45 protein-coding genes and 1 pseudogene (2 of these 46 running past the window's edge) are annotated in these 57,671 nt (G+C 63.0%); 29 read left to right on the forward strand and 17 right to left on the reverse strand.

Annotation, left to right across the window (positions count from 1 at the left end):
• The 5 genes in view from QFZ57_RS11930 to QFZ57_RS11950 are tightly spaced (each overlapping or abutting the next) and all read right to left on the reverse strand, a layout consistent with a single transcriptional unit that may run on beyond the window.
• A protein-coding gene (locus QFZ57_RS11930) for a DUF58 domain-containing protein (protein ID WP_306900402.1) crosses the window boundary here: on the reverse strand, positions 1-158 show its 5' portion. 1,135 nt of this gene lie to the left of the window's left edge; only the first 158 of its 1,293 coding nucleotides appear in the window; it begins with the start codon at positions 156-158; its stop codon lies off the left edge, out of view.
• Complete coding sequence (locus QFZ57_RS11935) at positions 158-1,183, reverse strand: AAA family ATPase (RefSeq protein WP_306630637.1); 1,026 nt, start codon at positions 1,181-1,183, stop codon at positions 158-160. Before QFZ57_RS11935 ends, QFZ57_RS11930 begins: the two co-directional genes overlap by 1 nt.
• Positions 1,180-2,394 carry a DUF4350 domain-containing protein gene (locus QFZ57_RS11940; protein WP_306900404.1) on the reverse strand — a complete coding sequence of 405 codons (1,215 nt, stop codon included), beginning with the start codon at positions 2,392-2,394 and terminating at the stop codon, positions 1,180-1,182. The genes QFZ57_RS11935 and QFZ57_RS11940 overlap by 4 nt, the downstream gene beginning before the upstream one ends.
• Positions 2,391-3,029: a DUF4129 domain-containing protein gene (locus QFZ57_RS11945; protein WP_306630639.1), complete on the reverse strand. Its 639-nt coding sequence runs from the start codon at positions 3,027-3,029 to the stop codon at positions 2,391-2,393. The genes QFZ57_RS11940 and QFZ57_RS11945 overlap by 4 nt, the downstream gene beginning before the upstream one ends.
• Positions 3,019-4,386: a hypothetical protein gene (locus QFZ57_RS11950; protein WP_306900407.1), complete on the reverse strand. Its 1,368-nt coding sequence runs from the start codon at positions 4,384-4,386 to the stop codon at positions 3,019-3,021. Before QFZ57_RS11950 ends, QFZ57_RS11945 begins: the two co-directional genes overlap by 11 nt.
• Before the next feature lie 175 nt (positions 4,387-4,561).
• Here QFZ57_RS11950 and mtrA point away from each other — a divergent pair, with 175 nt between their 5' ends.
• The 7 genes from mtrA (at position 4,562) to secA (ending at position 14,864) form a co-directional block, all read left to right on the forward strand.
• Complete coding sequence (gene mtrA, locus QFZ57_RS11955) at positions 4,562-5,236, forward strand: MtrAB system response regulator MtrA (RefSeq protein ID WP_018768515.1); 675 nt, start codon at positions 4,562-4,564, stop codon at positions 5,234-5,236.
• A 127-nt stretch (positions 5,237-5,363) separates the two neighbouring features.
• Complete coding sequence (gene mtrB, locus QFZ57_RS11960; RefSeq protein WP_306901572.1) at positions 5,364-7,154, forward strand: MtrAB system histidine kinase MtrB; 1,791 nt, start codon at positions 5,364-5,366, stop codon at positions 7,152-7,154.
• Entirely contained in the window at positions 7,151-8,866 is a 1,716-nt protein-coding gene (locus tag QFZ57_RS11965) for an LpqB family beta-propeller domain-containing protein (RefSeq protein ID WP_306900409.1), read from the forward strand. The genes mtrB and QFZ57_RS11965 overlap by 4 nt, the downstream gene beginning before the upstream one ends.
• A 110-nt stretch (positions 8,867-8,976) precedes the next feature.
• The gene (locus QFZ57_RS11970) at positions 8,977-9,912 is read left to right on the forward strand and encodes a ComF family protein (protein ID WP_306900411.1); all 936 of its coding nucleotides are present in this window, start codon (positions 8,977-8,979) and stop codon (positions 9,910-9,912) included.
• Positions 9,913-10,056: 144 nt separating this feature from the next.
• Positions 10,057-10,782, forward strand: coding sequence for a ribosome hibernation-promoting factor, HPF/YfiA family (gene hpf / locus QFZ57_RS11975; protein WP_306630643.1), 726 nt, complete (start codon positions 10,057-10,059; stop codon positions 10,780-10,782).
• A 29-nt stretch (positions 10,783-10,811) separates the two neighbouring features.
• Positions 10,812-12,023, forward strand: coding sequence for a winged helix-turn-helix domain-containing protein (locus tag QFZ57_RS11980; RefSeq protein WP_306900414.1), 1,212 nt, complete (start codon positions 10,812-10,814; stop codon positions 12,021-12,023).
• A gap of 99 nt (positions 12,024-12,122) precedes the next feature.
• A complete protein-coding gene (secA, locus tag QFZ57_RS11985; RefSeq protein ID WP_306630645.1) occupies positions 12,123-14,864 on the forward strand; it encodes a preprotein translocase subunit SecA in 2,742 nt (913 codons plus the stop codon).
• 113 nt (positions 14,865-14,977) lie between these two features.
• On the opposite strand, the gene QFZ57_RS11990 is transcribed toward secA, so the two are convergent.
• Positions 14,978-15,478, reverse strand: coding sequence for an Rv3235 family protein (locus tag QFZ57_RS11990; protein WP_306630646.1), 501 nt, complete (start codon positions 15,476-15,478; stop codon positions 14,978-14,980).
• A 144-nt stretch (positions 15,479-15,622) separates the two neighbouring features.
• Positions 15,623-16,507, reverse strand: a complete 885-nt coding sequence (locus QFZ57_RS11995; RefSeq protein WP_306900417.1) for a LysM peptidoglycan-binding domain-containing protein — start codon at positions 16,505-16,507, stop codon at positions 15,623-15,625.
• Between the two features lie 139 nt (positions 16,508-16,646).
• On the opposite strand from QFZ57_RS11995, the gene QFZ57_RS12000 reads away from it, so the two are divergent.
• A complete protein-coding gene (locus tag QFZ57_RS12000; RefSeq protein ID WP_306900420.1) occupies positions 16,647-17,216 on the forward strand; it encodes a hypothetical protein in 570 nt (189 codons plus the stop codon).
• A gap of 5 nt (positions 17,217-17,221) precedes the next feature.
• Here QFZ57_RS12000 and QFZ57_RS12005 read toward each other — a convergent pair whose 3' ends face one another.
• On the reverse strand, positions 17,222-17,437 hold the full coding sequence (locus QFZ57_RS12005; RefSeq protein WP_306630649.1) for a helix-turn-helix domain-containing protein: 216 nt from the start codon (positions 17,435-17,437) through the stop codon (positions 17,222-17,224).
• Positions 17,438-17,590: 153 nt separating this feature from the next.
• On the opposite strand from QFZ57_RS12005, the gene QFZ57_RS12010 reads away from it, so the two are divergent.
• Genes QFZ57_RS12010 through QFZ57_RS12025 form a run of 4 tightly spaced genes read left to right on the forward strand, consistent with a single transcriptional unit; the run spans position 17,591 to position 25,936 of the window.
• Positions 17,591-18,232 carry an SAF domain-containing protein gene (locus tag QFZ57_RS12010; RefSeq protein WP_306900425.1) on the forward strand — a complete coding sequence of 214 codons (642 nt, stop codon included), beginning with the start codon at positions 17,591-17,593 and terminating at the stop codon, positions 18,230-18,232.
• The gene (locus tag QFZ57_RS12015) at positions 18,229-19,533 is read left to right on the forward strand and encodes an AAA family ATPase (protein WP_306900427.1); all 1,305 of its coding nucleotides are present in this window, start codon (positions 18,229-18,231) and stop codon (positions 19,531-19,533) included. Before QFZ57_RS12010 ends, QFZ57_RS12015 begins: the two co-directional genes overlap by 4 nt.
• Before the next feature lie 55 nt (positions 19,534-19,588).
• Positions 19,589-24,442 carry an NAD-glutamate dehydrogenase gene (locus tag QFZ57_RS12020; protein ID WP_306900429.1) on the forward strand — a complete coding sequence of 1,618 codons (4,854 nt, stop codon included), beginning with the start codon at positions 19,589-19,591 and terminating at the stop codon, positions 24,440-24,442.
• A gap of 27 nt (positions 24,443-24,469) precedes the next feature.
• The gene (locus tag QFZ57_RS12025) at positions 24,470-25,936 is read left to right on the forward strand and encodes a sensor histidine kinase (protein ID WP_306630653.1); all 1,467 of its coding nucleotides are present in this window, start codon (positions 24,470-24,472) and stop codon (positions 25,934-25,936) included.
• Positions 25,937-26,079: 143 nt separating this feature from the next.
• On the opposite strand, the gene QFZ57_RS12030 is transcribed toward QFZ57_RS12025, so the two are convergent.
• Positions 26,080-26,328, reverse strand: a complete 249-nt coding sequence (locus tag QFZ57_RS12030) for a WhiB family transcriptional regulator (protein ID WP_015937605.1) — start codon at positions 26,326-26,328, stop codon at positions 26,080-26,082.
• Positions 26,329-26,557: 229 nt separating this feature from the next.
• On the opposite strand from QFZ57_RS12030, the gene QFZ57_RS12035 reads away from it, so the two are divergent.
• Positions 26,558-27,046, forward strand: coding sequence for a hypothetical protein (locus tag QFZ57_RS12035; RefSeq protein ID WP_373461236.1), 489 nt, complete (start codon positions 26,558-26,560; stop codon positions 27,044-27,046).
• Positions 27,047-27,112: 66 nt separating this feature from the next.
• On the opposite strand, the gene QFZ57_RS12040 is transcribed toward QFZ57_RS12035, so the two are convergent.
• Positions 27,113-31,189: an FtsK/SpoIIIE domain-containing protein gene (locus tag QFZ57_RS12040; protein ID WP_306900438.1), complete on the reverse strand. Its 4,077-nt coding sequence runs from the start codon at positions 31,187-31,189 to the stop codon at positions 27,113-27,115.
• Positions 31,190-31,368: 179 nt separating this feature from the next.
• Between QFZ57_RS12040 and QFZ57_RS12045 the strand changes: the two genes are divergently transcribed.
• The 7 genes and pseudogenes from QFZ57_RS12045 (at position 31,369) to QFZ57_RS12075 (ending at position 38,994) form a co-directional block, all read left to right on the forward strand.
• Positions 31,369-31,953, forward strand: coding sequence for an acyltransferase (locus QFZ57_RS12045; protein WP_306630655.1), 585 nt, complete (start codon positions 31,369-31,371; stop codon positions 31,951-31,953).
• A 124-nt stretch (positions 31,954-32,077) separates the two neighbouring features.
• Positions 32,078-33,265 carry a UDP-galactopyranose mutase gene (gene glf / locus QFZ57_RS12050; protein ID WP_306630656.1) on the forward strand — a complete coding sequence of 396 codons (1,188 nt, stop codon included), beginning with the start codon at positions 32,078-32,080 and terminating at the stop codon, positions 33,263-33,265.
• Positions 33,262-35,286: a glycosyltransferase gene (locus tag QFZ57_RS12055; RefSeq protein WP_306900442.1), complete on the forward strand. Its 2,025-nt coding sequence runs from the start codon at positions 33,262-33,264 to the stop codon at positions 35,284-35,286. The genes glf and QFZ57_RS12055 overlap by 4 nt, the downstream gene beginning before the upstream one ends.
• Positions 35,283-36,176: an ABC transporter permease gene (locus QFZ57_RS12060; RefSeq protein ID WP_306630658.1), complete on the forward strand. Its 894-nt coding sequence runs from the start codon at positions 35,283-35,285 to the stop codon at positions 36,174-36,176. Before QFZ57_RS12055 ends, QFZ57_RS12060 begins: the two co-directional genes overlap by 4 nt.
• 1 nt (position 36,177) lies before the next feature.
• Positions 36,178-36,917, forward strand: a pseudogene (locus QFZ57_RS12065) (ABC transporter ATP-binding protein).
• A gap of 138 nt (positions 36,918-37,055) precedes the next feature.
• The gene (locus QFZ57_RS12070; RefSeq protein ID WP_306900444.1) at positions 37,056-38,210 is read left to right on the forward strand and encodes a DUF6541 family protein; all 1,155 of its coding nucleotides are present in this window, start codon (positions 37,056-37,058) and stop codon (positions 38,208-38,210) included.
• A complete protein-coding gene (locus QFZ57_RS12075; protein ID WP_306900446.1) occupies positions 38,194-38,994 on the forward strand; it encodes a DUF6541 family protein in 801 nt (266 codons plus the stop codon). The genes QFZ57_RS12070 and QFZ57_RS12075 overlap by 17 nt, the downstream gene beginning before the upstream one ends.
• A 163-nt stretch (positions 38,995-39,157) precedes the next feature.
• Here the strand turns inward: QFZ57_RS12075 and rfbA are convergent, their stop codons facing one another.
• On the reverse strand, positions 39,158-40,030 hold the full coding sequence (rfbA, locus tag QFZ57_RS12080; protein WP_306630661.1) for a glucose-1-phosphate thymidylyltransferase RfbA: 873 nt from the start codon (positions 40,028-40,030) through the stop codon (positions 39,158-39,160).
• Between the two features lie 102 nt (positions 40,031-40,132).
• On the opposite strand from rfbA, the gene rfbB reads away from it, so the two are divergent.
• From rfbB to QFZ57_RS12105, 5 genes are all read left to right on the forward strand, one after another.
• On the forward strand, positions 40,133-41,131 hold the full coding sequence (rfbB, locus tag QFZ57_RS12085; protein ID WP_306630662.1) for a dTDP-glucose 4,6-dehydratase: 999 nt from the start codon (positions 40,133-40,135) through the stop codon (positions 41,129-41,131).
• A gap of 3 nt (positions 41,132-41,134) precedes the next feature.
• Positions 41,135-42,541 carry a bifunctional dTDP-4-dehydrorhamnose 3,5-epimerase family protein/NAD(P)-dependent oxidoreductase gene (locus QFZ57_RS12090; protein WP_306630663.1) on the forward strand — a complete coding sequence of 469 codons (1,407 nt, stop codon included), beginning with the start codon at positions 41,135-41,137 and terminating at the stop codon, positions 42,539-42,541.
• Between the two features lie 145 nt (positions 42,542-42,686).
• Positions 42,687-43,325 carry a glycosyltransferase family 2 protein gene (locus QFZ57_RS12095; protein WP_306630664.1) on the forward strand — a complete coding sequence of 213 codons (639 nt, stop codon included), beginning with the start codon at positions 42,687-42,689 and terminating at the stop codon, positions 43,323-43,325.
• Positions 43,326-43,357: 32 nt separating this feature from the next.
• Positions 43,358-43,705: a DUF2304 domain-containing protein gene (locus tag QFZ57_RS12100; RefSeq protein WP_306630665.1), complete on the forward strand. Its 348-nt coding sequence runs from the start codon at positions 43,358-43,360 to the stop codon at positions 43,703-43,705.
• Between the two features lie 110 nt (positions 43,706-43,815).
• Positions 43,816-44,946: an acyltransferase family protein gene (locus tag QFZ57_RS12105; protein ID WP_373461237.1), complete on the forward strand. Its 1,131-nt coding sequence runs from the start codon at positions 43,816-43,818 to the stop codon at positions 44,944-44,946.
• 102 nt (positions 44,947-45,048) lie between these two features.
• Here QFZ57_RS12105 and QFZ57_RS12110 read toward each other — a convergent pair whose 3' ends face one another.
• On the reverse strand, positions 45,049-46,158 hold the full coding sequence (locus QFZ57_RS12110) for an NAD-dependent epimerase/dehydratase family protein (protein WP_306630667.1): 1,110 nt from the start codon (positions 46,156-46,158) through the stop codon (positions 45,049-45,051).
• Between the two features lie 61 nt (positions 46,159-46,219).
• Entirely contained in the window at positions 46,220-47,107 is an 888-nt protein-coding gene (locus tag QFZ57_RS12115) for a glycosyltransferase (protein ID WP_306630668.1), read from the reverse strand.
• A gap of 158 nt (positions 47,108-47,265) precedes the next feature.
• Here QFZ57_RS12115 and QFZ57_RS12120 point away from each other — a divergent pair, with 158 nt between their 5' ends.
• A complete protein-coding gene (locus QFZ57_RS12120; protein ID WP_306900450.1) occupies positions 47,266-48,552 on the forward strand; it encodes a hypothetical protein in 1,287 nt (428 codons plus the stop codon).
• Between the two features lie 110 nt (positions 48,553-48,662).
• Here QFZ57_RS12120 and QFZ57_RS12125 read toward each other — a convergent pair whose 3' ends face one another.
• The 4 genes from QFZ57_RS12125 to QFZ57_RS12140 all read right to left on the reverse strand — a co-directional run bounded on the left by QFZ57_RS12125 (position 48,663) and on the right by QFZ57_RS12140 (position 54,762).
• Positions 48,663-50,981, reverse strand: a complete 2,319-nt coding sequence (locus QFZ57_RS12125; RefSeq protein ID WP_306630670.1) for a GH25 family lysozyme — start codon at positions 50,979-50,981, stop codon at positions 48,663-48,665.
• A gap of 542 nt (positions 50,982-51,523) precedes the next feature.
• A complete protein-coding gene (locus QFZ57_RS12130; protein ID WP_306630671.1) occupies positions 51,524-52,492 on the reverse strand; it encodes a GDP-mannose 4,6-dehydratase in 969 nt (322 codons plus the stop codon).
• 50 nt (positions 52,493-52,542) lie between these two features.
• Complete coding sequence (locus QFZ57_RS12135; protein ID WP_306630672.1) at positions 52,543-53,526, reverse strand: GDP-mannose 4,6-dehydratase; 984 nt, start codon at positions 53,524-53,526, stop codon at positions 52,543-52,545.
• Positions 53,527-53,610: 84 nt separating this feature from the next.
• On the reverse strand, positions 53,611-54,762 hold the full coding sequence (locus tag QFZ57_RS12140) for a glycosyltransferase family 4 protein (protein WP_306630673.1): 1,152 nt from the start codon (positions 54,760-54,762) through the stop codon (positions 53,611-53,613).
• A 91-nt stretch (positions 54,763-54,853) separates the two neighbouring features.
• Here QFZ57_RS12140 and galE point away from each other — a divergent pair, with 91 nt between their 5' ends.
• The 3 genes from galE to QFZ57_RS12155 form a co-directional block, all read left to right on the forward strand.
• Positions 54,854-55,882 carry a UDP-glucose 4-epimerase GalE gene (gene galE, locus QFZ57_RS12145; protein ID WP_306630674.1) on the forward strand — a complete coding sequence of 343 codons (1,029 nt, stop codon included), beginning with the start codon at positions 54,854-54,856 and terminating at the stop codon, positions 55,880-55,882.
• 163 nt (positions 55,883-56,045) lie between these two features.
• Entirely contained in the window at positions 56,046-57,269 is a 1,224-nt protein-coding gene (locus QFZ57_RS12150; RefSeq protein ID WP_306632494.1) for a CpaF family protein, read from the forward strand.
• Positions 57,266-57,671, forward strand: the 5' portion of a protein-coding gene (locus tag QFZ57_RS12155; protein WP_306630675.1) for a type II secretion system F family protein. It continues 452 nt past the right edge of the window; only the first 406 of its 858 coding nucleotides appear in the window; its start codon is at positions 57,266-57,268; its stop codon lies off the right edge, out of view. The genes QFZ57_RS12150 and QFZ57_RS12155 overlap by 4 nt, the downstream gene beginning before the upstream one ends.

Below are 57,671 nucleotides of genomic sequence, written 5' to 3' on the forward strand. Positions count from 1 at the left end.
ACATTGACTTGCCGAAGGGGCGCCGCAATCAGCAGGTCGGCGCCCAGCAGTGCCACGAGCAGGGCGAGTGTGGCCAGTACGGTCAGCCATCCCGGGAACAGCAGCACCGGCACAAGGCCCAGCAGCACCAGCGCCACGAAGCGCCCGGAGATGGCCATCAGCGCGGAACGGGGACGGAGGCCAGGATGCTGCCCAGGACATCGTCCACCCGGACCCCGTCCATCTGCGCTTCGGGCTGCAGCGACACCCGGTGCCGCAAGCATGGCAGAGCGAGCGCCTTGACATCGTCCGGGGTGACAAAGGGACGGCCGGAGAGCCACGCCCAGGACCTCGACGTGTTGAGCAGGGCGGTGGCGCCGCGGGGGGAGACACCCAGCTGGAATGAGGGAGCGGACCGGGTGGCGCGCACCAGGTCAACAATGTAGCCAATGATTTCCGGTTCCACCGCCACCCGGCCCACGGCTTCCCGTGCCCGTTCCAGATCCTCCGCACCGGCCACCGCCCGGACACCGGCAGCTGCCAGGTCGCGCGGATCGAACCCCGCGGCGTGGCGGCGGATGACTTCAATTTCCTCCCCGCGCCCGGGCAGCGGCATGGTGAGCTTGAGCAGGAACCGGTCCAGCTGTGCCTCGGGCAGCGAATAGGTCCCTTCGTACTCCACGGGGTTCTGGGTGGCCGCCACCAGGAACGGCGCGGGCAGCGGCCGGGACAGGCCGTCCACGGACACCTGCCGCTCCTCCATGGCCTCGAGGAGTGAGGCCTGGGTTTTCGGCGGGGTCCGGTTGATCTCGTCCGCCAGCAGGAGGTTGGTGAAGACAGGCCCCTCCCGGAAGCTGAATTCGGAAGTGTGCGAGTCGTAGACCAGTGAGCCGGTAACGTCACCCGGCATGAGGTCGGGGGTGAACTGCACCCGTTTGGTGTCCAGGCTCAGCGCGGAGGACAGTGCCCGGACCAGCAGGGTTTTGGCAACGCCGGGGACGCCCTCCAGCAGCACGTGCCCCTGCGAGAGCAGTGCAATCAGGAGGCCGGTGACGGTGGCATCCTGTCCCACCACCGCCTTGGCCACCTCCCGGCGCACGGCAAGCAGTGCCTGCCGTGCGCCGTCGTCGTCCAGGGCCCGGTCGAATCCGCTGTTGGAGTCCATCGGGTTGAGGACTCCCCGGCCACTGCTCTGTTCGCTCATCGGGTCATGACCTCTTTCTCCAGTTTGTCCAGGGCCTGAGACCAGGCAACCAGCCGGGCCTCGGTCTTGGGGTGTTCGTTAATCAGCGTGCGGACCTCGGCGATGTCCCGGCCCAGCAGCCGGGCCGTTGCGGCCGCCGTGTCTTCGGCGGTGGCGCCGGGGCCCATCCGGAGCCTTGCGGAAAGCCGCACCAGCAGGCCGGACCTCAGGTTGTCCCGGGCATGGTCGACGGCCCGCGAGTCCTGGTAGAGCCTGGCACGTCCCTCCGCCGTCTCGACGGCTTTGACCACCACCGGCAACGGCTCGAACACCAGCGGCCCCTGGCGGCGGCCGCGCCACACGACGGCCGCCACTGCAACCAGGAGCAGCCAGGGGCCCAGGAAGCGGGCCCAGTCCGGGGCAAGGTCATCGAGGGTTTTTCCAGACCCGTTGCCTGCTGCATCCTGAAGCGTGGGCAGGTACCAGACGAGGTCCGGGGAGGCGCCGAGCATCCTGACTGCCAGCGCGGCGTTTCCCAGTTCGTCCAGCCTGTCGTTGCCCAGGACGGCCGTGCTGCCCAGCACGGCCAGGCGGCCGTCGCCGCTGACGGCAAGCATTCCGGCAGTTCCTGCTGCCCGGTAGCAGGACGTGCCGCCGTCGTACACAAATCCTCCCTGACCCGTGACCTGCCCTGCCGCCTCCGCGTCGGTGTTGGAACAGCCGGGGTCAAGGACCGGGAAAGCATCGGGAACCACGCCGGCCTGCCGGATGCCGCTGCCAAGGGCGGCCAGGGTCTCCAGCCGGGGGGACACCACCACCACCCGGTCCGCCGCCGCTTCCAGGGCGGCCAGCTGCTGCTCACCCAGGATGCCGTTCCTGTCGTAGAGCAGGAGGGTGGGGGAGGAGCTGGCGCGCAGGTCCTCCAGCGCCGCATCGAACCGGTCCGGGGTGCGGACTGACACCCCGTGCCGGCCCAGGATCTGGCCAAGCGCCTTGGCCCCGGCCGGCCCGGCGTTGTGCACGGAGAGGGGAATGGTGTCGCCCTTGGGAGCGAGCTGGGTGCCGATCACCAGTGCCAGCGCCGCAGCCACCACCACGCCCGCTATGGTCCCGGCACGGTGCCGCCGCAGCCAGCCCGGGAGGGTCCTGCCAGCTGGCGCGGATCCGGGGGGCGTCTCCGGTTCTTTGGCAGCGCCCCGATGCTCCGCGCTGACAGTGGGGAGCCCGGTCATGGCTGCGCCGCCGTACTTCCGGCGGTGGCAGGCTTCATGGCGTCCAACGTGGTGTCCAGCCCCGCCATTTCCCGGTAATCGTTGCCGCCGGCTGCCCTGTTTCCGTAGCGGATCCCGTCAAAAGTGGCTGCTGCCAGGGCCAGGCGCCGGGATTCCGTGACGAACGGCACGGACAGTGCCCGCGCCGCCTCGTCCGCGGTCCGGCCCGGCTGGGGGTCAAGGATGGCCCGGTCTTCGGCGCTGCGGACCAGCGCACGGAAACGGTCGACGACGGCGTCCCCCCACTGCGCGGCCGCGGCTGCGGCTTCCGCGCGCGTCCGGTAGTCCGCGGCGGCCAGGGCCGTTTCCCGTTCGAAGACGTCTTTGGCCTGCCGGGCGCGTGCGTGCAGTCGGGGGCGGGCCAGGATGATGGCGGCCGCGATGATGGCGGCAATGACGAGGGCGATGACGGGGCTGGGGACCGGCGCAGCGTCCCCGCTGGAGCCGTCCAGGGACTGCAGCCAGTCCAGGAAGTTCCGCCACAGGGTGTCCAGCCAGGACGGGGCGGCGTCACGGTACTCCGGTTTGGCCAGTTCCTCGGCCGCCCAGCGCCGCGCCTCGCCGGCGTCGGGAAGCACGGGAGGTTCAGCGGCCATACGGCCATGCTCCTGGCACCGCTCCGTAGCCGGGGTGCGGGCCGCCGCTGCCGGCCTGGGCGCCGCGGCCCGGGATGCCGTCCGGATCAGCGCCGGTCTCCAGCTGGCGCAGCAGTACGATGTCCAGTCCGTCCTTGCGCATCCGCAGGTCCATGTAGAGCAACGCCATGACTGACGTCTGGAAGGCGTAGCCGACTGCGCCCACCAGGGCCCCGACTACCGCGGTGATTATGCCTGCGGCCACGGCCAATGAAGCTTCCTGTCCGCTGCCGCCGTGCGGCGAGATGACACCGGAGAGGATCGTGGGGAGGATGCTTGCCGGGATCAGGACCACCTGGGTGATGACAGCCACCAGGATCCCCACCACCAGGGTGATGCCGAGGATCCGCCACCAGTTGGCCCGGGTCAGTTCCCAGGAGCGGCGGAGTCCGGCAAAGGCGCCCAGTTCCTCGATGACGACGGCGGCGGGAGCCACCATGAGCTTGACAGCCACCCAGAGGAATCCCACGCCGAAGCCCAGCATCAGGGGGATGACCAGCAGTACGGCCACGCCGCGAACGTTGGAGAACAGGAGCACGATCAGTGCGAAGAAGAGCATCACCGCTGCCAGTGACGCTGCCACCAGCAGCGCCGCCAGCCTGACCAGCGCCCCGATTCTTGGACGCGCCAGCGACAGCATGCGCCGGAAGCCGGTGGGCCGGTTCAGGACGGACCGGGACACGGGGACCACCATGGCCCCTTGGAGGACAGCGGCAAGGAACACCGACAGGATGGACAGCAGGGCAAAGCCGGCCATCAGCCCGATCCCCAGGGAAGCGACGTCGGCGCTGCCCGCCGTCTCCGCCCAGGCCTCGATGGACCCGGACGACGTTGCAAGGACGCCTGTGAGCACCGCCGCGAGGATGGCCGACAGGGACTGCGCAAGGAGGCCCGCGCCGAGCATCGCCTTGGCATTGTGCCTGATGGCCTGGAAGGAGCCGTCCAGGATCTCCCCGAACATCAGCGGCCGCAACGGGATGATCCCGGGCTTGGGCGGGGCCGTATACCGTGGCTGCCCGGGGTGCGGCGCGCCGTAGGGTCCGCGGGGATAAGGGGAGACGGTGGACGGCGGCCCGTTGTACGGCGACCCACCGTGCGGCGGCCACTGCCCCCACGCGGGAGGCTGCGTTCCGGGCCATGATTCGTGGCCGCTTTGTGCCTGCCGGCCTGCCTCCTGCCCTGCCGGCGGCGCCCACGGCTGCTCCCAGACAGGCGGCACCGGGGGGCGCCCGCCTGCAGAGGCCCGCCCGCCGTCGTCGCGTCGTTCTCCCGGCCGCTCCTGCGCCGGCTCCCCGGACCCCGACTCCTTTGGTGACACTGAATCCTCCCCCATACCAGTCCGCCTGCCCTGCCACCGCCGGCCAAAAAGGTTTGCACCGGCTGGGCACAGCATGACCCCAAGACTATAGTTCCGGCGCCGGGCGGCCTAGTGCCCCGCCATGCCGGAAGCCGCTCAACAGGACAAACCCATCCCGATAAGGGAATATATAGCTATGAAGGCACGCATTCTGGTGGTAGATGATGACGAAGCGCTGGCCGAGATGATTGGAATTGTCCTCCGTAATGACGGCTTCGAGCCGGTCTTCTGCGCCGATGGCGCCCAGGCCCTCGACGTGTTCCGGTCATCGCGGCCGGACCTGGTCCTCCTCGACCTCATGCTTCCCGGTATGGACGGTATCGAGGTCTGCCGCCAGATCCGCGGCGAGTCGGACGTGCCTATCGTCATGCTGACCGCCAAGTCCGACACCTCCGACGTCGTCCGCGGACTGGAATCCGGCGCCGATGACTACGTGCCAAAACCGTTCAAGCCGGCCGAGTTGGTTGCACGCGTGCGGGCGCGTCTTCGCCCTGGCGACCAGAAGGCCCCCGAAACGCTGCGCATCGCGGACATCACCATCGACGTAGCCGGCCATACCGTCAGCAGGGGCAACGAGCGGATCTCCCTGACGCCGCTGGAATTCGATCTCCTGGTGGCACTGGCCCGCAAGCCCTGGCAGGTTTTCACCCGGGAACTGCTGCTGGAGCAGGTGTGGGGCTACCGCCACGCCGCTGACACCCGCCTGGTCAACGTCCATGTCCAGCGCCTGCGGTCCAAAATCGAGCAGGACCCGGAAGCTCCGGAAGTTGTATTGACGGTGCGTGGTGTCGGCTACAAAGCAGGGGTCTGACCCGGCCGCGCAGGACGGGGAACCGGATCAGCGCGCAACCCCGGACTCCGCGGACGCGGGCCTGAATCGGGCCGGCACCGCCCAGAGCGACAGTGTCCAGGGCGCGCCGGAATCCGGTGGCACCTTTATGCCCGGGCTCCGGCATGTGGCGTTCCGGGCAAGGATCTGGCAGCGGCGCGCCCTGATTGTGGTGCTGCGCGTGGCAAGGCTCGTCCTGACGGGTGTCCGGCGCTTCCTTCCCGGGCTGAGGTACCTTGGGCGGACCCTGCAGCGGCGCTGGCGCCGGTCCCTGCAGTTCCGTACCGTTCTGACCACCCTGATGCTGACCGTGACCTCGTTCGCTGTTGTTGGCGCCTACCTGTCCACCCAGATTGCCAACAACCTGTTCCAGGAGCGCCTGACGCAGGCGGAGTCGGAGACCCGCTACAACGTCAAGCAGGTCCAGGAGACGTTCGACGGCGCCCAGGTCACCGACCAGTCCAGCGTCATCACCCTGGTCTACGACACACTGAACGCCGTGGAGGGCCGGGGCTCGGTGATCCAGCGCCGTTACGTCTTCGAAGCGATGCCGGAGCAGACCAAGCCCCGGAACCGGTGGGTGGAGTCCCGGGCATCGGACCAGCTGACGGTCAGCGTCATTCCCCCTGAGCTGCGCAAGGCCGTCCAGCAGTCGGGGAAGGACCAGTACTGGGCCTCCACCGTCATCCCGGTAGGCACCGAAGACAGGCCGGGGATCGCCGTCGGGAACAAGGTGACCTTCAACGGCACGGTCTACGAGCTGTACCTCATCTACGACCTGAACACGGCACAGCAGACGCTGAACGAGATTCAAAGCGTCCTCTGGGCCGGTGGCGCAGTACTGATCCTCCTGATCGGCGCTGTCGCCTGGTACGTCACCCGCAATGTGGTGAGCCCGGTGAGCCATGCCGCCATGGTGTCGGAGAAGCTGGCAGCCGGGCAGTTGCAGGAGCGCATGGTGGTCAAGGGCGAGGACGAAGTGGCCCGCCTGGGTGCCTCCTTCAACCACATGGCCGCCAGCCTGCAGGAGCAGATCACCCAGCTGGCCACGCTCTCGCAGATGCAGCAACGCTTTGTCTCCGATGTTTCGCACGAGCTGCGGACACCGCTCACCACCGTCCGCATGGCGGCAGAGGTCCTGTACGACGCCCGTGACGACTTCGACCCCATCAACAAGCGGTCCGCCGAGTTGCTCTACAACCAGGTGGAGAGGTTCCAGTCGCTGCTCTCGGACCTGCTCGAAATCAGCCGCTTCGATGCCGGCGTGGCCGTGCTGGATGCTGAACCCGAGGACATCCTCCAGGTGATTGCCCACGTGATTGAGGGCGCTGCGCCGGTGGCTGCGGAATATGGTTCGGAGATCGTTTACGCCGTTCCCGATGGTGCCATGATCGTGGAAATGGATGCCCGGCGGGTCGATAGGATTTTGCGGAACCTGATTCTGAACGCGGTGGAGCACGGTGAGGGCAAGCCGGTGACCGTCACGGTCGCGGCAAATGAAACTGCCGTTGGCGTTGCCGTCCGCGACCATGGGATCGGGATGGACCAGGCACAGGCTGCCCGGGTGTTCGACAGGTTCTGGCGTGCGGATCCCGCCCGCGCACGCACCACGGGGGGCAGCGGGCTGGGGTTGTCCATCGCCATGGAGGACACGAAGCTGCACCACGGCTGGCTGCAGGCCTGGGGCAGGAAGGGCGAAGGTGCCAACTTCCGCCTGACCCTTCCCTTGCGCCAGGACGGCGACATCACGGAGTCGCCGGTACAGCTGGAACCAAAGGACGTCACCAATCCGGGCGCACCAGGGAGCGTTCCGGCAGAACAGGATTACAAAAACATGTTGGTGCTGCAGACGGGTGCGGCCAAGCCGGCTCCGATGCGGGCGCCGGAGGAGACGCCATGAGGGTCACCGTGCGGCACACGAAGTACCCGGCGGCTCTGCTGGCTCTGCTGATCGTGCTCCTGTCAGGCTGCGCCCGGATCCCCACCTCGGGACCGGTGGGGAAAAGCAGCGAAAGCAGTGCCGGCAACGTCAGCGCACCGGTGTTCCTTCCGGCAGCACCCCAGCCGGGCGCGCCGCCGGAGACCATCATCGACTACTTCTACCGGGCAGGCAGCGGCTACGAGGACGACTATGCGGTGGCCCGCCAGTACCTGACCCAAGCATCCGCCGTGTCCTGGAAGCCGGACAAACGCGCGTTGGTGTACCGGGAGGCACGCGTGGTTCCTACAGGCACGGACAACATTTTCAACTATGAGCTGGATGTCTCATACATGGTGGATGCCGACGGAATAGCCACCCAGCCGCCGCCGGGAACCGTGGAACGCATTCCCGTAACGGTGACGCAGGTGGATGGAGAGTGGCGGATCTCCGCGATCCCGGACGGGACCGCCATCGCGGAGGAAACGTTCAAAGTCATCTACGGTGCCTACCCCATCTATTTCTACGACCCCACCTTCACCTACGCCATTCCCGACGTCCGCTGGTTCCTGAAGAACAAGACCGTCAAAGCCATGACCAGCGCGCTGCTGGCCGGGCCCGCTCCATACCTGCGCGGCGCCGTCGCCAGCGCCTTTCCCTCCGGGATCAAGCTCGCCCGTGAGTCCGTGCCGGTGGTGTCCGGAGCTGCCCAGGTGGACCTGACTGCCAAGGAGTTGACGGAAACTTCGGCGGAGGACCGGCTCCGCATGCAGATGCAGCTGACCCTGACGTTCCGCAGCCAGCCCGATGTGGTCAATGTTGAACTGCGCGCCAACCAGGACCTGGTCCGGGTGGAGGACAACGGGTCCGTTCTTCCTCCCGTGCTGGACAAGACGGTCGCGTCGCGCCAGATCGCCATCAGCGGCAATGAGCTGGTGCGCTACGAAAACAACCGCGTCACGCCGCTGCCCGACATGCAGCCCGTTTCGGCGCTCAACCCCCGATATCCCGCGGAATCGCCCGTGTCGCAGACCGCAGCCTTCCTCAATGAGGGCCGCACCACCCTGTACAGCATCAGCCCGGGCCAGCCCGCCCGCACCCTGACGACGCGGAGTACGCTCAGCCGGCCGTCCTTCAGCGTTAACGACTGGGTGTGGACGGCCGGACCCGGCGCCACCGGTGCCACCGAGGTGGTGGCGTTCCATCCCACCGGAGTGGCAGAGGGGGCAGCTGTTCCGACCGTGACGCTGGCACCCTCCTGGCTTGCCGGCCGCACGGTGAAGGAATTCCGGATCTCACGTGACGGCGTGCGCGCCCTGGTCATATCCGAACAGAACGGGAAGTCCAGGGTGCAGGTGACGGGCATTATCCGTGCCGGCGACGGCACCCCGCGCGAACTGACCGCGCCCGTTACCCTGGTGGCCGCCAGCGACCCCGACCAGGGGGTCTGGGTGAACGGCACCACCGTTGCCGTCATGAAGGGGGCGGCCGGTTCAAATGTCACGCCGGAGCTGCTTTCCCTCACCTCCGGGCAGCCGCAGCAGCTGGCCCCCTGGCCGGGTTTGGTAGCCATCAGCGCCGGAAATGGTGCCGATGACATCTATGTACAGTCCGGGGAGGGTGTCTTCCAGCGCCTCGGCAACGGCTGGTCCCCGCAAATCAAGGGCCCTGTTGATCCTGCGTTTCCGGGCTGACACATCCTGGGTGGTGGCGGAACTCTTTCACCGTCCTGGCAGACCCGCCTTATCCACATAGCCGCGGCCGGTCCTCGAAGGTGTCTGGGCCCTGCGGCCATAGTGGGATGGTGAACGGCCCATCCCGCAGAAACGGCACCGCTGGTTCCGGCCGCCAGGAGACCCGGAGAGCGGATCCTGACCTTCGACCTCCCCTGCCCTGGGCGGCACTGCACCGGGCCGAACCCACGGCCGCCCGCCTGCGCCTTATCGATTGGTTGGCAGGCGCCGCGGCGGATCTCCTCGCCTTGGCAGTCCCGGTGGACTGCGTCTGCTGCGGAGCGGAAGACCGGACCTTGTGCCCACCCTGCGCCGGCCACATCCGCCGGCTGACCAGGCATCCGTTCCGGGCGGAGAGCGGAGCCCCCGCCCTCATGGACGTCACCGGGGCAATCATGCTTCCCGTTGTGGCAGCGGGGGTGTACCGGGACGAGCTGGCACAGGGCCTGCTGTCGTTCAAACGGCACGGCCAGCATCAGCTTGGCGGAACTCTTGGGCAGGCGCTCGCCGGGGCAGTCAGGGCCTCAGTCCGGGGCGGTAACGGGTTCCTGCTGATCCCCGTGCCCACCAGCACAGCGGCCTACGTCAACCGGGGATTCAGCCCGGTCCACCTGCTGCTGAAAGATGCGGTACGGCAGCTTCCAGGCCTCGAGGTGGCGGATGTCCTGAACAAGACCCAGGGGCCTGGCCGCATGCTGCCCGGCGGTCAAAAAGGTCTGGGCAGGGGAGCCCGCTCCCAGCGCGTGCGGGGATCCATGCGGGTCAAATCCGGCGCCCGGGCGAAGGTTGCAGGTCGCCCCTGCATCATTGTCGACGACGTCCTGACCACCGGCGCCACCCTTGGGGAAGCAGCCCGCGCACTGCGTCTTGCCGGCGCCCAGGTGAGGGGCGCCGTCGTGCTGGCGGCGACACGCCCGCCGGACTCCGGGGACGCCGGCACTGCCCCCGCCAGCCCCTGCGGGAACCACCATGACTTAGAAAAAAATAAACCGGGAAAGGATGAATAACGGGTGGCTATGAACTAACGTCGGTGGTGGGTACCAAGAACAGAATGTACCTTTCGATGGCGGCTCGGAGAGGGGCTCGACTGTCAGGCAGCCCGGCCCAAGGAAGCGCCGCCGTCGTGTCACCGAAGTCATTTGGAGGGCACCATGGAGTTTATGATCAGCGGACGAAATCTGACAGTTTCAGACCGTTTCCGCGAATACGCCGGGGAAAAGATCGCAAAAATCGAATCGCTGGGTGACAAAGTCCAGCGGGTCGACGCGAAAGTCTCCAAGGAGACCAATGCCCGGCAAACCGGCGACCAGTTGACCGTTGAGGTGACTGTCCTGGGGCGGGGGCCTGTAATCCGTGCCGAAGCGAGCGCCGCAGACAAGTTTGCCGCCTTTGACCTCGCCTACAACAAACTGCTTGAGCGGCTCCGGCGGGCAAAGGACCGCAAGAAGGTCCACCACGGCCGCCACACTCCCAAGGCTGTCCGTGAGGCCACCGCCTCACTCGAACCAGCCAGCGCCCACGAACCGCTGTACCTTGAGGCCAACCACCGGAGCGAAACCGCCCAGGCCCCGGAAGAAAAGTCCCCTTACGATGTGGACAATGACATTCCGGCCGGAAACTCGCCGGTACTGATCCGGCGCAAGGTCTTTCCCGCTGCATCCCTCTCCCTCGACGATGCCGTAGACAACATGGAGCTCGTGGGCCACGACTTCTACCTCTTCGTGGACAAGGCGACCAACACGCCGTCCGTCGTGTACCGCCGCCGCGGCTGGACCTACGGCGTCATTACGCTGGACCACGAATGCGAGCCAGGAGACACGGTGGTTGAGGAAAAGATCCTTGCCTACCGCTCCGACGACGCCGCCGCCAACGCTTAGGGTGGACCCAACCACCAGAGAGGACTGAATTGTCAGCAACGCTGAGCCTTGACCAGGCACGGCGGATCGCACTGGCAGCGCAGGGACTCCACAAAGGACGGCCCACCGGCCCCGTGACAGCACGGGCGGTGGGCCGTACTTTTGCCCGTCTCCAGCTCGTACAGATCGATTCCGTGAACGTACTGGTGCGCAGCCATTTCCTGCCCTTCTATTCCCGCCTGGGCAACTACGACCGTGACATCCTGCAGCGCATGTCCGGCAGCCACCCCCGCCGCATGCTGGAGTACTGGGCGCACGAGGCGAGCTACATCCGGCCGGAGCATTACCAGGACCTGCTTCTATGGCAAAAGCGGTCCTGGGTGGGCGCCGCCCGGCTGGACCCCGGGCTCCGCGATGACGTTGCGGCCAGGATCCTGGCGGTCCTCGCCCGGTCCCGGCCGATGACGGCCTCTGAACTGACTGCCCGGATCGGGCATGTGGAGGAAAAACAGACGGCCAACTGGGGGTGGAACTGGAACGCAGTGAAACGGGTCCTGGAACACCTCTTCGAAGAAGGGCTGGTATCGGCGGCCTCCAGGACCGGGCAATTCGAGCGCAGGTACACGTTGACGTCCAAAGTCCTCCCAAACCCGGCCGCAGCGGGAGGGGAAGCGGACCCAACAGCTGCACTTCACCGGCTGACCGAAGCGGCCGCGCGGGCGCACGGAATCGGAAGCATCCGCTGCTTCGCCGACTACTTCCGCATTCCGGTCAAGGCCACGGCGCTGGCCGTTTCGCATCTGGTGGAGCAAGGCAGGCTGGAGCCGGTTACCGTGGCGGGCTGGGGGCGGGAGGTCTTCCGGCACGTGGAAGCGGCACTGCCACGGCGTGCCACCGGCCGCGCGCTGTTGAGCCCGTTCGACTCCCTGGTCTTTGAACGCCGGCGCCTCCTGGAACTGTTCGGCTTCCATTACCGGATCGAGATCTACACGCCGGAGCCCAAACGGCGCTTCGGCTACTACGTCCTGCCTTTCCTGCTGCGCGACAGGATCGTGGCCCGCGTTGACTTGAAGGCGGACCGGGCTGGCGGCCGGCTGCTGGTGAGATCCGCCTTTGCCGAGCCGGACGCACCGGCGGACACCGCCGTCGAACTCGCTGCTGAGCTGAAGCTGATGGGTGACTGGCTTGGCCTGCCTGGAGTGGACGTGGGGCCTGCAGGTGACCTTTCTACCGGGCTGGCACGGGAGCTGGCACGCCTGTAACGAGTATCCGCTCTCAGGGAAAAGGGAAACCGGCTGCGTGTCTCTCCCGTAGACTGAACACGCCAGAATTCGGCGGCATGAGACTGGGAGCATCTTCACGTGGCATCACTTATCGAAAAAATTCTCCGCACGGGTGACAAGAAAACACTCCGGCAGCTGCGGAACTATGCCGACTCCATCAACGCCCTCGAAGACTCGTTCAAGACATTTACCGACGCCGAGCTGCGCGAGGAGACTGACCGCCTCCGCGAACGCCACGGGGACGGCGAAAAGCTCGAGGACCTGCTTCCGGAGGCCTTTGCCGCCGTGCGCGAAGCATCCTCGCGGACCTTGGGCATGCGCCACTTCGATGTCCAGCTGATGGGCGGCGCTGCCCTGCATCTGGGCAACATCGCTGAAATGAAGACCGGTGAAGGCAAGACCCTGGTGGCGACCGCTCCCGCCTACCTGAATGCCCTCACCGGCAAGGGCGTCCACGTGGTCACGGTTAACGACTACCTCGCCGAATACCAGTCCGAACTCATGGGCCGCGTCTACCGCTTCCTTGGCCTGACCAGCGGCGTCATCCTTGCCAACCAGGACCCCTCCGTACGCCGCCAGCAGTACGCCGCCGACATCACCTATGGAACCAACAACGAGTTCGGGTTCGATTACCTGCGCGACAACATGGCCTGGGACCGAAACGAATTGGTCCAGCGCGGCCACAACTTCGCCATCGTCGACGAAGTTGACTCCATCCTTATCGACGAGGCCCGCACGCCGCTGATCATCTCCGGACCGGCGCAGGGGGACACCAACCGCTGGTACAGCGAATTCGCCAAAGTGGTGCTCCGGCTGCAGCCCGGGAAGGACTACGAAGTCGATGAAAAGAAGCGCACGGTGGGCGTCCTGGAGAGCGGGATCGAAAAGGTCGAGGACTACCTTGGCATCTCCAACCTGTACGAATCCGCAAACACCCCGCTGATCGGGTTCCTGAACAACGCCATCAAGGCCAAGGAGCTGTTCAAGCGGGACAAGGACTACGTCATCCTGGACGGCGAGGTCCTGATCGTTGACGAGCACACCGGCCGCATCCTGGCCGGCCGGCGCTACAACGAGGGCATGCACCAGGCGATCGAGGCCAAGGAAGGCGTCGAGATCAAAGCGGAAAACCAGACCCTGGCCACCGTGACGCTGCAGAACTACTTCCGCATGTACAGCAAGCTTTCAGGCATGACCGGTACCGCCGAGACTGAGGCGGCCGAGTTCATGAGCACCTACAAGCTGGGTGTTGTGGCCATCCCCACCAACCGGGACATGCAGCGGATCGACCAGTCGGACCTCGTGTTCAAGAACGAGGTTGTAAAGTTCGACGCCGTGGTGCGCGATATCGCCGAACGGCACGAAAAAGGCCAGCCGGTCCTCGTGGGCACCACCAGCGTGGAGAAGAGCGAGTACCTGTCCAAGCTGCTCGCCAAGGAAGGCATCCGCCACGAGGTCCTGAACGCCAAGAACCATGCCCGGGAAGCTGCCATTGTTGCCCAGGCCGGCCGGAAGGGCGCTGTCACCGTGGCCACCAACATGGCCGGCCGCGGCACGGACATCATGCTGGGCGGCAACGCCGAGTTCACCGCCGTCGCCGAACTCGCCCAGCGCGGGCTGGACCCGGAGGAGAACTCGGAAGAATACGAAGCAGCCTGGCCGGCGGCGCTTGAAGCTGCAAAGCAGTCCGTGAAGGACGAACACGAGGAAGTCCTGGATCTCGGGGGCCTCTACGTCCTGGGCACCGAGCGCCACGAATCGCGCCGCATCGACAACCAGCTCCGCGGACGTTCCGGCCGCCAGGGTGACCCCGGCGAATCCAGGTTCTATCTCTCGCTGACGGATGACCTCATGCGGCTCTTCAACTCCGGAGCTGCGGAACGGCTGATGAACAGCTCAGTCCCGGACGACGTCGCGCTGGAGTCAAAACTTGTGTCGCGTGCCATCGCTTCTGCCCAGGGACAGGTGGAAGGCCGTAACGCCGAGCAGCGCAAGAACGTGCTTAAGTACGACGACGTCCTCAACCGCCAGCGCGAAGCCATCTACAGCGACCGCCGGCGCATCCTGGAAGGCGACGACCTGCACGAGAAGGTGCAGTTCTTCATTGAGGACACCATCACGGCCCTGATCGATGCCGCAACCGCCGAAGGGAACGGCGACGACTGGGACTTCCACCAGCTGTGGACAAATCTCAAGACGCTCTACCCGGTCAGCGTCACGGCTGAAGACATCATCGAAGAAGCGGGCGGCAAGCCCGGGGTGACGGTGGAGCTGCTGAAGGAGGAGATTCTCTCCGACGCCCGCCTGGTATATCAGGCCCGTGAGGAGGTCATCGGCTCCGAAAGCATGCGCGAGCTCGAGCGCAGGGTGGTCCTTTCCGTCATTGGCCGCAAGTGGCAGGAACACCTGTACGAGATGGACTATCTCAAGGAAGGCATTGGCCTGCGCGCCATGGCGCAGCGCGATCCGCTGGTGGAGTACCAGCGCGAGGGTTTCGCCATGTTCCAAAGCATGATGGAAGCCATCCGGGAGGAAAGCGTCGGTTTCCTCTTCAACCTTGAGGTTGAAGTAACCCCCGCCCAGGATGTCGTAGTGCCGGACGCTGCCGGGGGCCACACAGAGCACGTTGACCCGCAGGTTCACGCCGCTGGCCTTGAGGCCCCCGAGAGGCCGGCGCAGCTGCAGTACACGGCTCCCAGTGAGAGCGGCGAAACCCAGACCCGCGTGGAAACCCAGTCCGGAGGCGGACGCTCCGGCAACCCCGCCAAGGCAGCCGCCCAGGATGCAACCAAACGCCCCGCGAAGAAGAAAAAGCGCTAGCAGAACAGTTGTAGACAGCCGCTGGCGGCGGCAGGAGGGCAGGGGCGCACGCGTCCCTGCCCTCCTTGCATGTCGTCTGCCCCGTGTCCTGGTTCGTACCTGCTTGCAAGGGGTCAGCCGATGACGAGTTCAACGATCCGCCACACCTGCTTGCTGCGCTCCAGCCGGACAGCAACGGCACGGGCGCGGACATCGTCCACCACCACAGCAGTGGCCTCATAGATCCCGTCCGCAACCTCACAGACCCGTACGGAGCGGACTGTCGAATTCCGATGGAGCCGGGCCAAAGCAGGATTGCCCGTCCTGGTGAGTTCCCGCCGGATCAGCGCTGCCCGGTGCTGCAATGATGCCAGGCAGCGCGGATCCAGGCGCCGCGCCAACTGGTGGAGCGGGCGGATTCCGGCCAGGACTTCCATGGAAGCTTGCACCGTCCCGCGGGTAATGGCCCTGACCTCGGCAGCCTCGCTGACGGGCCGCAGGGATGGTGTGTTCGTCCCGGGGGATTGGCCCAGTGGGGTCGCTGATGCAGGCCGGGCATTTTCGATGCTGCTCCCTCCTTGCCGGGTGTTGGCGGCCGGCCCCTGGGCGGCCAGGGCAGGTGTCACTGCGGTCATGTTGTTCCCCTTGGTTGGATTTGCTGGTGGTCCGGGTGGCCGGGCGCGATTGGTGATGGCATGCACCGGATGGCGGATAGCGGATGGCGGATGGCGGGTGGACCAGAGGGCAAGGCCGGCCCGGCAAGATAATGGAACCGGCCGTCACGCTGCCGGAGCCTGGAGTATCTGGCCTGGAAGCAGGACATCCGGACACCCCCCGATCAGCGCCCGGTTCGCTGCGTACCACCGCGGCCATTCAAGAGCTATGTCCACGTCCGATGCGTCCGGTCCCAGGTAGGTAGCTACGATGTCCCATAACGTGTCGCCGGCGAGTACGGTCACTGCCTTCACCTGCCCGTGCGTGTCACGTCCGCCCATCTCGGACCCGGCCGTGGTCCTGGCCTCCGGTGCGGCCAGCAAGCCGGGATCCACCACAGGGCGAGCAGGCTGCCATCCCGGGCTGAGAGTGATGGCGGGTGGCTGGCTGCCGGATTCCCAGGGCGGCGCCTGGCCGTCGGGAGCGGGTAATGGTGCTTCCGCTGGAAGCGGCCGGGTTGGGACGTGCGTGTCGTATGGGCCATGCCCCGCCGTATGCTGTTGGGCATTTTCCGGGGCTGCAGAATGTGACGGCGCCGACGACGAGTAGTCCTGTGTTGGCGTCCACTCGGGCCCTGGCGTGATTGCGGACGCATTTGCAGCGGCGCCTGCCATGAGTTGCATCGAGAGTGCGGCAACCACTGCCCGCTGCATGAATGCGGGTGACAGCCTTCGGGCTGCCGCCGCAGCCCGGCGTCGTCCAAGGCGTTCCAGTAGAACCGCTGCTGAGGCACTCAGGATGGAAAAAGCCCACCAAAGCAAAAGGCCAATACCTGCAGCTGCGGTGGCGGCTGCCAGGAGGACTTCCATCGATGTGTCCTGGTGGCGTGCAGTGGATTCCTGCCATTGCGCGAGCAGGCCCGCTCCGAGGAAGCAGAGCAAAATTCCCAACGCCAGCAAGGCGAGCGCCGTAACGGCATCGGACCACCGCTTCCCCCCGAAGTACGCCATTAGATTTCCTTTGATGTCATTTGACGCTGTTTGATGCTGCTTGAATCAGTCTGGACCGCCTTTGAAGTATTTGTCCATACGTTGGAATGAAAAAGGTGGGCACGTTGACGGCCCTGCCGGGGGGCCCTACGCTGGCGGAATGCGCTGGGATGCACTGTTCAATGACATGGAAAGCCAGCTCGCGGAGGCCGATCGCCTGGCGCTCGAAACGGAGATCAATGAGCGGACGCGGGCCGAAATGGTGAGCCTGCCCCTTGAGGACAGGCTGCGCGCAGCGGTCGGATACAGGATCGGCGTCCACCTCATCTGCGGCGAATCGGTGCACGGGGAATTGAAGCATGCCGGAGCGGACGCGCTGGTCCTGGATGAAGACCAGTACCAAGTGCTCATTCCCTACTCGGCGGCAGCCCGGTATGTAGGGCTGGGCAGGCACGCGCGGGCGGAGAACTCACCGGTCCGCCGTTCGATCGGTCTGGCTCATGCCCTGCGTGGACTGGCCCGCGACCGGGCAGAATTATCGGTGACGATTGGCGGTGGAGGCGGAGGCGTGCGGGTGGCCGGCGTTATCGACCGGGTGGGCAGGGATTACTTCGACCTGGCCACAGTCATCCCAGGCGAGGCGCGGAGGAGCCAAAGCGTTGGCCAGGTATCAGCCATACCTTTCACGGCGCTGGCCATAATCAGGTCGCACAAGGCCGGCGGAATCTAGCTGCGTCAAACAGACTTGGAACGTGATTCCTTGATCATGCGGCTGGCCTCGGCATAGCGTTCCTCGATGTACTGCTCCAGCATTTTCTCTTCAACCCGCCACTGCCCCCGGCCACCCACCTGGATGGCCTTCAGCTCACCGCTGCGGACCAGGGCGTAGGCGGCAGGAGAGTTGATCTGGAGCTGCTCCGCGACGTCTGCGAGCGTTAGGAACCTGGGCATGCACCCATTTTGCCACCACAGGGCACAGTTTGCGTCCGTTATCCACAGTTTGGAGTGATTTACGTAAATGACTTTTGTTCCCCGGGCCTTGCGGTAACAATGAGGAGTCCGGCCACAGCGGGCAGGTCCGGTATGTCCATGGGGGAGAACGGTATGGTTCCTGAATCGAGTGCCACTGCAGCACGGCTTAAGCGTCCGTCGTGGAAGGACCCGCGGCTGCTGGTGGGTATTCTCCTGGTCCTGGTGTCCGTTGCGGGAGTCATTTTCCTTGTTGGAAGTGCTGACCGCACCACGGAGGTCTACGCGGCGCGGGATGGCATTGCTGTTGGAGAGCGCCTGACGCCGGAGAATGTGGTCCGCGCCAAGGTCCGGCTGGGCGACACCGAGCAGCATTACATCACGGTCGAGGCCAGTCTGCCCCAGGGCGTTGTCGCTACGCAAAGGATCGCAAAGGACCAGTTGGTCCCCAGGGCAAGCCTTGGTGAGGTGGACCAGTTGGACCGGAAGCCCGTTGCCCTCAGCATCGAGCAGACCTTGCCGTCACAGGCAGTTGCCGGCGCCCGGGTGGACGTCTGGGTTGCCCAGCCGGACGCCAAGAATGGATTCAGCGAGCCCAAACTCATTCTTCCCGGTGCGGAAATCGCTGAGGTCACCACTGGCTCCACCGCCCTTGGGTCGTCAAAGACTACCGTGCTGATGGTCCTTGTGGAGGACAAGCAGATGCCTGCGCTGCTGGGCGCCCAGGCCAATGAGGCCAAGATATCCGTGGTGTGGAATCCGGGTGGCGCCCGATGAGCATCCCCGTTGTCACCGTAGGCCAGAGCCGCGAGGACCTGGTGGGTGGCCTCGAAAGACTGCATGGCCCGGTCACGGTGGTTCGGAGGTGCGCTGAACTTCCCGAGCTGCTTGCTGCCTGCCAGAGCGGACTGGCCAGGGCCGCTGTAGTGGCTGATGGTTCCGAAGGGCTGACTGCTTCCTTCGTCGACCGCCTTGGGGCTGTGGGTGTGGCAATCGTTGCGCTGACCGATGATGCGGAGGAGGCAGCCAGGCTCCGCAAAATAGGGGTTGCCTCTGCCCTTACGGGGGTTGCGTCCACGGAGCTTTCGGACAGGATAGCGGATGCCGTCGCCCAGCTGAGTGGCGCGGTTCGGCCCGCCAGCCTGAGCGCGGACGCGGATTGCGGGGCTGCGCTGGCAACAGATCCCGTTGTGCCGGAACCTGACGCCGAGGGGCACGGGACCGGAAAGATCATCGTTGTCTGGGGTCCCGCCGGAGCTCCGGGAAGGACCACGGTCGCGGTGAACATCGCCGGGGAACTGGCGGCCGACGGCCGGGCGGTCCTGCTGGTCGACGCCGACACGTACGGTGCCAGCGTGGCGGCAGTGCTGGGTCTCCTGGATGAGTCAGCCGGACTGGCCCAGGCGTGCAGGCTTGCCGACCAGGGCCTGCTGGACGCAGACGCACTGAGGAAGGTGGCTGCGACGGTCGCCACCAGGGCCGGTACGTTCCGGGTGCTGACGGGCACTACCCGGGCAGATCGATGGACAGAGCTCCGCGCCCCTGCCTTGGCGCTGGTCCTCGAGCGGGCCCGGCAAATTGCCGATGTGGTGGTGGTGGACACCGGCTTCTGCCTGGAAGCGGACGAGGAACTGAGCTTCGACACCATGGCCCCGCGACGAAATGCGTCGACACTGCGCCCGCTGGAACTGGCTGACACGGTCTACGCCATTGGCGCTGCTGATCCTGTAGGCGTACCGCGGATGGTACGCGCACTTGCCGAGCTGGAAGGTGCGGTGCCACAGGCGTCACCCACTGTCGTCATGAACAAGGTGCGTTCCTCCTCTGTGGGGAGGGCCCCGGAGCGCCAGCTGAGGGACGCCTGGGAAAGGTATGGCCCCGCCTCCGCACTTAAAGCGTTCCTCCCTTACGACCCCGCAGCCGCCGATGCGGCCCTCCTGGCAGGTTCGCTGCTGCTTGAAGCGTCCCCAGAGTCGACTCTCCGCCGCGCCATCCGGGACCTGGTTTGTGCACCCGACCAGCGAAAACCCAAATGGTCTGTAATTTCTTCCACACCGCGGCGAAGATCAAAGGACTAGGCTCGCCATAAGAGCTGCAACGGTGCGGCGGATATCTCTGATGGAGGCGTTGTCGATGTCGTCTGGATCCAGTGTGGAGGACCAGCCCCTCTCCATTGAAGGCCTTGGAGGCTTCATGGGGGACTACTACCAGCACCTGGCTGAGGAAGATGCCCGAAGCTACCCCCGAGATGTCCTGGAGGCCCGGGCGGGGGAGCACCGCCGGGCAGCATCCGCACGGCAGCCCGGACAGGCAAAAATCTCGATCATCGACGAAGAGGACAGCAGCGTCATTCTCGTTGTCACCGATGACATGCCGTTTCTTGTTGATTCGGTGAACGCGGAACTCGTCCGGCAGCACGCGGCCATCAAACTCGTTGTCCACCCGCTCTTCGTGGCCACGAGGAACCGGGAAAGCGGTGAACTGGTCAAGGTCAACAGGGTTCCGGCGCACCTTGGCATATCAAGCGGGGACACTGCGGCAATGCCTAACCTTTCCCACCTCATTGCCCAGGGCGAAAACGCCTCGCACATGGAGTCGTGGATCGCCGTCGAAATCCACCGCGTCTCGGATGAAGCGAAGAAGGCACTGCTCGATGGCCTTACCCGGGTGTTGAAAGACGTGCGGGCCGCCGTCGAGGACTGGCCCAAAATGCGCCAAAAGGCACTGGAAATCGCCGAAAGCCTGGACCGGGTGGCCAATCCCGCACAGATTGCCGAACTGCGGCAGGCCAAGGACCTGCTGCGGTGGCTTGACGACGGAAACTTCACCTTCCTTGGCTACCGTGAGTACGATCTGCTCAACGTTGATGGCGAAGACGTCCTCGAACTGCGCGAAGACAGCGGTCTCGGCCTGCTGCGCGCCGCAGCCGACTCCCCCCACATCCAGCACCTCACTGACACCGGCCGCAAGAAGGCGCGGGAAAAGCGCGCCCTTGTCATCACCAAAGCCAATTCACGTTCAACGGTGCACCGCTCGGCCTACCTGGACTACATCGGCATCAAGAGCTTCGACGCCGCGGGTAATGTCAACGGCGAGCGCCGGTTCATTGGACTCTTCGCCACCAGTGCCTATGCCGGCTCCGTCCGGGACATTCCCATTGTCCGGGAGAAGGTGGACGCTGTGCTGCAGAGCGCAGGCTTCCCGCCCGACTCGCACTCCGGCAAGGACCTCCTGGGAATTCTGGAAACCTACCCCCGCGACGAACTCTTCCAGATCGAAATCCCCGACCTCGCCGCAACCGCGCTCGGAATCCAGAAACTGCAGGAACGGCGGCGCACCCGCCTGTTCCTGAGGCCTGACATCTACGGCCGGTTCATGTCCGCCGTCGTCTACCTGCCCCGCGACCGTTACACCACCAATGTCAGGCTCCGCATCGAACAGGAACTGCGGGAAACGTTCGAAGCCGTCTCGATCGACTACGAAGCCCGCATGACCGAGTCGGCGCTGGCACGTTTGTTCTTCCGAATCCGGCTGCCCAAGGACGCCGACGTCAGCAACGTCAACAGCGATGAGCTTGAGAAGCGGCTGGTCCGGGCTGCCAGGTCCTGGAGTGAAGGCATCGCGGAAGTCCTGCGTGAGGGGCGGGACGCGACCGAGGCCAAGGAACTCGCCGCTATTTGGGCCGAGGCGTTTCCTGCGGGCTACCGGGTGGACTACGAGGTCGAGGACGCGCTGGAGGATATCGCGCGTTTCGAGAAGTACGGGGCTGCGGCGGAGCGGAGTACCGGCGCGCATCAGGACCGGCCCGGTGTTCACGTGTACCTTCCCGAAGGGGCCGGCGCCACCCTTGAGGAGGATGCCCGGGTCAAGCTATACATGCTGGAGCCCAAGAGCCTCAGCCAGATCCTTCCCTACTTCCACAACCTCGGGCTCGAGGTCCTGGACGAACGCCCGTTTGAAATCGAAACGGCGGACCACCGGGACTTCTTCCTTTATGACCTGGGGTTGAAGTATCCGGCCGGCGTGGACCCGGTGTCCACGGGAGAGCTCCTTGCCGAATCCTTTGGCGCGGCTGTGACCGGCGCTGCCGAATCGGACAGCTTTGACCGCCTGGTGTTAAGGGAGGGCCTGCACTGGCGGCAGATTACAGTACTGCGCGCCTATGCCCGTTACATGCGCCAGATGGGCAACAGCAGCTCCTTCGGCTTCATGGCGGACACCCTCCTGGCGAACCCGGACGTGACAAGAGGCCTCACAGCTCTCTTTGCCGCCCGCTTTGATCCGGCACTGACCGAGGAAGGGCGGTCTGAGGCACAGGCGTCAGTGCGGCAGCAGCTGGCGGTATCCATCGAGAAGGTCGCAACCCTTGATGCCGACCGTGTGCTGCGCACCTTCGTCAACCTCATTGAGGGCACCCTTCGTACCAACTTCTACCAGGACAAGCCGCACCTGAGCTTCAAGCTGAATCCGTCCGGGATCGAAGGCCTGCCGTTCCCGCGGCCGATGTTCGAGATCTGGGTGTACTCGCCACGGGTGGAGGGCGTGCACCTTCGGTTTGGCAAGGTGGCGCGTGGCGGTCTCCGGTGGTCCGACCGGCGGGAGGATTTCCGGACAGAGGTCCTGGGCCTGGTGAAGGCGCAAACGGTCAAGAACGCCGTTATTGTGCCCACCGGCGCAAAGGGCGGCTTCTTCGCCAAGCAGCTTCCCGATCCCTCCACGGACCGCGCGGCCTGGATGGCTGAAGGCGTCGAGAGCTACAAGACCTTCATCCGGGGGCTGCTGGATCTTACTGACAACCTTCATACTGAAGGCGACCGCGAGCGGCTCGTGCCGCCGTCGGACGTTATCAGACATGACGACGACGACTCCTATCTTGTGGTCGCGGCGGACAAGGGAACGGCTACTTTTTCGGACATCGCCAACGGCCTCTCCGCGGAGTACGGATTCTGGCTGGGCGACGCATTCGCCTCCGGCGGCTCCGTGGGTTACGACCACAAAGCCATGGGCATCACGGCACGGGGAGCCTGGGAATCGGTGAAGCGGCACTTCAGTGAGCTGGACCTGGATACGCAGACCGAGCCGTTCACCGTGGTGGGCGTGGGGGACATGTCAGGCGACGTGTTCGGCAACGGGATGCTCCTGTCCCGGCACATCCGCCTGCTTGCCGCATTCGACCACCGGCACATCTTCCTGGACCCCAACCCGGACGAGGAATCCTCATTCGTGGAGCGGCAGAGGCTGTTCGAGCTGCCCAGGTCCTCGTGGGACGACTACGACAAATCGCTGATCAGCGAAGGCGGCGGGGTCTTCGCCCGGCAGGCCAAGTCCATTCCCGTGTCCACGCAGGTGCGTGCCGCCTTGGGGCTCCCGGCGGACACCACCGAACTCAGCCCTCCCGAGCTGCTGCGTGCCATCCTGCTGGCACCTGCCGACCTTCTCTACAACGGCGGGATCGGAACCTACGTCAAGGCGAGCTCGGAATCCAACGCATCGGTGGGGGATAAAGCCAACGATGCGATCCGCGTGGACGGCCGGGACCTGCGGGTCAAGGTGGTGGGCGAAGGCGGCAACCTGGGCATGACCCAGCGCGGCCGGATCGAGGCAGCTTTGCAGGGCGTCATTCTCAACACGGACGCGATCGACAACTCGGCCGGCGTGGACTGCTCCGACCACGAGGTGAACATCAAGATCTTCGTGGACCGGATGGTCGCGGCCGGCAAGCTGGCTGCCGGGGAACGGGCCGACTTCCTGGCCTCCATGACTGATGAGGTGGGCCGGCTGGTCCTCGAAGACAACATCGACCAGAACATCCTGCTCCTGAACGACCGGACCCGGGTGGCGGAGTGGAGCCCGAGTTACGAGCGGCTCATGGACTGGCTGGAGAAGAGCGCGGATCTGAACCGGGACCTGGAGGCGCTGCCCACCACGGCGACGCTGCGGGACCGCCTGCAGCAGGGGCAGGGTCTGACGTCTCCGGAGCTGTCGGTGCTGGCCGCCTACGCCAAGATTGAGCTGGCATCGGCGCTGCGGGACAGCGACCTTGCCGACGACCCCTGGTTCCGGCAGACGCTGCGTTCCTACTTCCCGCATCAGCTGCGCGAACGCTTTGACGCGGAGCTGGACACGCACCCCCTGCGCCGGGAGATCATCGCCACGGTGGTGGCCAACGACATGATCAACCTTGGCGGGATCACCTTCGCCTTCCGCGTCATGGAGGAGACCTCCGCCAGCGAAGTGGCCGTCGCCAAGGCTTTCGTAGCACTGCGCGAGGTGTACGAACTCGATGCGATGGTGGCGGAGCTGAACAGCCTGCCCGCCTCGTTCCCCACGGAGCACTGGAGCACCGTCCACCTGGACATCCGCCGGCTGCTGGACCGGGCGGTCCGGTGGTTGTTGAGCCAGGAGAGCGTTACACGCCCCATCGCTGACGTGGTGGCCGAATTCAAGCCGCTCATGGATCCGATGCGGGCCCGGCTGCTGGACTACCTGCGCGGCGATGACCGCGAGCGGGTGGCGGAGTGGCTGGCGAAGGGCCGCGAGTGGGAACTCCCCGAAGGCCTTGCCCTGCGCTGGGCCGAGTTGTTCGAGAGCTTTGTGCTGCTGGACATCGCCAAGATTGCCCGGTCACGGAAAGACCGGGTCGAGGAGATCGCCGCCGTTTACTACACGGTGTTCAACCGCTTCCATGCAGATTCGCTGCTGGAGCGGATCAGCAGCCTGCCCCGGCAGGACCGGTGGCAGGCGCTGGCACGGGCGGCCTTGCGTGATGACCTGTACTCAACGGTGTCGGATATGACGACGGCGGTGCTGGACGCCACGTCTGGCGGGGACTCATCCGATGCACGGCTCAAGGATTGGGAGGCACAGAATGCCGAGCAATTGGGCAGGGCAAAGAGCATGTTTGATGAGGTGAATGCCCTGGAGGCCGACGACATGGCTTCACTGTCGGTAGCATTGAGGCTCTTGAGGTCAATCGTCCGACGCTAGCAATCCGGCGTCGCAATTGGAGGTGCAGTGGCAATCTTTACGGACCCCATCAGGGAACACGCTGATTTCGGGCCGGGCGATGCCGAATGGCTGCACCTCCTGGTGGGGGACTGGCAGATGGTCGCGGACCTCGCGTTCGCCGACCTGGCGCTCTGGTTCCCCCACCCGGACCTTGGCTATATCGCCCTGGCACACGTGCGCCCCTCGACCACGCACACGGCCTTCCACAGCGACTTTGTGGGCGAGGGAATCCGGTCCGACCTGCAGCCGCTTGTAGACAAGGCCTGGAATTCACGGTCCATTGAGCGGTCCAGCGAGACGAACTGGAACAGCGAAATGGCGCTGCGGGTGGAGGCCGTCCCCATGGTCCGCAACGGCCGGACCCTTGCCGTGGTCACCACCCACATGGACCTCTCCAGCTCGCGGATGCCGTCCCGGCTGGAACTCACCTACCGCCAGTGCGCCTACGACCTCCTGCGGATGGGCACGCTGGGGTTGTGGCCGGACTTTGCCTCACCTACCGGTTCCCGCCGGGGTGCTCCCCGCGTGGGGGATGGGCTTATCAGGCTGGACGCCGATGGCGTGGTGCAGTACGCCAGTCCGAACGGAGTTTCAGCCTTCAGGCGCCTGGGTGACGGCGAATCCCTGGAAGGACGCTCGCTCGCCGAAGTCACCGCCGGCCTGCTCAAGGACCGGCGCATGGTCGATGAGACCCTGCCACTGGTGGTCACCGGGCGCATGCCCTGGCGCAGTGAGATCGAGTCCCGCGGGGTCAGCCTGTCTCTCCGGGCCATTCCGCTCCGGGACGAACAGCAGCGGTTCGGTGCGCTGGTTCTCTGCCGAGACGTCTCCGAGCTGCGCCGGCGTGAGATGGAACTGGTGACCAAGGACGCCACTATCCGGGAGATCCACCACAGGGTCAAGAACAATCTTCAGACCGTGGCCGCGCTATTGCGGATGCAGTCCAGGCGCATGGTCAGCGATGAGGCCAAGCAGGGCCTGGAGCAGGCGATGCGGCGGGTGGCCACGATTGCGCTGGTTCACGAAACGTTGTCGCAGGGCCTGACGCAGAGTGTTGATTTCGACGAACTGATCGGGCGCCAGTTCCGTCTGTCCGCCGAGGTGGCTTCCCCCTCCCAGCAGGTCAGGACCGAACGCTCCGGCACGTTCGGTGAACTCCCGAGTGACCTCGCCACCCCGCTCGCCCTGGTCATTAACGAACTGGTGACCAACGCCGTGGAGCACGGGCTTGAGGGAAGGGCAGGAACAGTCTGGCTTCTTGCCGATCGGTCCGAAGGGGACGACGGCGAAGAGTTGACCGTCACCATTGCCGACGACGGTGTGGGGCTTCCGCAGACCCCACACGTTGAGGGGCTCGGCCTTCAAATTGTGCGGACGCTTGTCACCAGCGAGCTGGGCGGCACCATTACCTGGGAGCGCCGCGAGGGCGGGGGGACCGAGGTCAAGATCCGGCTCAGCCTGGAAGGGAAGTAGGCGGCGGTCCCGGCCCCGGGACCCGCCGGCCGGGATCGCAAGGTAAAATAGACAGAGGCCCCGGGACAATCCAATCTGGATTGTCCCGGGGCCTCTGTCGTCCGGTTACTTCGACCTCTGCCGACCGCCGGTGCTGGGCTTTCCTAGGAGGCGCGGCGGGCGCGGGCCGCGCGCCGCTTGAGGGCACGGCGCTCGTCTTCGCTCATGCCGCCCCAGACGCCGGCGTCCTGGCCGGACTCGAGGGCCCACTGCAGGCAGGTGTCTACGACCGGGCACCGGCGGCAAACGCTCTTGGCTTCCTCGATCTGCAGGAGGGCTGGTCCCGTATTCCCGACGGGGAAGAACAGTTCCGGGTCCTTTTCGAGGCACGCTGCGCGGTTACGCCAATCCATGCTGATCAGTTGCTCCATTTCTGGGAAATGCCTTTGTGAAATTATTCACTAGTGGCTACAAAGGAAAAGGGCCCTTTGGGCCCCCTTGGTCATCTGGATCAAGCCTGTCATGTTAACGCCATGTAAACAAGGGGTAATAACGCTTGATATCCGTTGAAACCTGAGCGATGCATCACACTGTCGGCACCCGCCCTCACCAGTCTCCGACTATGTCCGGTAGGGTGCCAGTGTGTCAAGACCCCCGGTAAATCCAGCAGGTTCCCCATCTTCTCCTGACGAGCCCCGAAACGGGCCTGACCGTTCGGACGGAGGTCGTTCGGACACCGTCCCGGCCGCGGCCAAGGTGGTGGCACTGGTTGCTGCTGTTGAGGCGACGGCTCTCCTCACTGCGGCCGGATGGTACGGCTACGAGTTGCTCAGCGGGAGCCCCGTGTTGTCGTTCTGGGGTGCCGTCTTCACGCTGGGCCTCCTGCTGGCTTTTTCCGCCTGGCTGTATGCCGTGGCTGTCTTTCTTTACAGGGGCTACCGGTGGACCAGGGCGGCTGCGCTGGTGGCCCAATTGTTCGTCCTGACCGTAGGGGTACCGGCCTTAACCAGCGGCCTGGTCCTTGCCGGGCTGGCCATGGTTGTTCCCGCGGTTACCGTCATCGTTCTCCTGTTCTCCCGCACTGTCATCGACCATGCCTCCCGGACCGGAAGCGCACCTCCTGCCCTTTGACCTGATACCCGGCACCCTTCCGCGGCATCCGGTTGCCCTGCGGGTCCCCTTGGGGCGCGGGCAGGCTCAGCCTGTTACGCCCGCCCACGCCACCTGCAACGGGCAGGACTTCCCGCTTGAAATGAGGACACCGCGCCCCGGCGGGGAATTAACTTCAACTTCGAACCGGACACCGAACAAGTCGCCGTCAGCCATCGAACGCGGGCCCAGCAGAACCCCGGCACCTCCGGCTCTGGCGTTCATGATCAGCGGAACGCGCTGGAAGATCATTGGGCTGTAACCGGCAGTGACCACCAGGGAGTGGCCCAAGGCGTTCAGCTGGTCCAGAGCACCCAACACCGGCGGGGCCAGCAGGTCGACGTCGTCAACCAGCAGCACGGTTTCCCGGGGCACCGCACCTCCCTCCGCCTGCACCAGCAAGTCCTTCCAAAAATCTCCCGCTGTCTCTGACGGCACAGGACAGGTGCACCATGGCTGCGCTGGATTGAGTGCCGCCAGTGCGTGCAGGGTGTTGCTCTTGCCGCTTCCTGGGTTGCCAAGAATCGCCGTGACTCCGCCGCCGGGCATCCGCAGGGACACCGGGGCCGGCTCATCCCCGGCCACGCCCACGACAACATCGCGCTGCCGCCCGGCCGTACCCGGTCCTCCGGCACGACGTGAGCCCTCCGATGGTGCCCGGCCTGGTGGAGACGGTACTGATGCGGGCTGTCTTCCCGCCGGCGCCATCAACGCTTCGACCTGCCGGACAGTGATTGTGGTGGGGAGGGGCTCCACGCGGAAAGGCGGCGACGCGGCAGCCGGATGACGGGCGCCGCTTCTGCCGGCCCCGTCCGGGGCGGGGTAGCGGTAGAACTGGCAGGCAACCGGGGCGCCGCCAGAGAGAGGGCCGAAGGCTACAGCCCTTCCCCGGACGGCGGCAGTGGCAGGCATTCTGGGCCACATGGCACGGCTTTCCTCGTTGGACCAGGCTGGAAAGTAGAAGCGGTTGGGAAGTGCGGCAAAGAACCTGGCCGTGACAAGCTCACGCTCCCCGTGGACCAGCAGCGTGATCCCTGCCCTCGCGCCGTCTCGGACGAGGTCCTGAACCAGATCCTCGGCCCAGGCCAACGGTCCCGACCGGAAGGCCGAAACCCAGGATCCCCAGCCAGAGATGACGAGGACGAGAGGTACGGGCTGGGCGGCTTGTTGGCTCAGCCGGTGCTCCAGTTCCCGGGCAAGCCGCTCGAGAATGCGGACTCCCCGCCGCAGGTCGTGCAGTCCGGCGTGCGAGCCGGTCCGGGATTCGTTCGCCAGCCCCAGAAGATTCCCCGGTGCATCCAGGAAGTAGAAGTGGCTCTCCCCGGGACTGGCCATCAGCTTGTACACGGCCAGTTCCAGGGCTGCTCCGGCGCCGGAGGCCGGACCGCCAATGAACGCTGCGTGGCCATGGTGGGCAGGGTTCCAGACCAGGGTCTCCAGCTTTTGCTTCATGGGCACATCCATCACGCCGAGGCGAACCTGGCCTGCGGGTTCCTGGTGCCCCGGGTCGGGACCTTTTGAACCGGAGGTGAGCCCAACCGGAGCGGGTTCATCCAGTACGTCCGGCAGGGGAGGGGCGACAGGTCTTCTAGGGACTTGTTTCTGCTGCCCAGCGCACAGACTCCTCACCATGGCAGCCATTGGTTCCACTAATTGAGCGGGAGTTGGTACAGGGGCTCGCCCGACGTCCGGGCCAGCCTGGTGGCGGGTAAGAAAATCCATCGTCCGGTGGACGGTGACGTCACCGGGCCGACTGTCATCTGAAACGGACCCCAGGGACGCCGCCTGGAACTCCTCGGCCGCCTCCGTCCCGCGCACCAGGAAGGCGCGGCCCGGAGCGTCAACACTGATTGCCGCCGCGCTCTTGGAATTGATGATGTCGACCGATTCCATGTCGGACTGCACTCGAAGGGCGATGCTGGAGGTGACGTTTGCGCGGATGTCTGCTGTCAACGCTCCCTGTGGCCTCTGCGTTGCCATGACGAGGTGGAGGCCCAGGGACCGCCCCACCGACGCTATCCTCAGCAACTCACGGAGCGCCTCCGGCGCATCGTCAACCAGCATCCTGAACTCGTCGATGACGATAACCAGGTGGGGGAGGACAAAGTCCCTGGCTGCCGGCGTGGAGCGGTAGGCGTTGATATCAGGGACACGTGCCGCGCCAAGGCACCTCTCCCGGAGCTGCACTTCGGCGCGAAGCGACGTCAGTGTCCGTTCCATTTCCGAGGCGGAAAGATCTGTTTGAAGTCCCACACAATGGACAAGGTTGCTGAGCGGACCAAGACCTGAACCGCCCTTGAAATCGATGAAGAAGAAGTTGACCCGCTCCGGCGGGTAGCTCAGGGCGAGTGCAAGTGTGAGGCTCCGGAGCAGTTCCGACTTCCCTGAGCCGGTGGTTCCCGCCACCAGGAGGTGGGGTCCGTCGGACTGGAGGTCCAGAATCCTGGTTCCGGACGCGCTGAGGCCCAACGGTACGGCCATTCCTTCGGTCTCCGCGCTGGTGTCCCAGCGGTCGGTGGTAGCGGCGGGCGTCAGTGGCAGGACTTTGTCAAGGCTGCAAGTGGCGGGGACGGAGCTCACCTGCTCCGTGTCCCGGCGCCGGGCACCTGCCATGCTCCGACAGAAACTGGTAAACACTTCCTCCGGTGCCAGATCCGGGACAAATACGGTTTCGCGGTGGTTTTGCAGCAGGACAGACCTGCGCTCGGACAGGACGATGTCAGGTGCAGGCCGTTCCCCGTCTTCAGGCAGGAAATGAAGAACCTGCCACCCCCGCTGGAGCGCTGCTGCACGGACCGAGTATTCAGCCGCTGCTGCAGAGCTTTCCCCTCGAATCAACAGGACGGCGCGCTCGCAGGCCTGCGCATTGCTGCTGTTGACGATGTTGAGGCCTGCCTCCGGTGTTGCAGTGAGCGTCACTCCGGGGAGATACCGGGCCGCGAGGGGAAGGCCTCCGGGCTGCCCATGGATGACGACCTGCGTCCTGCCTGCGAGCGGATACGCCGCCAGCTGCATGAGAAGGGACCGGACGGCGCCGTCGGTGGCAAACCGCGGGCCCCCCACGGTGGTGAGCGGCCGGTCCGGGTCAAGCACAACCGGGAGGATTCCTGCCGGTGGGATCGTCCCGGCAGCGCCTGCCGCTTCAATCCGGACGTTAGCGGCCTGTTCTGCCTGGCCCAGCCGCAGCCAGACCCCGTCGCCGTCGGAGCCCGACCTGGCCGTCTCTTTATCTTGACGCGCTGCCAAGGCGACGAGGGACAGGGGAGGGGCGCACCGCCGTCGGCGTTCCATGTCCTCCTCAACAGCGGCCTTCACCGCAGCTGACAATTCCCGCCTTTGCCGTCGCCCGCTGATGGCGGGCACCAGGACGGAGAATACAGACGCCAGGGAAAATGCAAGGAACATCCACATTCCCGTGAACACGGCCAGCAGCACACCGATTGCCAGCGGGAGAACCGCCGTCAGAAGGAGCACCGCGCGGTTTCCTGTGTCGACGCGGCCCGGGACCACGATGGGTTCCACCACTGACTTTCCGGCATCCCCGAGGACCCGCCCGGGCCCGTCTGCAAACACCAGCGACAAGCTCGATTGCCCGCACCTGATGGTGGAGTCCGTGGAGATGACGGTGCTCCGGATCCTTTCACCGTCCACATACGTGCCGTTGGCACTGTCCAGGTCAATCAACACAATTTCCGTGTCCGTGACCAGCACACGCGCGTGTTCACGGGACAGTTCCGGGTCCGGGATGACAATCCGCGTGCCGCTCCGGCCGATGCTGTAGCTGCCGCGCTGTAACGGAACGACAGTTCCCGCTGCTGCTCCGCCGGAGATGGCAAGGGCCAGGGGAGCCGCAGCTTCAGCCGCCGGCCGGCGCCGGGGACGTCGGCTCAAAGGCGCCGTCCCGCCGTCGACAAGGACCGCCGCGTCCACCAGCGGCGGAACCCCGAGGACGAGGGAATGCAGATCCTTCCCATCGACGGTTACGGTGCCGGCACCGAACTTCTGTACTAACTGCTCGTGGATCACGGGGCCTGCCGTGCCCTCCGGCGCATCAATGGAAAGTTCCACGGGAGCCTCGTGTCGGGATGATCCCGGGCCGTTCACCAGGGTGCATTGCAGTGTCATGGGTGCGGATCCTTCGTGCATGTCCTTCCACGCTAGCGACCGGAGGCAAAGCGCCACATAGGCTTCGACGCATATGTGGATAAACCGTGGCGGACAGCTGCTGCGAGGGGGCGGTTGCGGTTAGGATCGCTACACACCGGACCTCTGAAGGCGGTTCGACAGCAGCGAAGGAGTCCGCTTTGAGCACGGTCGCTGACAGCGCGGACGTTGACCCCGGCGCACACGTAGGGGTGGGCAGCAGGATTTGGCATCTGGCCCAGATCAGGGAGGCGGCCCGCCTGGGGGAGAACTGCGTCATTGGCCGCGGAGCCTACATCGGCCCCGGGGTGGTCCTGGGGGAGAACTGCAAGGTCCAGAATTACGCACTGGTGTACGAGCCCGCAGTGCTTGAGGCAGGTGTCTTTATTGGCCCGGCAGTGGTGCTTACCAATGACATCTTTCCCCGCGCTGTAACTCCCGAGGGCACCCTCAAGATGGAGGACGACTGGGACAAAGTGGGTGTCACCATCCGGCATGGGGCTGCCATTGGCGCGCGGGCCGTCTGCATAGCACCCGTCACCATTGGCGCGTGGGCAATGGTGGCGGCAGGCGCTGTCGTCACCAAGGACGTCCCGGACTTTGCCCTTGTTGCGGGCGTTCCCGCGCGCCGAATCGGGTGGGTCGGGAAGGCGGGCCACCCACTCAGGCAGGAGAGTGGGCAGTGGATATGCCCGAGCACGGGAGACGCCTACGTAGAGGACGGCGGAGTGCTGCGCCTTTCCTAATGTCACTCTGTGTGCTGGAACACAGGCGGATGGCTGATTCGACTGGCCCTGCAGTCCCTCGGGTAGGCTAGTGCAGCAGACAATGCGCACCCTTGCGCTGCCCGCATTCGAACCAGGAGATTTTGTGACCGCTGACCTCGTCATCGTAGGGTCCGGCTTTTTTGGCCTGACAATCGCAGAACAGGCCGCCACTGAGCTCGGCTTGAAGGTCGTCGTCATCGACCGTCGCCATCACATCGGCGGAAACGCGTACAGCGAAAAGGAAGAACAGACCGGGATTGAGATCCACCGGTACGGCGCCCACCTGTTCCATACCTCGAACGAGCGGGTGTGGGAATACGTCAACAGGTTCACCACCTTCACGGACTATGTGCACAAGGTCTATGGCGTCCACAAGGGCGAGGTCTATTCACTGCCCATCAACCTGGCCACCATCAACCAGTTCTTCCGGGCAAACCTCACACCCGGCCAGGCCCGGGAACTCATCCAGGAGCAGGCCGGGGAACTGGCAGGAACGGACCCGCAAAACCTGAACGACAAGGGAATCCAGCTCATTGGGCGCCCGCTGTACGAAGCGTTCATCAAGCACTACACCGGCAAGCAGTGGCAGACGGATCCCAAGGACCTGCCGGCGGGTATCATCTCCCGGCTTCCCGTGCGCTACAACTATGACAACCGGTACTTCAACGACAAGTACGAGGGCCTGCCGACCAACGGCTACACCGCGTGGATCGAAAAGATGGCGGAGCACCCCAACATCGAGGTTCGGCTCAATACCGACTTCTTCGATGAGTCCCACGAGTACAGCAAGAACAAGGTCGTTGGCAACATCCCCGTCATCTACACAGGCCCGGTTGACCGGTACTTCGATTACGCCGAGGGTGACCTGTCCTGGCGCACCATCGACTTCGAGGAAGAAGTCCTTGAGATGGGTGACTTCCAGGGCACGTCCGTTGTGAACTACAACGACGCCGAGGTCCCCTACACCCGGATCATCGAGCCGCGCCACTTCCACCCCGAGCGCGATTACCAGACCGAAAAGACGGTCATCATGCGTGAGTTCTCGCGTTTCGCCGAGAAGGGTGACGAGCCCTACTACCCGGTCAACACCTCCGCCGACAGGGAACGCCTCCTCAAGTACCGCGATCTCGCCGCGGCTGAGAAGGATGTCCTGTTCGGCGGACGGCTTGGCACCTACAAGTACCTGGACATGCACATGGCCATCGGCGCCGCGCTGAGCATGTTCGACAACAAGATCCGGCCGCATTACGAAAGCGGCGTAAAGCTTGAGAGTGGAGGCGTGGACGCATGAGCCTGGCAACCGAAGCCCCTGGCGAGGAAAGGTCAATCGTGGTGACTGGTGAGTGGCAAACCGTGCATAGGGTTGTACTACCTACTGACGGCGACGCTGACACGTTGCCTTTGTACGTGGATTTCAACGCTGCACAGCGGGTTTCCGACGATTCAGAGTCGAAAGCGGGTTCGAATCTTCCCGCTGTCGCAACCGCCGGAACCAATATCAGGACCGACTTTCTCGACAACCGGCGGCAACTGCATTTGCCGGCGTACCGCAGAGTCTCATTCGGCACCTACTTCAATGCCTTTCCCGCCAGTTACTGGCGGGCCCACACTGACGTGTCCGGGGTCCGGCTCACCGTGGACGTGGACGCTCCGGCAACAGTGGTGATATATCGGTCTACCGCCCGGGGTACTTCCAACCGGGTGGAAAGCATCAGCGTCGACGCAGGCACACCGGCAGATGTCGTGCTGCCGCTGGCCAACTTCGGCGACGGCGGGTGGTACTGGTTCGACCTCATTGCCGGCTCTGAGACAGTCAAGCTCACGGGCGCCGAGTGGTCCGTTCGCAAGCCTGAGGGGTTCGTGCCTGGAACCGCCACGGTGGCAGTCACCACCTTCAACCGGCCGGACTACTGCGTGAAGCACCTCACCACCTTCGCGGAGTCGTCGGAACTCCTTGAGGTCGTGGACCGGCTGCTGATCACCGACCAGGGCACCCAGAAAGTGCGGGACCAGGACGGCTACGCCGAGGCCGCTGCGCGGCTCGGCGACAAGTTCGCCATTATAGAGCAGGGGAACCTGGGTGGCTCCGGCGGTTTTGCCCGCGGCATGCACGAGACCGTCGAGGATGGTCGCAGCAAGTACGTGCTGCTGCTGGACGATGACGTCATCATCGAAACGGAGGGCGTGCTCCGCGCGATTAACTTCGCGGACTTCACCCGGAAGCCTACAATCGTCGGCGGCCACATGTTCAACCTCTATGAGCGCTCCGTCATGCACACGTTCGGTGAGGAGATCAACGAGTACAAGTTCTTCTGGGGAGCGGTCGAGAGCACCCGCGAGGGCCATGACTTCTCCGCGAGCAACCTGCGGACTACGCCCTGGATGCATCGCAGGATCGATGTTGACTTCAACGGCTGGTGGATGTGCCTGGTGCCCACGAGTATCGTGCGCGAGATCGGCTTGTCGTTGCCTGTTTTCATTAAGTGGGACGACGCCGAATACGGTATCCGCGCCCGCCGTCACGGCTACCAGACCGTCACGCTTCCCGGGGCCGCAGTCTGGCACATGCCCTGGACCGAGAAGGACGACACGATTGACTGGCAGGCCTATTTCCACCAGCGCAACCGCTGGCTCGCCGCGCTTGTCTACTCGCCCTATAAGAAGGGCGGCATCCTGCCGCGGATGAGTTTCATGGTGGATGTAAAGCACCTGCTCTCAATGCAGTATTCTGCTGTGGAGCTTCGCCTCGACGCGCTCGAGGACCTCCTTAAGGGTCCATCGCATCTACATGAGACGATCAAGACCAAGCTCCCTGAGATCCGCGCGCGGCGCGCTGAGTTTGACGACGCCCGTATCACCAAGGAAGTTTCCGGATTCCCCCAGGTGAAGCGGGTCAAGCCGCCCCGCCGTGGCAAGAAGCCCACCGCACCGAAGTCGATCCTGAACGCCCTTGCCACCGCCGCCACCGCCGGCATCCGCCAGGTCCAGGGTGTCCGCCCCGGCGCCTTGGAGCACCCCGAGGCGTTGGTTCCGGCCATGGATGCGCGCTGGTGGCGTCTGTCGCAGCTGGACTCCGCGATCGTATCCTCGGCTGACGGCTCCGGTGCGGCCTGGTACAAGCGCCAGCCCGAGCAGTTCCGGACCATGATGGCGCGCAGCCTCAAGCTGCACCAGCAGTTGCTGCGTGACTGGGACAAGCTGTCCAAGGTTTACGCCGAGGCCTTGCCCCAGTTCACCTCCCCTGAGGCCTGGAAGCAGACCTTTGACGCCATGACTGAAAAGCCCGCAGAGCAGACACCGGAGCAGAAGTGACCGCAGTCGGTACCGACGGCGGGTCCGACGCCCTTGTCCGCCCTGGCGTGGGCGGCGGGCTCGCCGAGGTTTTCAGGCAGCGCTTCCTGCTGAAGCTGCTGGTGCGCAAGGAACTGCAGATCCGCTACCGCGGTTCCGTCCTGGGGCTCCTGTGGTCCTACGTCAAGCCGGGTGTGCAGTTCATCGTGTTCTACATTGCGTTGGGTGTCTTCCTGGGCCTGGAACGGAGTCCCCGGAACCCCGATGGTCTCGCCAACTACGCCATCTACTTGTTTTCAGGCATCGTGCTGATCAACTTCTTCACGGAAGCCCTGAGCAACGCCGCCCGGTCTATCGTCAGCAACGGCGGGCTGATCAAGAAGATCTATCTGCCCCGGGAGTTATTTCCCGTTGCCTCTGTCTGGGTGTCGGCAGTGCACTTCGTGCCGCAGTTGGCGGTCCTCGTGGCCGCCTGTCTCGTTGTCGGCTGGCAGCCCTCGGTGCTTCAGCTGGCTGCGGCGGCGGCCGGCTTCATCATCGTCGCAATGCTCGCGACCGGGTTGGGGCTGCTGTTCGGCTCTGCCAACGTCTACTTCCGGGACTTCGAGAACATCGTTGACATGCTGCTGATGGTGGCCACGTGGGCGTCTCCGGTTATGTACGCATGGACAATGGTGCGGGACAAGCTTGGCGAAGGCTGGTACTCGGTCTACCAGGTCAACCCGATCACGATCGGTGTCGAAGCCTTCCACTATGCATTCTGGCTCCCCACAACCGACGGTTCCGCCCCCATCCCGCCGAATCTGCTGTCCTTGTGGATACCCGTGGGGCTTGTAGTTGCGTTCCTGCTGCTGTTCATAGGGCAGTGGACGTTCCGTAGGCTTGAGGGCCGTTTCGCGCAGGAGCTTTAACATGCCGGTGGCAATCGAAGTACATAAGGTTAACAAGCAATTCGTGCTGCGCCATACGAGGTCCCTCAAGGAGACCATCGTGTGGCTCTTCACGGGGCGCAAGGGTGATCTCTCCAAGAAGTTCCATGCGCTTCACGACGTAGACCTTGAGGTGCAGCAGGGTGAAACGGTGGCGTTGCTCGGTCTCAACGGCTCGGGCAAATCAACCCTACTCAAGCACATCTCCGGCGTGATGCTTCCCGATACCGGGACTGTCCGTACGCGGGGTAAGGTGGCCGGACTGATTGAGGTCGGCGCCGGTTTTCACCACGACCTGTCCGGCCGGGACAATGTGTACCTGAATGGCGCCATCCTGGGAATGACCGAAGCCCAAATCAACGAACAGTTCGACTCCATAGTTGAATTCGCCGAAATCGGAGAGTTCATCGATACCGAGGTCAGGTTCTACTCCTCCGGGATGTACCTGCGCCTGGCTTTTTCTCGGTGGCAGTCCACACTGATCCAGAGGTCTTCCTGGTCGACGAGATCCTTGCGGTTGGCGATGAGCCGTTCCAACGCAAATGTCTTGACAAGATCAAGCAGCTGTCTGCAGCAGGCAAGACGCTCGTAGTCGTCAGCCATGACCTCGAGCTGGTGTCCCGTATTTGTGACCGCGGCGTTGTCCTCCAGCATGGCAACGTCGTCTTCGATGGTCCAATCGACGAGGCAGTGTCTGCCCTCAGGTCCGCAAACCAACATTAAGCCGTTTGTTGTCGGCCCGCGGGTCGTTTTCGAAATATTAACTGCAATCAGGCAGCTGGCGCGGCGACGCTCTTGAACTAAAACCTGGAGGATTTTCCTTTGTCCTGGATATCTATGGCCCCTGTAGTCGTCGCTGCCGTGGCTATTCTCTACATTCCGGGGACAGTGGTTGCCTTCGCCGGCCGGCTTTGGGGATTCTCGCTGCTAGCTGTGAGCCCGGCCATCACGGTTACGTTAGTGTCGGTTGCCGCGGTGTTGGCGCCGATGGTGAATCTGCCTTGGTCGCCGGTGCCAGTTCTAGCGCTGACCCTGCTGATCGGGGCTTTCGCCTTCGTACTGACCAGGTTGATACTAAGAGGGCAGAAGTTAAGCCTTGGCGCTATCAACTGGCGTAGTGCGGGGTGGTGCGCCGCAGCCGTCCTTGTCGCCGCCTTTCTTGTAGGGCGACGCGTCGTTCAGGTAGTGGGACGGCCTGGGGCTTTTTCTCAGACTTTTGACAACGTCTTCCATTTGAACGCCATTCGCTACATCCAGGAGACGGGCTCCGCTTCCTCGCTGAATATCAGTTCAATGACGGGTGGTTCCTTCTATCCCGGGGCATGGCACGACATCGTTGCCCTCCTTGCGACCGTGACCAGCGTTGAGATACCCGTGGCTGTCAACGCCGTGAATCTTGTGGTTGCCTCCCTTGTCTGGCCACTTGGCTGTATGTTTCTGGCCCGGACGATAGCAGGTCCTCGGGCATCGGTGACTGTTACGGCGGGAATCCTCTCTGGGGCATTTGGGGCTTTTCCGCTTCTGCTTATCGACTTCGGTGTGCTTTATCCAAATTTCTTGGGCAATGCGCTGATTCCCGTCGCGTTCGGCTTGGGCATTCGACTTCTCGGCCTGGGGAGGGAGCCCCTGGAATCGCGTTGGATGGAAGGGCTTGTCCTTGTGGCAGTTCTGCCCGGGATGGCGCTTGCCCACCCGAGTAGCATCATGGCGTTCCTTGCATTTATGGTTCCCCCTTTGCTGTTTTCGTGGGGTCGGAGCAGTGCCAAGTTCTTTAGAGACTCCCCAAGGTCATGGCCGGCGCTGGTAGGTATGCTTGCTGCCTTAGGCGGCGGTTCCGGGGTTCTCGTGCTTTTGTGGCAGAAACTGCGGCCCCTGGAAGAGGCTGCTTTTTGGCCACCCATCGAGAGCACCGGAAGGGCCATTGGCGAAGTGCTCACCAGTTCTGCTATTGGCCGCCCGGGTGTCGTGGACCGTGATGTTACTGTCGGTCGCAGGCATTATGATCCTTATCAATAGCCGGTCCCGATTGTGGCTGCTTGGCTCGTACTTTGTGGCTGCCGGTTTGTTTATCGTTGTTGCATCATTCCCGGCGGGACCAGTGCGAATGTTCATCACTGGAGTTTGGTATAACGACCCACCCCGGCTTGCGTCACTGCTACCCCTGGTGACCTTGCCTCTGGCCACGATTGGTGCTGTGGCATGCTGGGACAGACTCGCCGTGCCGACCGTGGAAAAATTGTCGCTACGGGTCGTTCAAGCACGAGTTGGCCGGACAACGCTGGGCGGTTCGGCCTCTACTATTGTCGCGGCAGCCGTGGCCGGCGCCTTACTCATAGTCTCGACGCAGCAGGCAAATCTCCGTGAAGCAGTAAATTCAGCGGTTCCCAGCTACCAGTTGACGGATGATTCACCGCTAATCTCGACCGACGAATTAACCCTGATCGACAGGATCGACAGCAAGGTACCGGAAGACGCGGTTATCGCCGACAATCCTTGGAATGGTAGTGCGCTGGCCTACGCCTTTAGCGGGCGCCGTGTTCTTCAGCCGCATATGAACGGTGACATGCCGCCCGGCGCGAAAAAGATCATCGATGAGTTGAACGAGGCTGCCGCTGACCCCTCTATCTGTTCCGATGTGAAGCGCCTCAAAGTCGAATATGTACTCGACTTTGGCCACCGTGAAGTCCATGGCGCCGACCATGGGTATCGTGGGCTGGACCACCTGGCACAGAATGGGGTTGCACGACTTATCGATTCTGAGGGAGAAGCCAAGCTCTATGAGCTAACTGCGTGCAAGTAGCCCTTCTTTTCGGAACATTCCCTGCATGCAGCATCGAATACTGAGGGGAATCGTTGAGAAGTTCCTTCACAATCTCTCCACCGGCGTATGGAGGGGCGTCCAGCGTCGGTAGAAGGCGCTGCCGTCCATGCCGGGAAAGTTCCCCCAGCTTTAGGAGTTGCGTTTAGCTCGGGGTGTTGCCGAGCAGCCCCAGAAGATAGCTTCCGTAGCCGCTCTTGACTAACGGTTCCGCACGCGTTCGCAGGTCGTCGTCGCTCAGGAAGCCCAGTCGCCAGGCGATTTCTTCGGGCGCGCCTATCTTGAGACCTTGCCGGTGCTCAACCGTCCGGATGAAATTGGACGCGTCATTGAGCGAGTCAAACGTTCCTGTGTCCAGCCACGCTGTGCCGCGGGGCAGGATCTCAACTTTTAGCTGTCCCCGCTCCAGATAAGTCCGGTTGACGTCGGTTATTTCCAGCTCTCCGCGCGCCGACGGCTGGAGATTCTTGGCGATCTCGATGACGTTATTGTCATAGAAGTAGAGCCCAGGTACTGCATAGTGACTCCGCGGTTTGAGCGGTTTCTCCTCCAGAGATATGGCTGTGCCCTGTTCGTCAAACTCGACGACACCATAGGCAGTTGGGTCCGACACCCAGTAGCCAAATACGGCTCCGCCTTCGATGTCTTTAAATCGCCGCAGCTGCGTCCCCATACCTTGACCGTAAAAGATGTTGTCGCCCAGGACGAGGGCTACGGGTTCACTTCCGATGTGCTCCTGGCCCAGAATGAACGCTTGGGCCAGTCCGTCGGGGCTTGGCTGCTGTTTATAAGTGATGTTGATGCCGAATTGCCAGCCATCGCCCAGCAGTCGTTCGAACTGCTCGGCGTCGTGGGGAGTGGTGATGATAAGGATGTCTTTTATGCCAGCCAAGATCAGCGTTGAGAGTGGATAATAAATCATTGGCTTGTCGTAGACGGGTACGAGTTGCTTGCTCGAGCCAAGAGTAATTGGGTGCAGCCGTGAGCCCGTGCCGCCGGCCAGAATGATTCCACGCATAGGGTCTATCATTGCCTGCGCCAACCAGCACCGGCAAACCCGACCAGTTCGACGGGATCTACGTCACTGAGGCCGCCGGCTGCAGCACGTTAGGCTATGTAAATGCAGAATCTCCTTGTCACTGGCGGTGCCGGCTTCATCGGCTCCAATTTTGTCCACTATGTTCTTCATAATTCCGATGACCATGTCACCGTTCTCGACAAGCTGACATATGCGGGGAATAAGGAGTCGCTGCGTGGCCTTCCGGAAGAACGGTTCACGTTTGTCCACGGCGACATCGCGGACGCTGAACTGGTGGACCAGCTGGTAGCGGAGGCGGATGTAGTTGTTCACTACGCCGCTGAATCGCATAATGACAACTCGCTGCAGGATCCACGCCCGTTCCTTGACACGAACATTATCGGCACCTACACGCTGATCGAGGCCGCGAGGAAGCACCACAAGCGCTTCCATCACATCTCCACTGATGAGGTGTACGGCGACCTGGAGCTGGACGACCCGGGACGCTTCACCGAGCAAACCCCGTACAACCCCTCCAGCCCGTACTCGTCCACCAAGGCCGGCTCGGACCTGTTGGTCCGCGCGTGGGTGCGCTCCTTCGGGCTGCAGGCCACTATCAGCAACTGCTCGAACAACTACGGGCCGTACCAACACGTGGAGAAGTTCATCCCGCGGCAAATCACCAACATCATTGATGGAATCCGGCCCAAGCTCTACGGCAAGGGTGAGAACGTCCGGGACTGGATCCACGCCAACGACCATTCCTCAGCGGTACTGGCGATCATCGCCAAGGGCAGGATCGGCGAGACTTACCTGATCGGTGCGGACGGGGAAAAGAACAACAAAGACGTTGTTGAACTGATCCTCAAGCACATGGGCCAGTCTCCGGACGCCTACGACCACGTGGTGGACCGTCCCGGCCACGACCTGCGCTATGCCATCGACTCCACCAAGCTCCGTGACGAGCTGGGCTGGGAACCGGAGTTCTCCAACTTCGACGCCGGCATCGAGGACACCATCGCCTGGTACCGGGACAACGAAGACTGGTGGCGGTCCCAGAAAGCAGCCACCGAAGCAAAGTACAAGGAACAGGGCCAGTAGAAGATGTCCATCGAGTTTTCGAAGAAGTTGGCAGCCCACGAAACGCCAATCCCCGGTGTGGTTGTCTACGATTTACCAGTTCACGGGGACAACCGCGGCTGGTTCAAGGAAAACTGGCAACGTGAAAAGATGGTGGCCCTCGGCCTGCCCGATTTCCGTCCTGTCCAGAACAACATCTCCTTCAACGAGAAAGCGGGCACCACGCGCGGCATCCATGCGGAGCCTTGGGACAAATACATCTCCGTGGCCACTGGCAGGATTTTCGGCGCTTGGGTTGACCTTCGTGAAGGCCCTACGTTTGGCACTGTATTCACTACCGAATTGGACGCCAGCCAAGCGATTTTTATTCCCCGTGGCGTTGGAAACGCCTTTCAGACCTTGGAAGACAACACCGCCTACACATACTTGGTGAACGACCATTGGTCGGCGGACGCCCAGGGGCAATACACCTTCCTGAACCTTTCAGATGAGACAGCCGGCATCCAGTGGCCAATCCCTTTGGAGCAGGCAGAGCTTTCTGAAAAGGACAAGGCTCACCCGCGACTGTCGGAGGTTGTGCCTATGCCTCCGAAAAAGACTCTGGTCCTCGGCGCGAACGGCCAGCTTGGCAAAGCGTTGCGGAAGCAGTACGAGGGCGATTCGTCTGTTGAATTCGCTGGGCGCAGTGAGTTCGACGTCACCAGCGCCGAAGCTTTCTCTGCCCGCAACTGGAAGAACTACTCCACCGTCATTAATGCGGCGGCTTATACCGCTGTGGACGCTGCAGAAACTCCAGAAGGCCGTGCCGCTGCCTGGGCCAACAATGTGACGGCTGTGTCGCGCTTGGCGAGGACCGCCGTCGAGCATGACTTGACACTTGTCCACATCTCCTCGGACTACGTCTTTGACGGTTCCCGGAACCTTCACACGGAGGGTGAGTCCTTTACGCCATTGGGTGTGTACGGCCAAACGAAGGCGGCCGGGGATGCAATCGTCAATACCGTTCCCCGGCACTACATTGTCCGTACAAGCTGGGTGATCGGAGATGGCAACAATTTCGTGCGCACCATGGCTACCCTTGCCGCGCGTGGCATTAAGCCTTCGGTTGTTAATGACCAAGTGGGCCGGCTGAGCTTCACGGCTGACATTGCTGCCGGCATTGACCACTTGCTGCAGACGGGCGCACCCTATGGAACTTACAACCTCACCAACGATGGAGCCCCGCAGTCATGGGCCGACGTAGCGGCGGATGTCTATGAACTCGTTGGAGGACACCGCGAGGACGTCACCGGAGTTTCCACTGAGGAGTACTTCCGGGGAAAGGCTGCAGCGCCCAGGCCTTTGAACAGCGTCCTTGATTTGTCCAAGATCCAGAGGACAGGCTTCAAGCCTGCCAACTCCCTCAGCCGGATGGCAGAATACCTGGGGTAGGACGTACTCTTCATGACCAGGGTGCGGGCCCTCACAAAACTACCAATCTCTTGTTGGCCCGCGGCCGCCCGGCGCCCGGCGCCGAGTCCAAGCCCTGCCGTATGCAACAATTGAACCCGTGAGTCGCACCTGGATCGTAATTCCCATGTACAACGAAGCTACTGTCGTAGGCTCGGTCGTCGAGGGGCTGCGAAAGCAGTTTCCCTATGTCGTCTGCGTCGACGACGGCAGCACGGATGGATCGCAGGAAAAAGCGCGGGCCGCGGGAGCAGTGGTGGTTCAGCATCCAATAAACCTCGGTCAGGGTGCCGCGCTGCAGACGGGCATCGAGTTTGCACTCCAGGATCCGGAACTGGATTGTGTCGTCACTTTCGACGCCGACGGGCAGCACCGGGTGGACGATGCCAGGGCCATGGTTGAACGGGTCCGGGCCGGCGAAGCTGACATTATTCTTGGTTCTCGCTTCCTGGACGACCGCACTCAGCTTTCGCCGGCAAAGCGACTTGTTCTCAAGACGGCGGCCATTCAATCGCGAATGGCAACAGGTCTGAACTTGACCGACGCACACAACGGGCTCCGCGCCTTCAACCGTTACGTTGCCTCCAACATCCATTTGACGCAGAACCGAATGGCCCACGCATCGGAGCTGGTAAATCAGTTGGCCAAGCTCAAGCCGAAATACGCCGAGCACCCCGTGGAAATCATCTACACCGACTATTCCAAGGCCAAGGGGCAATCCCTGTTGAACTCAGTCAACATTGTGGCCGAGCTGTTCTTTAAGTAGACCCTCTTCGTATTCAAGCCCAAGGTGCCAGTTTGCTAATTATTGTTCAACTTGTTCTCGTTGTTGCCGTCATGGTGGTTTCGCTCGCCCTGATGCGCGGCGGATCCAACGCCAGGCACCTTGCCGTTCGACGCATGCTGCTGATGATTTTTGCGGTCGTCGCGGCACTGTCCGTTTTCTTCCCGGACGCGCTCACCCGGGTGGCGCAATTCCTCGGGATCGGACGTGGCACGGACCTCGTGCTCTACGGTGCTGTGGTTTCTCTGTTTGTCTTTATGGCGACGACCTACCAGCGGTTCAGGCATGCTGAAAATGCCCTGACGAAACTTTCACGGCGTATTGCAATCGATGAGGCGCCCAAGCCGGGAGAGCTTGTCTAGTGGGAACAGCCGGCGGCGTATCCACCCGGGCTCGAAGTGGAGGATCACACGCGGAACCTTCGGGACTGGTACCCCGCTTCGGCAAGGCGCTGGACCCCCGAAACAACAGCTTGAACATGATCCGCTTGGGTCTTGCCGCGCTGGTGCTTTTCGCCCACAGTTTCTACCTTGCCGGAGCGGGGGAAGGTCCGCACGTTAGGGGCGAGAACCTCGGCGGCTGGGCCGTTGCCGGTTTCTTTGCTCTCAGCGGGTTTCTCATCACGGGGAGCCGCTTTACGAACGGGCTGGGAGAATATCTGGTCCATCGAGTCGCACGCATTTACCCGGCGTTTTTCGTTTGCCTCGTGGTGACTGTCTCCGTATTTGCTCCCCTTGGTTATGCGCACCAGAACGGGACATTGTCTGGTTATTGGACAACGGAGACTACCCCGCTCCGGTTCGTATTTTCGAACCTGTTCCTCCAGATGGAAAACTACGACGTGGCCTTCACCCCGGCCGCTGTTCCTTTCGCGGGCTCGTGGAACGGATCGCTGTGGAGCCTATATTACGAATTCCTGTGTTACCTGATAATTGCGGCCATCGGAGGAATTGCCTGGGTTAGGCGTTCTCCATTGCCCCTTGCACTGGCTTTTACACTGAGTGTTGCTGTCTACGCCAACTTGCCCGCGATCATGCCGATGCTCAAGGACAACAACTTCGCCCTTCTGACGAAGTTGTTGCCGTTCTTCCTTGGCGGTGCCGTCATCCAGGCGTTCTCCAAATGGGTCGGACTGCACTGGGCAGCTGGTCTTGGTTCGATCATTGGCGCCGGGGTCTGCGTCGCCGTCGTTCCTACTTGGGGTGGCCAACTTGCCGCACCGCTCATTGCCTATGGCCTGCTGTGGGTCTCTTCCGTGCTGCCGTCGCCACGACTGATTCACGTCCACGATGTTTCTTACGGCTTCTATATCTACGCTTGGCCAATACAACAGCTCCTCGCGCTCTACGGCGTTCACAACCGGGGAATAGCCGTCTACATCCTCGCTTCGGGTGCCGGAACGCTCGTGCTCGCTACCGCGAGCTGGCTCCTCATTGAGCGACCAGTTATGCGGGCCGTTCGCCGCCGGCGCAGGACGTCGTCTGTTCCCGCGGCCGTTGGGGGAGTATCACCTGCAGTCCAGGCGAGCGACCAGCCGGACCAAGCAGGGCAGCGCCGGAATAATCGCCAGGAATCAGAGGCGGCTGCGGTCGGCAAAGCCTGACCTTCACATTCCTCCACCAGCCACGGGGCCTGCATTGGCGCCAGAAACTAACAGCGGGAGCGCGGCCCCAGCCCCACTCCCGCTGTTCATTGATCCAGCCGCCTAGAGGGCTGCTTCGGCTGGCAGCCGACCGTCAATCCACTCGGCAAGGCGGGTGATCCCGGCTTCAAGGTTGTAGCGTGGCTCCCACGGGAGCTCGGCCTTAGCGGGCTCCACATCGGCCCAGGCATGCCGGACGTCTCCTTGGCGGAACTGCCCGGTGATGTGGGGTTCCGGGGCCCCGTAGTACCGGCTGATGATTTCAGCGGCAGTCCGGATGGTCTGGAACTCTCCGGAACCGATGTCCAACGCTCCGTCGTGTGCTTTTTCAGCTACTGCCGCTGCTACGACCGCAGCTGCGACGTCGTCGATCAGGACGAAGTCCCGACGGACTTCACCGTCTTCGTACAGCGGGATGGATTTGCCGGCCTTGGCGATGCGGCAGAAGAGGGACATGATGCCGGTGTAAGGATTGATCAGGGACTGGCCGGGCCCGTAGACGTTCTGAAGACGCAGGACAGCAGCTTCTACTCCGAACGATTTCGCCCAGGATTCCAGTATGTTCTCCTGGGCGAGCTTGGTGGACCCATAGACGCTGACGGGTGCGGGTACGACGGCGGCGGCAGACATGGCGACAGGGTGGGCATCCGGGAAGTCCCACTGACCGCGGGAAAGTATGTCGTTCGACCGCTGGCCAGGATAAAACACGCGTCCATCGATGTCGGACTCCCACGCGCCCTCGCCATATACCGCGCGGCTGCTGGTTAGAACGATACGCCTCGGCAGTTTCCCGCTGCGGTTGAGGCCGTCCAGGAGTTGTGTTGTTCCCACGACATTGACCATGGCATGACGCGTTGATTCTTCGAGGGACTGTCCTGTGCCCGTTTCAGCCGCGAGGTGTATGACGACGTCGGGGGCCACGGCCGGAAGTACATCATCCCAAGTTTTTGCGTCGGTGATATCGGCGACAATCAGTTCCACTGCGGGGTCCAGCTCCACCGGACGTGTCTGACCGGCATGTATCTGCGGATGCAAATTGTCCACAGCGACGACCCTTGCGAAGGATGCCACCAGCGCGCCAGATATGGCGCAGCCGATGAATCCGGCACCTCCTGTGACGAGGACCGTACCCCCGTTGGCAGGAGACGTATTCGTGGACGATGACTGGGTCACTGGTTAGGCCTTTCTGGGGCGGACATCTTCAGCGTCCAGTTTCTCACAGGATAGCTGTGGGTCAGGAGCCGAAGGCGTGCCTCGCAGTTGCCCTGATCGCCTTCGCGTCGCGGGAGAAAACAGCGGCAGGCATCAGCGTGACTGCATGAAGCCGTGATGTCCAGCGGATCCTGGCCGCTAGAGCTGCGTTGTTCCAACCCTTGTCACGGCAGAGCCCTTCCGCGATCCGTGCATATTCCCGGTCTCCGGCGAACCGGGTTCCATCAGACAACGTAGCTGCGGAAGCGCTCTGGGAGTGGCGCCTGTAGGAAAAAGCCAGTGTGGGTACGTGGACGAGCGAAGCACCCTGGAGCACCATGTCCATCACCAGCGCCAGATCCTGCACGATAGGGAGCCCGTCCCGGAAGGTGACTTGGCGGATAGCGTCAGTCCGGAATGCGAGGGACGGCCAATACAGCCAGTTTCCCCCCAACAGGCTGACCGCCAAGGATTCTCCGGCCAGTACGGTCGGAGAGCTGGTCTTCGGGCCGACGAACTTTCGCTTTACGGAATCGGCGAGCGAGCGCACCACTCGTCCGGTCTCGTCGATGACCTGGACACCGGGCTGAATCACGGATGCATCGGGAAAGTCGCTGTGCGCTTTGAGGACGACGTCGACGTAGTTCGGCAGGAGTACGTCGTCGCAGCCGAGGATCACCATAAGCTCTTCCGAAGCCTGGCTGACGCAGGTTCGGTAGTTCTCCGTAATCCCCTTGTTGGTTTCGTTGCGCTTGTAGGTGACCCGTTCGTCATCAATGGTTGCGAAGTATTCGCGCACCGTGGGGTCGGGGTAGCAGTCGTCGATGACGGTTAGCAGCCAATCCGGGTTTTCCTGCGCCAGGACGCTGGCCACAGTCTCTTTCAGCAGGGCCGGGTCACCCCAGTAGGGGACAAAGATATCGAGCGGCATTTTCCAACTTCCCAGTTTGGCGGGAGCTCTTCGGAGCTCATGCTGAGGTGCCGGGACGACAGCAGCGATTGAGCGCGGCTCCCTCCCCAACACTAATATGTTGCCATGACTACCCCAGTTATCCGGCAATCGCACCCTCTCGCACCGACGGTCAGCGGATGACGCGCATCGAGGGCAGCCCACCACGTAAGTCGACGATAGCCGGACGCCAGGCAGCGTCGGTGGGGCTTGCTTCTCTGGCTTCTGCGGCCGCAGGGTATCTTGTCATCTGGTTTGTGCCCAGGGTCTTAAACAAGGCTGACAACGCCGAATTCCTGGCGTTCTGGTCTGCCTTATTCCTCCTCTTCGGGATCCTGGGGGGCCTGCAGACCGAAATCCTCCGTTACGTGACAGCCCATGCCGTTCACCCGGCACCGCAAGGGATTGGTGCGGAACACCACAAATCCGTGCCGCTGTTCTTCGTCGTCCTCGCACTATCAGGGGGCGTCGCAGTGCTCATCGGGCTGTCATCAGTGCTGTGGGGTCCGGCGGTCTTAGGGCCGAACTGGCTTGTGCTTGTCCTGGTACTTGCAGGGGCGTGCATTGCGTTTTCGGTCCACGCCGCGTTGGCCGGCGTCCTCAGCGGCCGCCATCTTTGGGGCAATTTTTCCGTGCTCGTGGCGTCCGAGTCCTGTTTCCGGCTCTTGCTGGTGCTCATCGTCGGAATAATTTCCGGCTCCACTGCCGGCCTCGCCGCTGCCGCCGCGGCCGGAGCCTGCGCCTGGGCACTTGTCTCCCTGTTCAGCCCGCAGACGCGTGGCGCCTTCGGGCAGTCGTTAGAGGTACCTGTGGGGGAATTTGCCCGGAAGGTAGGGCATGCCAGCATTTCCACGTCCGCCAGTGCGACGCTTGTAGTTGGCTTTCCGATTCTTTACAGAATCACGACGCCACAGGACGTTTATCTGGCGTCCGCCCCCCTGCTGCTTGCGATTCTTCTTACGAGGGCGCCGCTCATGGTGCCCTTGGGGACGTTCCAAAACGTTGCGATCTCGCACTTCGTCAGGCATAGGAGCCGCGGCCTGAGCGCACTTCAACCAATCGCACTGGCAATTGCCGCAGTTGCAGTTGTTGGTGCCACTGCAGCCTATTTTGTGGGCCCCTGGCTGATGGTGTTATTGTTCGGCTCCGATTACCACGTCGCACCGTGGGTGCTGGCTGGTCTGACCATAGCTGCTTCGGTGCTTGCGTTGCTTACGCTGACTGGCGGCATGTGCGTTGCTTTGAACAGGCACCGTGTCTCGTCAAGCGGTTGGGTTGGCGCGAGCGTTGTATCGCTGCTGGTCCTGGTATTGCCCCTGGATGCCGATGTGCGCGCCGTGGTGTCCCTGCTGGTCGGTCCACTGGTTGGCGTTGTCATTCACACGCTCTCGTTGTCGCGCTCGCAGCCGGTAGCTGCTTCTTCCTAGCAGGCTGGAGAGCGTTCCGAACCGGACGCACGCCCAGCGAGAAATGCGGGGCCCACCCGGATGGAAGTAGGCCCCGCATATGCAAGGTATTGGTGTTCGGGCGAAGGCGCTTAGTAACGCCTGATGGTGTATCCGGCCGCAGGACTCCAAGTGATGGAGCCGCCCTGGAAGTTCTGCCAGCACTCACTGGCACTGCAGGATTCACTGTTGGTGGGGAAGCCGAAGAATCCGGTCTGGGCACCGTTGGACCGCCACATGCCGCCGATGCCGCTGTTGTAAACGGCGCCCATCCCAACACCAGAGGCCCAAAGGATCTCGCCTCCGACGAAGCTTTGCGTACATGACGTTGCGCCGCACGTCTCTGATACTGTCGGAAAGCCGAGTCGGCTATATTCCGCGCCCATCGAAGTCCACAAGGCACCGATTCCGCCCTTGTAGACGGCGACCGCGCCTGTGTTACGGGACCATAGAATGTCACCGCCCCGGAAGCTTTGCTTGCAGGAGTCGATGCCGCACGTTTCGTTGCTGGTTGGGTAGCCGAGACGGCTTGCAGAGCCACCTAAAGCGCGCCACACGTTGCCGATGCTTCCGGTATATACGGCCCACTGGCCCGTATCGGGAGTCCAGTAGATCGTGCCGCCCTTGAAGGATTGCAGGCAGGCAGACGCGGTGCATGACTCATCGGCCGTTGGATAGCCCAATCGGGCCTGCTGACCACCCATGGAATTCCAGAGCGCACCAATTCCGCTATGCCACATAACACCAAAGGCGGCCGAGACCGTGTTCGGGTCCTTGAGGATCTTGGCTGCGGCAAATTCCTGGTAGCACTCTTTACCGCTGCAGAACACCGTATCTCCCATGGGGGCTCCGAACTGCCCATTTTCCGCTTGGGAGGCTTTCCACTTCTTTGAAATTTCGCCGGCTGCGACGGTCTTTGCTCCGGTGTCCTGCGCCCAGAAGATTTCCCCGCCGATGAAGGTTTGTCGGCAAGAAGCCGCCCCACAGGCCTCAGTCGACGATGGAGCGCCTGACAGGCTGAGCAGGCCGCCCTGGGAGCGCCACTTCCACCCAATGGATGAGTTCCAAACTGGGACTGGTCCGGTAGCAGCGGACCAGGCTAGTGATCCACCTTGAAAGTTTTGGATACAACCGCCCGAGTTGCAGGACTCGTTGTCTACGGGATAACCGAGCCGACCGCTTTCTGCCCCGAGAGTCATCCACATGGAACCAATGCCGCTCTTGGTCACTGCCCATGCTCCAGTTGCATCCGTCCAGATGATTTTCCCACCTTGAAATGCCTGCGAGCATGCCGCAGCCGAACACGATTCAGGCGCCGCCGGGTAACCCAAGCTGCTGGCCGTCCCTCCCATAGCCTGCCACCTGGCGCCGATGCCACCGAAGACGGGCACGGCAGCCGTATTGGTACTCCAATAGATAGAGCCACCTTGAAAGCTTTGCTGGCATGCAGAGGCTGAACACGATTCGTCGGTGGTCGGGTAGCCTAAGCGGCCGTCCACGCCAGCCGCAGAACGCCACACAGCGCCTATTGAACCAAAGTAGACCGCAAAGGCGCCTGTGCTGCCGTTCCATAGAATCTGGCCGCCAACATACTGCCGGTAACAGCCGCCCGCGGCAAGGCCACAGTAGAGTGCATTGGTCTGGTTGCCAAGCCGGCTTGATGCGCCGCCCATATCTGAGTACTTACGGAGGATTGGGTCAAAGCCTGAAGCGAGGGCCTGCAGTTCGGCGTAGCTTCCGCTGAATACATTTGAGTCCCCGACAAAGGGGCCCAAGCTGCTGTACTGCCAGATGTCGTACTTCGCCCATCCGGCCGGCAGTGTCCCGGGGCTCACGGTGCGGTAGGAAGCGATGTGGAGGGGTTGGTTACGGAATGCCGCCGTGTTTCCTGTGCATTGGGTCCACCAGTCGGTTGTGGTGTAGATCGCGGGATACCGTCCAGTGAGGGCATAGACGTTGTTTGAGAAGTCCGCGATCCAAAGGATCATGTCACCTGCTGACATGTTGTAGCAGGTATTGCCAAGCGACGAATAGGGGTTGTATTCGATGTCGAGAAGTGGAGGCAGCGTCCAGCCGTCCCCGCTCCATGCACCGCCATTCCTCACAAAGTAGGCTGCCTGCGCGGCTCCGGACGAAACGTTGGGGATGGCGAAGTGGTAGGCCCCGCGGATCATTCCTGCGTTCCGGGCACCGTTGTATTGTCCGGCAAACTGAGGATTTAGGTAGGTCGTGGCTTCGGTTGCCTTGACGTATGCGAACTGAGCCCCCATGTTCCGCTGCTGCTGCCAATCCACGGAGCCCTGGTGACTGCTGACGTCCAGCCCTTGGATGCCGGGCGGCATGTATGTGGCCTCGGCAGAAAGGCTGCCTGGCGAGGATTGCCTGACCAGCTTCTCCAGTCCCTGTCCCATGTGTGCGCCGTCGGCACCCTGGGCCTCTTTCAGCCTGGTCAGGATGTCGTCCTGTGCTGCGCTGGGAGTTGGGGTTGGCCCGGCCGGAACGGACGGGGCCGATGTTGCTGGCGCAGTTGTTGCTGAGGCCGTGGCCGGCGCCAGCGGAAGTGCGGCTTCTCGGGGGAGAGCCGCAGGTTCTGAAGCGCTGACTGTTGGCGACGCCGTGGGTGACGCCATCAAAGGGGATGTGCTTCCCTGGCCGGATCCCCGCTGTTCCACGGCGCTGGCCAGCGCCGCGGGAACGAGCAGGGACCCGACCAACGAGGCAGCGAGTACCGCTGCCGCCAGCGCCCGCCGGCCTGCATAGGGTCTGGCGTTCTGGGGGGAATGGTGAGACTTGGGGCTCATAACTTACTCCGGCCGGCAATGCACATATGCAACGAGAAATGGTTTGTCATTTCCGACGCGGAGAAGCGCAAAACCGTCCCCACAGTCTTTGTGACCCGGCCAATGTAGCACCAATGTTACGAATGTAACCAGAGTTGTGCCTGATGCGGATGTTAAAACTGGGGCGCTTGGTCGTCTTGCAGTAGGGACTGGTCGTTCCTCACCATCGCAGCTACCAGGGACTCAAAGTCCATGGACGGCTGCCATCCGAGTTCCGAGGAGATCTTGGTGATATCTCCCCTCATCTCAGCAGCATCACTGGGACGGGCGAGAGAATCATCGACCTCTACCACCGCCCGCCAGTCCTCGATGCCGACCGCAGCAAAAGCGGCCTCCACAAAATCCTGGACAGAGTGTGAGACGCCGGTTGCCACTACAAAATCCATGGCTTCAGGGGCGTTCAGGATCCGCTCCATGGCGTCGACGAAGTCCGGCGCCCAGCCCCAGTCGCGCACAGCGCTCAGGTTGCCTAGGGACAGTTTGTCCAATTTTCCGGCTGCAATTGCGGCAGCCCCGGCCGTAATCTTGCGGGTCACGAACTTGGCGGGACGGCGCAGGGATTCGTGATTGTAGAGAATTGCCGATGCTGCAAACATCCCGCGTCCCCGGTAGACACTGACCGCGTGATGCGCGAATGCTTTCGCAGCACCGTATGGAGATACGGGACTGATAGGAGTCATCTCGTTCTGGGGCGTAGACTTCGCCTCTCCGAACAGTTCGGCACTGGAAGCCTGCAAAAAACGGATTTCCTTGCCGGATTCCTGCTGCAGTTGCCAGGTCGCCTCGAGCATGGAGACCACCGAAGCGCCGGACACGAGTGCGGTCTCGTACGGTTGCTGCCACGACTGATACACAGAGCTGATGCCGCCCAGATTGAACACCAAGTCCGGCTGGACAGACTTCAGAATCGAGCCGACTTCATCTGGGCGGGATAGATCACCGACGTGGTATTGAACCCCCTCAACTAGGGTTTCGCCCTCGTTAATATGAGGATGGGCCGGTGCATGGCGGGCGAGGCCATGCACCGCCCACCCCTGCGATAAGAGGGATTCCGCCAGATACGAACCGTCCTGCCCTGTCACGCCCGTAATGAATGCGGTGCCGGCACCTGTTCGAGCGTTGCTCCGCCGATTCACCGCATCAGGGCCGACTGCTCGGCGATGTCGTTCTCCACCATCATTCTAACAAGCTCGTTGAATGAGACCCGCGGCTTCCAGCCGAGCTTTTCCTGCGCCTTCGCAGCGTTACCAATCAACAGATCAACTTCAGCAGGACGCATGAAGCGCGGGTCCTGCCTGACATACTGCCGCCAATCATCAAGGCCCGCTGCGTCAAATGCCGCCTGGAGAAGTTCCTCTATCGAATGCGTCTCGCCCGTGGAGATAACGTAGTCATCAGCCTTCGGTTGCTGGAGCATCAGCCACATTGCTTCCACGTAGTCCCCAGCGAAGCCCCAGTCCCGCTTAGCGTCGAGGTTTCCGAGCACAATTTCGTTTTGCAGGCCAAGCTTGATGCGTGCAACGGCGAGGGAAACCTTGCGGGTTACAAACTCCGGCCCGCGGCGCGGTGACTCGTGGTTGAACAAGATCCCGCTGGATGCGTGCATGCCGTACGACTCACGGTAATTGATAGTCATGTAGTGGCCGAATACCTTTGCGACCCCGTACGGCGACCTGGGCCAGAGAAGGGTTTCCTCGGTTTGGGGCACCTGCTGGACCTTGCCGAACATCTCCGAGGAGGAGGCCTGGTAGAAGCGCACCTTGGTGATGTCATCACCGGCGTAGAGTCGCGTAGCCTCGAGCATGTTGAGAACGCCTTTGCCAGTCACGTCACTGGTCAGGGACGCGTTCTCCCACGAGTAGGCCACGAAGGAAATAGCGCCAAGATTGTACACCTCGTGGGGCTGGGCGATGCCCAGTACCCGCACCAGCGAGGAAACATCGGTCAAGTCTCCTGTCAGCAGCTTAACCCCAGGGACAGTCTGGCGGACGAGGTCATGCTTCGGGTTATTTTGTCCTCGGATGAGGCCGAAGACTTCGTAGCCCTTCGAGATAAGAAGCTCGGCGAGATACAGGCCGTCCTGGCCAGTGATTCCGGTGATTAGCGCACGGGGCATGGAAAAGGTCCTTAGGTATTGTCTTGCTGGGCTTATGCCACTATATATGGGCCGGAGAATTGACCCGGGGGTAAAGCCGGTGGCTCAGGCTGTAGAGCTGTTCCGGGTACGCAGGTTGAAGGCGTAGCGGTAGGCCTGTTCGTGGACTTCGGCGCAGCGCTCCCAGGTGAACTTCTGTACCTGCTGCAACCCAAGCGTTTGCAGTTCCTCCGTCCTGGAGATGGCGGTACGGATTGCGGATGCAATGGCTTCAGGATCTTCCGGGTCGAAGAGCACGGCTGCCTCGCCCACGATTTCCGGCAAAGACCCGGCGGTGGAACTTGCCACAGGGCAGCCGGAGGCCATCGCTTCCAGCGGAGGAAGACCAAAGCCCTCATAGAGACTCGGGAAGACCATACAGGCGGCCGTTCGATAGAGTTCCCTTAGCTCGGGCAAGGGCACGAGGCCGCGAACTTCAACGTTGTCAGGGACGTCCGTAAGCGTATCGAGTGCCCCGCCCGTCAGGACCAGACGCAGCTCAGGATTGGAAACAGCAAGCAATTTCATGGCTTCGAAAAGGGTGGCGTGGTTCTTATGCTTCCAGCCTCTCGCCGGATACATGATGAAGTTGCCCCGTTGTCCCAGGTTTGGGATGAACTCTTCAGCATTGACGCCAAGGTGTGCCGTGAAGATCTTCGCGGGATCGATTCCCAGATGGTTAACGATGCTCGTCTTGGCGAAGTCGCTGATAGTTATGATTGCATCCGCATCACGCGCCGTTTTCTCATAGAAAATCTTGCGGTACAGCTTGTCGGCCAGACCGAAAAGCTCAGGGAGGTCTAGATGCTGCACGTCCAGCAAAGTCTGGACGAAGGGCGCTTCTTTCGCAGGCTTGGGCAGCGGGACGGTGAACGGAACGTGGAATACATCCATGGGGCGCATCAAGCCAAGGATGGACTTCCGTTTGATTATCCCCTTGGCCAGGGTAATCAACCGCTGAATAGTGGAGGAGCCACCGGTGAGCCCGGGAACCACTATTTCGTCCGTCCCTTCTGAGAAACCCCTTGCGCCGTCGTTGACGTAGCAGGTTGCCTTCACCGTCCTCGAAGCAGCAAGTTGGCGTGTCAGCTCACGGGCGTAGGTCTCGCTGCCGCCCATCCCTCCGGGGACGAGAGTAAGCATCGAAACGCCCACGTTCAGCACCTTGCTCGGCTCGGGTTGGGGGCGGTTCGGCAGGGCGGAATGAGGGTTTGTCATGCTGAACATCCTAGCCTTGGGGCTTAGCCCGCAACCGCGGAGATGACGGCGCTTTCAGTCAGCATCTGATGGCCACTCTAGACTGTTGTGCATGAAGATATTGGTCACCGGCGGGGCTGGGTACATCGGATCACATACAACACTCTGCCTCCTTGAACAGGGCCACGATGTCGTCGTGGTTGATAATCTGATGAACTCGAGCCCCGAGTCCCTGCGCAGGGTTGAACAGCTGACAGGCAAGCAGGTTGACTTTCGGGAGCTCGACCTTCTTGATTCCGCCGCCGTGGATGACCTCTTCGCGGAGGGCGGCTTCGATGCTGTCATTCATTTTGCTGGCCTGAAGGCTGTAGGCGAGTCCGTTGCAGAGCCGTTGATGTACTACAAGAACAATGTGGTCGGGACGCTCAACCTGCTGCAAACCATGCAGGCAGCGGGGGTGCGCCGCTTAGTCTTTAGCTCCTCTGCGACCGTTTACGGCGCCTCTGAGGATGTTCCCCTGATCGAGAAGTCGCCCTTGGACGCGACCAATCCCTATGGGCGGACCAAGGAACAGATCGAAGATATTCTTTCCGATCTGGGGGCTGCGGAATCCAGTTGGAGCATCGCTCTCCTCCGCTACTTCAACCCCGTCGGCGCACACGAGTCGGGCCTTATAGGCGAGGACCCGCAGGGCGCGCCAAATAATTTGCTTCCCTTTGTGGCGCAGGTAGCTGTGGGGCGGCGTGACAAGGTGAGGGTCTTCGGCGATGACTATCCGACACCGGACGGAACTGGTGTTCGTGACTACATCCATGTCATGGATCTTGCTGCAGGTCACCTTGCTGCCCTCCGGTACATTACGGAACGAACGGGTGTCTTCCGCTGGAACCTCGGGACGGGCCGCGGGTCATCCGTACTGGAAGTCATTGAGGCCTTTGGGGTAGCGGCCCACAGAGATATTCCGTATGAAATTGCCCCTCGACGGCCCGGCGACGCTGCCGTCAGCTATGCAGATCCTTCTGCGGCTCTTGCAGATCTCGGCTGGTCTGCGCGCAGGAACCTTCAACAGATGTGCGAAGACCACTGGCGGTGGCAGGAAAAGAACCCTATGGGTTATGAACAACTGGCCGAACAGCCGTAGCTCGGGGGCATCCTGGCGCTACTCTGTTTCGCATTGATCCCAGAAGCTCGGCCGGCGATTATCCACAGCTTTGCCGATATGACTTGGCAGGCACCGCAGCCCTTCTTAAGCTGTACCCAGTCGCACTGCCTCCGCCGGGGGCGGCAGTTGTATGGGGGAAAATATGGACGCGCTGGGAATAGTCGAGGACGAAGTCCGCGAGCTCATCCGCCGCCGCGGGCTGGATCCACTCAGGCAGGCAGGTGAGGTCCGGCGGTTGGTTGAAGCCGCGGTCACCGACTACGACGAACGGGCGCTGATGGGGCCTCTTCCGCCCCTTGGTCCTCTCGATGCAGCCCGCCGGTTCCTCTTCGACGCCGTCGCAGGGTTCGGCGTACTTCAACCGCTCCTCGATGATCCCTCGATCGAGGAGATCTGGCTCAACGCACCGAACGAAATCTATGTGGCGCGCAACGGCGAGTCAGAGCTGACGTCGTTGAGCCTTTCGGAGCAGCAGGTGCGCGACCTCGTTGAGCGCATGCTCAAAAGCTCCGGGAGACGGCTGGACATGTCGTCTCCTTTCGTTGATGCTGCCCTGCCCGATGGGTCCAGGCTGCATGTCGTCATTCCTGATGTCACGCGGCGCCATTGGGCGGTCAACATCAGAAAGTTCGTGGTGAAGGCGAGCCGACTTGAGCACCTCGTAGAACTCGGCACACTGACCCCGCAGTCAGCGCGGTTCCTTGGCGCAGCAGTATCCAGTGGCCTCAACATCCTCGTATCAGGGGCCACCCAGGCAGGCAAGACAACCATGCTGAACTGCCTGGCGGCCAGCATCGGAAGCCGGGAACGAGTGATTACAGTCGAGGAAATCTTCGAACTGCAGTTTCCGCTCCGCGACGTAGTGGGTCTGCAGTGCAGGCAGCCGAACCTCGAAGGTGAGGGCGAAATTCCACTCCGTCGTCTGGTGAAGGAAGCATTGCGCATGCGCCCGGACCGACTGGTGGTGGGGGAGGTGCGGGAAGCAGAGAGCCTGGACATGCTGATCGCCCTTAATAGTGGTCTTCCGGGAATGTGCACCGTGCACGCCAACTCGGCCCACGATGCGGTCACCAAAATTTGCACGCTGCCGCTGCTGGCGGGGGACAACATCTCCAGTGCGTTCGTGGTCCCCACTGTTGCATCCTGCATAGACCTCGTGGTGCACTGCAGCAGGCACGCCGACGGCCAGCGCCAAGTCACTCAAATCCTGTCGCTGGGCCGCCGTGTGGAAAACGGCATCATTGAGTCGTCATTGGTCTTCGCACTCGAGAATGGAGTTCTGCAGCCACGGGCAAATGCAATGCCGGCAGCGGAGAAGTTCTCCCGGGCAGGGTACGACGTCGCCGCACTGCTGGATCCGCGATGATCTCCGCGTTGGTGGGAGCGGTGGGGGGAGTGGGCCTCTTCCTCATCTGGTGGTCCTGCTGGGAAACGCCGGACCGCAGGAACCGGGGGCGCAAGCCCGGGCGGCTCGCTGACCTGCTAGCTGCGGCCGGGGTCGACAAAGTCTCAGCGATCGGCTTGGCAGGGACTTGCGTGGGGCTGGGGATCTTTGTGGCTCTGGTCTTTTTCGGTCTCAGTCGGTCCTGGCCCATAGCCGGCTGCTTCGGGCTTTTCGGCGCGTGGCTGCCCATCACAATCCTCCGGTGGCGCGCCAAAAAGAGGACGGCCATGCTGCGCCAACTTTGGCCCGACGTTGTCGATCATCTGCGCTCGGCGATCCGGGCGGGCCTGCCCCTGCCCGAGGCCCTCATCCAGCTCGGAGATA

Origin of the sequence: Arthrobacter sp. B1I2 (assembly GCF_030816485.1) — a bacterium.
In the GTDB taxonomy this organism is placed as follows: domain Bacteria; phylum Actinomycetota; class Actinomycetes; order Actinomycetales; family Micrococcaceae; genus Arthrobacter.

What these genes read in the sequence shown, in the direction of transcription:
- QFZ57_RS11935 (WP_306630637.1), bottom strand. Translation starts at nt 1,183, where the DNA reads ATGAGCGAACAGAGCAGTGGCCGGGGAGTCCTCAACCCGATGGACTCC.
- QFZ57_RS11940 (WP_306900404.1), bottom strand. Translation starts at nt 2,394, where the DNA reads ATGACCGGGCTCCCCACTGTCAGCGCGGAGCATCGGGGCGCTGCCAAA.
- QFZ57_RS11945 (WP_306630639.1), bottom strand. Translation starts at nt 3,029, where the DNA reads ATGGCCGCTGAACCTCCCGTGCTTCCCGACGCCGGCGAGGCGCGGCGC.
- mtrA (WP_018768515.1), top strand. Translation starts at nt 4,562, where the DNA reads ATGAAGGCACGCATTCTGGTGGTAGATGATGACGAAGCGCTGGCCGAG.
- mtrB (WP_306901572.1), top strand. Translation starts at nt 5,364, where the DNA reads ATGCCCGGGCTCCGGCATGTGGCGTTCCGGGCAAGGATCTGGCAGCGG.
- QFZ57_RS11965 (WP_306900409.1), top strand. Translation starts at nt 7,151, where the DNA reads ATGAGGGTCACCGTGCGGCACACGAAGTACCCGGCGGCTCTGCTGGCT.
- hpf (WP_306630643.1), top strand. Translation starts at nt 10,057, where the DNA reads ATGGAGTTTATGATCAGCGGACGAAATCTGACAGTTTCAGACCGTTTC.
- QFZ57_RS11990 (WP_306630646.1), bottom strand. Translation starts at nt 15,478, where the DNA reads ATGACCGCAGTGACACCTGCCCTGGCCGCCCAGGGGCCGGCCGCCAAC.
- QFZ57_RS11995 (WP_306900417.1), bottom strand. Translation starts at nt 16,507, where the DNA reads ATGGCGTACTTCGGGGGGAAGCGGTGGTCCGATGCCGTTACGGCGCTC.
- QFZ57_RS12000 (WP_306900420.1), top strand. Translation starts at nt 16,647, where the DNA reads ATGCGCTGGGATGCACTGTTCAATGACATGGAAAGCCAGCTCGCGGAG.
- QFZ57_RS12005 (WP_306630649.1), bottom strand. Translation starts at nt 17,437, where the DNA reads ATGCCCAGGTTCCTAACGCTCGCAGACGTCGCGGAGCAGCTCCAGATC.
- QFZ57_RS12010 (WP_306900425.1), top strand. Translation starts at nt 17,591, where the DNA reads ATGGTTCCTGAATCGAGTGCCACTGCAGCACGGCTTAAGCGTCCGTCG.
- QFZ57_RS12015 (WP_306900427.1), top strand. Translation starts at nt 18,229, where the DNA reads ATGAGCATCCCCGTTGTCACCGTAGGCCAGAGCCGCGAGGACCTGGTG.
- QFZ57_RS12020 (WP_306900429.1), top strand. Translation starts at nt 19,589, where the DNA reads ATGTCGTCTGGATCCAGTGTGGAGGACCAGCCCCTCTCCATTGAAGGC.
- QFZ57_RS12030 (WP_015937605.1), bottom strand. Translation starts at nt 26,328, where the DNA reads ATGGATTGGCGTAACCGCGCAGCGTGCCTCGAAAAGGACCCGGAACTG.
- QFZ57_RS12040 (WP_306900438.1), bottom strand. Translation starts at nt 31,189, where the DNA reads ATGACACTGCAATGCACCCTGGTGAACGGCCCGGGATCATCCCGACAC.
- QFZ57_RS12055 (WP_306900442.1), top strand. Translation starts at nt 33,262, where the DNA reads ATGAGCCTGGCAACCGAAGCCCCTGGCGAGGAAAGGTCAATCGTGGTG.
- QFZ57_RS12075 (WP_306900446.1), top strand. Translation starts at nt 38,194, where the DNA reads ATGATCCTTATCAATAGCCGGTCCCGATTGTGGCTGCTTGGCTCGTAC.
- rfbA (WP_306630661.1), bottom strand. Translation starts at nt 40,030, where the DNA reads ATGCGTGGAATCATTCTGGCCGGCGGCACGGGCTCACGGCTGCACCCA.
- rfbB (WP_306630662.1), top strand. Translation starts at nt 40,133, where the DNA reads ATGCAGAATCTCCTTGTCACTGGCGGTGCCGGCTTCATCGGCTCCAAT.
- QFZ57_RS12090 (WP_306630663.1), top strand. Translation starts at nt 41,135, where the DNA reads ATGTCCATCGAGTTTTCGAAGAAGTTGGCAGCCCACGAAACGCCAATC.
- QFZ57_RS12095 (WP_306630664.1), top strand. Translation starts at nt 42,687, where the DNA reads ATGTACAACGAAGCTACTGTCGTAGGCTCGGTCGTCGAGGGGCTGCGA.
- QFZ57_RS12115 (WP_306630668.1), bottom strand. Translation starts at nt 47,107, where the DNA reads ATGCCGCTCGATATCTTTGTCCCCTACTGGGGTGACCCGGCCCTGCTG.
- QFZ57_RS12120 (WP_306900450.1), top strand. Translation starts at nt 47,266, where the DNA reads ATGACGCGCATCGAGGGCAGCCCACCACGTAAGTCGACGATAGCCGGA.
- QFZ57_RS12125 (WP_306630670.1), bottom strand. Translation starts at nt 50,981, where the DNA reads ATGGGACAGGGACTGGAGAAGCTGGTCAGGCAATCCTCGCCAGGCAGC.
- QFZ57_RS12135 (WP_306630672.1), bottom strand. Translation starts at nt 53,526, where the DNA reads ATGCCCCGTGCGCTAATCACCGGAATCACTGGCCAGGACGGCCTGTAT.
- QFZ57_RS12140 (WP_306630673.1), bottom strand. Translation starts at nt 54,762, where the DNA reads ATGACAAACCCTCATTCCGCCCTGCCGAACCGCCCCCAACCCGAGCCG.
- galE (WP_306630674.1), top strand. Translation starts at nt 54,854, where the DNA reads ATGAAGATATTGGTCACCGGCGGGGCTGGGTACATCGGATCACATACA.
- QFZ57_RS12150 (WP_306632494.1), top strand. Translation starts at nt 56,046, where the DNA reads ATGGACGCGCTGGGAATAGTCGAGGACGAAGTCCGCGAGCTCATCCGC.